Annotated in this window: 56 protein-coding genes, 1 tRNA gene and 1 pseudogene (1 of these 58 running past the window's edge); 26 read left to right on the top strand and 32 right to left on the bottom strand. The window is 70.0% G+C overall.

The genetic code is table 11. The features are described 5' to 3' along the window. The 3 genes in view from AB0F10_RS02195 to AB0F10_RS02185 are tightly spaced (at most 46 nt apart) and all read left to right on the top strand, a layout consistent with a single transcriptional unit that may run on beyond the window. Positions 1–989 carry the 3' portion of an ABC transporter substrate-binding protein gene (locus AB0F10_RS02195; RefSeq protein ID WP_360619971.1) on the top strand. The gene continues 271 nt to the left of window position 1, outside the view, so only the last 989 of its 1,260 coding nucleotides appear in the window; its start codon lies off the left edge, out of view; it ends in the stop codon at positions 987–989. A 46-nt stretch (positions 990–1,035) separates the two neighbouring features. Next, positions 1,036–1,932 carry a sugar ABC transporter permease gene (locus tag AB0F10_RS02190; protein WP_360619970.1) on the top strand — a complete coding sequence of 299 codons (897 nt, stop codon included), beginning with the start codon at positions 1,036–1,038 and terminating at the stop codon, positions 1,930–1,932. After that, positions 1,929–2,825: a carbohydrate ABC transporter permease gene (locus tag AB0F10_RS02185; protein WP_360619969.1), complete on the top strand. Its 897-nt coding sequence runs from the start codon at positions 1,929–1,931 to the stop codon at positions 2,823–2,825. The genes AB0F10_RS02190 and AB0F10_RS02185 overlap by 4 nt, the downstream gene beginning before the upstream one ends. A 207-nt stretch (positions 2,826–3,032) precedes the next feature. Here AB0F10_RS02185 and AB0F10_RS02180 read toward each other — a convergent pair whose 3' ends face one another. Further along, positions 3,033–3,308: a hypothetical protein gene (locus AB0F10_RS02180; RefSeq protein WP_360619968.1), complete on the bottom strand. Its 276-nt coding sequence runs from the start codon at positions 3,306–3,308 to the stop codon at positions 3,033–3,035. A 57-nt stretch (positions 3,309–3,365) separates the two neighbouring features. Next, a complete protein-coding gene (locus AB0F10_RS02175; protein ID WP_360619967.1) occupies positions 3,366–3,488 on the bottom strand; it encodes a hypothetical protein in 123 nt (40 codons plus the stop codon). A gap of 181 nt (positions 3,489–3,669) precedes the next feature. On the opposite strand from AB0F10_RS02175, the gene AB0F10_RS02170 reads away from it, so the two are divergent. Continuing rightward, entirely contained in the window at positions 3,670–4,023 is a 354-nt protein-coding gene (locus tag AB0F10_RS02170; RefSeq protein ID WP_360619966.1) for a hypothetical protein, read from the top strand. A gap of 9 nt (positions 4,024–4,032) precedes the next feature. On the opposite strand, the gene AB0F10_RS02165 is transcribed toward AB0F10_RS02170, so the two are convergent. From AB0F10_RS02165 to AB0F10_RS02145, 5 genes are all read right to left on the bottom strand, one after another. Then, positions 4,033–4,392, bottom strand: a complete 360-nt coding sequence (locus AB0F10_RS02165; protein ID WP_360619965.1) for a hypothetical protein — start codon at positions 4,390–4,392, stop codon at positions 4,033–4,035. A gap of 218 nt (positions 4,393–4,610) precedes the next feature. Continuing rightward, complete coding sequence (locus tag AB0F10_RS02160; RefSeq protein WP_360619964.1) at positions 4,611–5,600, bottom strand: SDR family oxidoreductase; 990 nt, start codon at positions 5,598–5,600, stop codon at positions 4,611–4,613. A 620-nt stretch (positions 5,601–6,220) separates the two neighbouring features. Then, positions 6,221–6,613 carry a hypothetical protein gene (locus AB0F10_RS02155; protein WP_360619963.1) on the bottom strand — a complete coding sequence of 131 codons (393 nt, stop codon included), beginning with the start codon at positions 6,611–6,613 and terminating at the stop codon, positions 6,221–6,223. Positions 6,614–6,624: 11 nt separating this feature from the next. Continuing rightward, a complete protein-coding gene (locus AB0F10_RS02150) occupies positions 6,625–8,160 on the bottom strand; it encodes a sigma-70 family RNA polymerase sigma factor (RefSeq protein WP_360619962.1) in 1,536 nt (511 codons plus the stop codon). 266 nt (positions 8,161–8,426) lie between these two features. Continuing rightward, positions 8,427–8,627: a hypothetical protein gene (locus AB0F10_RS02145; RefSeq protein WP_360619961.1), complete on the bottom strand. Its 201-nt coding sequence runs from the start codon at positions 8,625–8,627 to the stop codon at positions 8,427–8,429. Positions 8,628–8,794: 167 nt separating this feature from the next. On the opposite strand from AB0F10_RS02145, the gene AB0F10_RS02140 reads away from it, so the two are divergent. Beyond that, positions 8,795–10,429, top strand: coding sequence for an ANTAR domain-containing protein (locus AB0F10_RS02140; RefSeq protein ID WP_360619960.1), 1,635 nt, complete (start codon positions 8,795–8,797; stop codon positions 10,427–10,429). Here the strand turns inward: AB0F10_RS02140 and AB0F10_RS02135 are convergent. From AB0F10_RS02135 to AB0F10_RS02125, 3 genes are all read right to left on the bottom strand, one after another. Next, positions 10,407–10,727 (bottom strand): BON domain-containing protein, encoded by a 321-nt coding sequence (locus tag AB0F10_RS02135; protein ID WP_360619959.1) that lies wholly within the window; start codon positions 10,725–10,727, stop codon positions 10,407–10,409. The genes AB0F10_RS02140 and AB0F10_RS02135 overlap by 23 nt on opposite strands. A gap of 109 nt (positions 10,728–10,836) precedes the next feature. Continuing rightward, positions 10,837–11,412 carry a GerMN domain-containing protein gene (locus AB0F10_RS02130; RefSeq protein WP_360619958.1) on the bottom strand — a complete coding sequence of 192 codons (576 nt, stop codon included), beginning with the start codon at positions 11,410–11,412 and terminating at the stop codon, positions 10,837–10,839. After that, entirely contained in the window at positions 11,409–12,746 is a 1,338-nt protein-coding gene (locus AB0F10_RS02125) for a HAMP domain-containing sensor histidine kinase (RefSeq protein WP_360619957.1), read from the bottom strand. The genes AB0F10_RS02130 and AB0F10_RS02125 overlap by 4 nt, the downstream gene beginning before the upstream one ends. A 215-nt stretch (positions 12,747–12,961) precedes the next feature. Between AB0F10_RS02125 and AB0F10_RS02120 the strand changes: the two genes are divergently transcribed. The 12 genes from AB0F10_RS02120 (at position 12,962) to AB0F10_RS02065 (ending at position 20,829) form a co-directional block, all read left to right on the top strand. After that, complete coding sequence (locus AB0F10_RS02120; protein WP_360619956.1) at positions 12,962–13,261, top strand: GlsB/YeaQ/YmgE family stress response membrane protein; 300 nt, start codon at positions 12,962–12,964, stop codon at positions 13,259–13,261. After that, positions 13,258–13,848, top strand: coding sequence for an STAS domain-containing protein (locus tag AB0F10_RS02115; protein ID WP_360619955.1), 591 nt, complete (start codon positions 13,258–13,260; stop codon positions 13,846–13,848). Before AB0F10_RS02120 ends, AB0F10_RS02115 begins: the two co-directional genes overlap by 4 nt. Before the next feature lie 65 nt (positions 13,849–13,913). Next, entirely contained in the window at positions 13,914–14,591 is a 678-nt protein-coding gene (locus AB0F10_RS02110; RefSeq protein WP_360619954.1) for a DUF4396 domain-containing protein, read from the top strand. Position 14,592: 1 nt separating this feature from the next. Then, positions 14,593–14,754, top strand: a complete 162-nt coding sequence (locus AB0F10_RS02105) for a hypothetical protein (protein WP_360619953.1) — start codon at positions 14,593–14,595, stop codon at positions 14,752–14,754. Beyond that, positions 14,751–15,848 carry an AI-2E family transporter gene (locus AB0F10_RS02100; protein ID WP_360619952.1) on the top strand — a complete coding sequence of 366 codons (1,098 nt, stop codon included), beginning with the start codon at positions 14,751–14,753 and terminating at the stop codon, positions 15,846–15,848. Before AB0F10_RS02105 ends, AB0F10_RS02100 begins: the two co-directional genes overlap by 4 nt. Before the next feature lie 181 nt (positions 15,849–16,029). After that, a complete protein-coding gene (locus AB0F10_RS02095) occupies positions 16,030–16,506 on the top strand; it encodes a copper chaperone PCu(A)C (protein ID WP_360619951.1) in 477 nt (158 codons plus the stop codon). A gap of 122 nt (positions 16,507–16,628) precedes the next feature. Continuing rightward, positions 16,629–17,072 carry a hypothetical protein gene (locus tag AB0F10_RS02090; RefSeq protein WP_360619950.1) on the top strand — a complete coding sequence of 148 codons (444 nt, stop codon included), beginning with the start codon at positions 16,629–16,631 and terminating at the stop codon, positions 17,070–17,072. A gap of 355 nt (positions 17,073–17,427) precedes the next feature. Continuing rightward, positions 17,428–18,021, top strand: a complete 594-nt coding sequence (locus AB0F10_RS02085) for an iron transporter (RefSeq protein WP_360619949.1) — start codon at positions 17,428–17,430, stop codon at positions 18,019–18,021. A 261-nt stretch (positions 18,022–18,282) separates the two neighbouring features. Then, entirely contained in the window at positions 18,283–18,666 is a 384-nt protein-coding gene (locus AB0F10_RS02080; RefSeq protein ID WP_360619948.1) for a hypothetical protein, read from the top strand. Between the two features lie 7 nt (positions 18,667–18,673). Beyond that, positions 18,674–18,928, top strand: a complete 255-nt coding sequence (locus tag AB0F10_RS02075) for a hypothetical protein (RefSeq protein WP_360619947.1) — start codon at positions 18,674–18,676, stop codon at positions 18,926–18,928. Positions 18,929–18,950: 22 nt separating this feature from the next. Continuing rightward, positions 18,951–20,363 carry a DUF2254 family protein gene (locus tag AB0F10_RS02070; RefSeq protein ID WP_360619946.1) on the top strand — a complete coding sequence of 471 codons (1,413 nt, stop codon included), beginning with the start codon at positions 18,951–18,953 and terminating at the stop codon, positions 20,361–20,363. A 97-nt stretch (positions 20,364–20,460) separates the two neighbouring features. Next, positions 20,461–20,829 carry a sensory rhodopsin transducer gene (locus AB0F10_RS02065; protein ID WP_360619945.1) on the top strand — a complete coding sequence of 123 codons (369 nt, stop codon included), beginning with the start codon at positions 20,461–20,463 and terminating at the stop codon, positions 20,827–20,829. An 815-nt stretch (positions 20,830–21,644) separates the two neighbouring features. On the opposite strand, the gene AB0F10_RS02060 is transcribed toward AB0F10_RS02065, so the two are convergent. After that, a complete protein-coding gene (locus tag AB0F10_RS02060; protein WP_360619944.1) occupies positions 21,645–22,007 on the bottom strand; it encodes a nuclear transport factor 2 family protein in 363 nt (120 codons plus the stop codon). A 280-nt stretch (positions 22,008–22,287) separates the two neighbouring features. Between AB0F10_RS02060 and AB0F10_RS02055 the strand changes: the two genes are divergently transcribed. Then, a complete protein-coding gene (locus AB0F10_RS02055; protein ID WP_360619943.1) occupies positions 22,288–22,554 on the top strand; it encodes a hypothetical protein in 267 nt (88 codons plus the stop codon). 606 nt (positions 22,555–23,160) lie between these two features. On the opposite strand, the pseudogene AB0F10_RS02050 reads toward AB0F10_RS02055, so the two are convergent. Continuing rightward, positions 23,161–23,766, bottom strand: a pseudogene (locus tag AB0F10_RS02050) (IS6 family transposase); the annotation flags it as partial. Positions 23,767–23,999: 233 nt separating this feature from the next. On the opposite strand from AB0F10_RS02050, the gene AB0F10_RS02045 reads away from it, so the two are divergent. The 3 genes from AB0F10_RS02045 (at position 24,000) to AB0F10_RS02035 (ending at position 28,135) form a co-directional block, all read left to right on the top strand. Further along, positions 24,000–24,977: a hypothetical protein gene (locus AB0F10_RS02045; RefSeq protein WP_360619942.1), complete on the top strand. Its 978-nt coding sequence runs from the start codon at positions 24,000–24,002 to the stop codon at positions 24,975–24,977. A gap of 276 nt (positions 24,978–25,253) precedes the next feature. Continuing rightward, positions 25,254–26,123, top strand: coding sequence for a C-terminal helicase domain-containing protein (locus AB0F10_RS02040; RefSeq protein ID WP_360619941.1), 870 nt, complete (start codon positions 25,254–25,256; stop codon positions 26,121–26,123). An 821-nt stretch (positions 26,124–26,944) separates the two neighbouring features. Then, positions 26,945–28,135 (top strand): hypothetical protein, encoded by a 1,191-nt coding sequence (locus AB0F10_RS02035; RefSeq protein ID WP_360619940.1) that lies wholly within the window; start codon positions 26,945–26,947, stop codon positions 28,133–28,135. Here the strand turns inward: AB0F10_RS02035 and AB0F10_RS02030 are convergent. Beyond that, positions 28,089–29,030 carry a hypothetical protein gene (locus AB0F10_RS02030; RefSeq protein WP_360619939.1) on the bottom strand — a complete coding sequence of 314 codons (942 nt, stop codon included), beginning with the start codon at positions 29,028–29,030 and terminating at the stop codon, positions 28,089–28,091. The two genes, AB0F10_RS02035 and AB0F10_RS02030, sit on opposite strands and share 47 nt — an antisense overlap. A gap of 355 nt (positions 29,031–29,385) precedes the next feature. Between AB0F10_RS02030 and AB0F10_RS02025 the strand changes: the two genes are divergently transcribed. After that, positions 29,386–30,441, top strand: coding sequence for a site-specific integrase (locus AB0F10_RS02025; protein ID WP_360619938.1), 1,056 nt, complete (start codon positions 29,386–29,388; stop codon positions 30,439–30,441). Between the two features lie 145 nt (positions 30,442–30,586). Continuing rightward, on the top strand, positions 30,587–32,167 hold the full coding sequence (locus tag AB0F10_RS02020; protein ID WP_360619937.1) for a restriction endonuclease: 1,581 nt from the start codon (positions 30,587–30,589) through the stop codon (positions 32,165–32,167). A 403-nt stretch (positions 32,168–32,570) separates the two neighbouring features. Here the strand turns inward: AB0F10_RS02020 and AB0F10_RS02015 are convergent, their stop codons facing one another. The 9 genes from AB0F10_RS02015 to AB0F10_RS01975 form a co-directional block, all read right to left on the bottom strand. Beyond that, complete coding sequence (locus AB0F10_RS02015) at positions 32,571–33,248, bottom strand: hypothetical protein (RefSeq protein ID WP_360619936.1); 678 nt, start codon at positions 33,246–33,248, stop codon at positions 32,571–32,573. 63 nt (positions 33,249–33,311) lie between these two features. Continuing rightward, positions 33,312–33,560 (bottom strand): helix-turn-helix domain-containing protein, encoded by a 249-nt coding sequence (locus AB0F10_RS02010; RefSeq protein WP_360619935.1) that lies wholly within the window; start codon positions 33,558–33,560, stop codon positions 33,312–33,314. Positions 33,561–33,749: 189 nt separating this feature from the next. Continuing rightward, a complete protein-coding gene (locus AB0F10_RS02005) occupies positions 33,750–34,877 on the bottom strand; it encodes a tyrosine-type recombinase/integrase (protein WP_360619934.1) in 1,128 nt (375 codons plus the stop codon). 170 nt (positions 34,878–35,047) lie between these two features. Next, a tRNA-Pro gene (locus AB0F10_RS02000) sits at positions 35,048–35,124 on the bottom strand. Between the two features lie 84 nt (positions 35,125–35,208). After that, positions 35,209–36,603: a ribosome biogenesis GTPase Der gene (gene der / locus AB0F10_RS01995; RefSeq protein ID WP_360619933.1), complete on the bottom strand. Its 1,395-nt coding sequence runs from the start codon at positions 36,601–36,603 to the stop codon at positions 35,209–35,211. Beyond that, entirely contained in the window at positions 36,600–37,280 is a 681-nt protein-coding gene (gene cmk, locus AB0F10_RS01990) for a (d)CMP kinase (protein WP_360619932.1), read from the bottom strand. The genes der and cmk overlap by 4 nt, the downstream gene beginning before the upstream one ends. 56 nt (positions 37,281–37,336) lie before the next feature. After that, positions 37,337–38,077: a pseudouridine synthase gene (locus AB0F10_RS01985; RefSeq protein ID WP_360619931.1), complete on the bottom strand. Its 741-nt coding sequence runs from the start codon at positions 38,075–38,077 to the stop codon at positions 37,337–37,339. After that, the gene (gene scpB / locus AB0F10_RS01980) at positions 38,064–38,924 is read right to left on the bottom strand and encodes an SMC-Scp complex subunit ScpB (RefSeq protein WP_360620028.1); all 861 of its coding nucleotides are present in this window, start codon (positions 38,922–38,924) and stop codon (positions 38,064–38,066) included. The genes AB0F10_RS01985 and scpB overlap by 14 nt, the downstream gene beginning before the upstream one ends. 521 nt (positions 38,925–39,445) lie before the next feature. Further along, positions 39,446–40,519, bottom strand: a complete 1,074-nt coding sequence (locus tag AB0F10_RS01975; RefSeq protein WP_360619930.1) for a segregation/condensation protein A — start codon at positions 40,517–40,519, stop codon at positions 39,446–39,448. Between the two features lie 117 nt (positions 40,520–40,636). On the opposite strand from AB0F10_RS01975, the gene AB0F10_RS01970 reads away from it, so the two are divergent. Beyond that, a complete protein-coding gene (locus tag AB0F10_RS01970; RefSeq protein WP_360619929.1) occupies positions 40,637–41,341 on the top strand; it encodes an HAD family hydrolase in 705 nt (234 codons plus the stop codon). Between the two features lie 4 nt (positions 41,342–41,345). Here AB0F10_RS01970 and AB0F10_RS01965 read toward each other — a convergent pair whose 3' ends face one another. After that, positions 41,346–42,251: an aminotransferase class IV gene (locus AB0F10_RS01965; RefSeq protein WP_360619928.1), complete on the bottom strand. Its 906-nt coding sequence runs from the start codon at positions 42,249–42,251 to the stop codon at positions 41,346–41,348. Positions 42,252–42,289: 38 nt separating this feature from the next. Between AB0F10_RS01965 and AB0F10_RS01960 the strand changes: the two genes are divergently transcribed. Further along, a complete protein-coding gene (locus AB0F10_RS01960; protein ID WP_360619927.1) occupies positions 42,290–42,850 on the top strand; it encodes a dihydrofolate reductase family protein in 561 nt (186 codons plus the stop codon). 7 nt (positions 42,851–42,857) lie between these two features. On the opposite strand, the gene AB0F10_RS01955 is transcribed toward AB0F10_RS01960, so the two are convergent. Beyond that, positions 42,858–44,219 carry an MFS transporter gene (locus AB0F10_RS01955; RefSeq protein WP_360619926.1) on the bottom strand — a complete coding sequence of 454 codons (1,362 nt, stop codon included), beginning with the start codon at positions 44,217–44,219 and terminating at the stop codon, positions 42,858–42,860. A 77-nt stretch (positions 44,220–44,296) separates the two neighbouring features. Between AB0F10_RS01955 and AB0F10_RS01950 the strand changes: the two genes are divergently transcribed. After that, positions 44,297–44,617 carry a hypothetical protein gene (locus AB0F10_RS01950; protein ID WP_360619925.1) on the top strand — a complete coding sequence of 107 codons (321 nt, stop codon included), beginning with the start codon at positions 44,297–44,299 and terminating at the stop codon, positions 44,615–44,617. On the opposite strand, the gene AB0F10_RS01945 is transcribed toward AB0F10_RS01950, so the two are convergent. From AB0F10_RS01945 to AB0F10_RS01910, 8 genes are all read right to left on the bottom strand, one after another. Further along, positions 44,558–47,659, bottom strand: coding sequence for a PAS domain S-box protein (locus AB0F10_RS01945; protein WP_360619924.1), 3,102 nt, complete (start codon positions 47,657–47,659; stop codon positions 44,558–44,560). The genes AB0F10_RS01950 and AB0F10_RS01945 overlap by 60 nt on opposite strands. 95 nt (positions 47,660–47,754) lie before the next feature. Beyond that, entirely contained in the window at positions 47,755–48,423 is a 669-nt protein-coding gene (locus AB0F10_RS01940; RefSeq protein WP_360619923.1) for a hypothetical protein, read from the bottom strand. A 2-nt stretch (positions 48,424–48,425) separates the two neighbouring features. Continuing rightward, complete coding sequence (locus AB0F10_RS01935) at positions 48,426–49,358, bottom strand: AAA family ATPase (RefSeq protein WP_360619922.1); 933 nt, start codon at positions 49,356–49,358, stop codon at positions 48,426–48,428. A gap of 111 nt (positions 49,359–49,469) precedes the next feature. Continuing rightward, complete coding sequence (locus AB0F10_RS01930; RefSeq protein WP_360620027.1) at positions 49,470–50,408, bottom strand: site-specific tyrosine recombinase XerD; 939 nt, start codon at positions 50,406–50,408, stop codon at positions 49,470–49,472. Continuing rightward, positions 50,405–51,520 carry an alanine dehydrogenase gene (gene ald / locus AB0F10_RS01925; protein WP_360620026.1) on the bottom strand — a complete coding sequence of 372 codons (1,116 nt, stop codon included), beginning with the start codon at positions 51,518–51,520 and terminating at the stop codon, positions 50,405–50,407. Before ald ends, AB0F10_RS01930 begins: the two co-directional genes overlap by 4 nt. Positions 51,521–51,725: 205 nt before the next feature. Then, positions 51,726–52,322: an NUDIX hydrolase gene (locus AB0F10_RS01920; RefSeq protein ID WP_360619921.1), complete on the bottom strand. Its 597-nt coding sequence runs from the start codon at positions 52,320–52,322 to the stop codon at positions 51,726–51,728. Next, positions 52,319–54,037 (bottom strand): CTP synthase, encoded by a 1,719-nt coding sequence (locus AB0F10_RS01915; RefSeq protein ID WP_360619920.1) that lies wholly within the window; start codon positions 54,035–54,037, stop codon positions 52,319–52,321. Before AB0F10_RS01915 ends, AB0F10_RS01920 begins: the two co-directional genes overlap by 4 nt. 140 nt (positions 54,038–54,177) lie before the next feature. After that, positions 54,178–56,327, bottom strand: a 2,150-nt coding sequence (locus AB0F10_RS01910; RefSeq protein ID WP_360619919.1) for a hypothetical protein, incomplete at its 5' end; no start/stop codon positions are given.

The following is a 56,327-nucleotide window of genomic DNA, read 5'->3' as shown; positions in this document are numbered from 1 at the left end:
CGCCGCCGGACACCTTCCAGGCCCATGCGGGCGCCGAGCTCGTGGACTACGTCAAAGCCGGACAGGTCGAGGACCTCAGCGGCGAGTACGACCAATGGGGGCTTCGCCATGCGTTCCCGCAGGGCCTGATCGACAACCTGACCTACCAAGGCAAGATCTACTCGGTGCCGGCGAACATCCACCGGGCCAACGTGGTGTGGACTAACAAGAAGGTGCTGGACCGCGCCGGGGTGACCACGGCACTCACCTCGATGGACCAGCTGTTCGCCGCCCTCGACAAGGTGAAGCGGTCCGGCGTCGCGGCCCCACTGGCGCTCGGCAAGGACTGGACCCAGCTGATGCTGCTGGAAACCGTTCTCATCAGCGACCTGGGTCCGCAGAAGTTCACCGGGCTGTGGAACGGTGCGACGGACTGGAAGAGCGCCGAGGTCGCCAAGGGAATCGACGACTACAAGCGGCTGCTCGGCTACTCCAACCAGGACCGCGACGCCCTGGATTGGACCGATGCCGAACGGCTCATCATGAACGGCCGGGCCGCGTACCAGCTCATGGGCGACTGGGAGGCCGCCGACCTGGACGCCAAGGGCTTCAAGGACTACGGGTACTTCACCTTCCCGGGCAACGGCAAGACGTTCCAGTGGCTGGCCGACTCCTTCACGCTGCCGCGCAACGCGCCGAATCCCGACGGCGCCCGCTGCTGGCTGAAGACGGTGGGCAGCACCGACGGACAGCAGGCGTTCAACACGAAGAAGGGCTCGATTCCGGCCCGGACGGACGCCGACCCCGCGAAGTACCCCACCTACCAGCAATCGGCGATGGCCGACTGGAAGACCTTCGCCCAGGTCCCGTCCTGTGCCCACGGGGCGGCCTGTTCCCAGGGGTTGCAGGGGGCGGCGAACTCCGCCGTGGCGAAGTTCTCCACCGACCTCGACACCGCTGCCCTGCAGAACGCCCTGGCACAGGCGACGTCCCAGTACGCCACGAGCTGATCCGGCGAGGGGCGGGCGGGCGGCCCCTCCGCGGGGAAGGAAAGCGATGAGCAAGAACCTGCGGCGCTGGGGGCCGGGGCTGCTGCTCCTGTCACCCTCGCTGATACTCCTGGCGATCTTCGTGTACGGGCTGATCGGCTGGACCGTCAAGGTCTCCCTCTCGGACCGGCACGACGCCCTGGGCTCGAAGGGCTTCGTCGGTCTCGACAACTACGTGTACCTCTTCACCGACGACATCAACGACCGGTTCGTGCACTCCCTGAAGAACCTGACCGTCTTCACCGTCGTCTTCATGGCCGGCACCATGCTGATCGGGTTGCTGTGGGCCTTCCTGCTGGAACGCGGTGTCCGCGCGGAGGGCGTGTTCCGGACCGTCTACCTGTTCCCGATGGCGGTCAGCTTCGTCGCCTCCGGGGTCGTCTGGCGGTGGCTGATGAACCCGAGCACCGGTGAACGCGCCGGTGGCCTCAACGCCATCTTCCAGTCGTTGCACCTCGAGGTGTTGCAGAGCGAGTGGTGGACCAATCCGCACTGGGGGATGTCCGCCATGGCCATGCCGGCCGTCTGGCAACTGTCCGGCTACATCATGGCCCTGTTCCTGGCGGGCTTCCGCGGGATACCCAAGGAGTTGCGGGAGGCTGCCGCGGTCGACGGGGCGAGCACCTTCCAGATGTACCGCCGGGTCATCTTCCCCCAGCTGACGCCGGTCGCCCTCTCCGCCGTGATCATCGCCGGGCACATGTCGATGAAGATGTTCGACCTGATCATGAGTGTCTCAGGACCGCAGTGGCTCACCGAGGTCCCCGCCGTCTACGTCTGGCAGGCGTTGCTGACCAGCGACTACGCCAAGGCCGCGGCCATCAGCGTCATCCTGCTGGTCGTCGTGGCCGTCGTCGTCGTGCCGTACCTCGTCTACACCAACCGGCAGGAGAAGCGGACATGACCACCACCTCGAACGTCGTAACTCCCCCGGCGACACCCATACCGCGACGATCCCCCGCCCGGCGGCGGACCCCCACCTCGGTGGCCGGACCGGTCGTCAAGTACGTGCTCCTGCTGTTCTTCCTCCTCGTCGTCCTCATGCCGGCCTACGTGTTGATCGTCACCAGCTTCAAGTCCGGCTCGGAGATCGGCGTGTCCGGGCAGTGGGACCTGCCGGAGCGCTGGACCACCGAGTCCTGGGCGAAGGCATGGAACGCGCTGCGGCCGTCCTTCTTCCGCACGGTGGGACTCGCCGTACCGGTGGCCATCATCTCCTCCCTGCTCGGCGCCGCGAACGGTTTCGTGCTGTCGCGCTGGCGATTTCCCGGCGCCGACGTGGTCTTCACGCTGATCCTCTTCGGCATGTTCATCCCGTATCAGGCGGTGATGATTCCGCTACGGGACATCGTCAGCACGATCGGGCTGCCGCCGGGGATCCCCACGCTGATCTTCGTCCACTGCGTGTACGGGATCCCGATCTGCACGCTGATCTTCCGGAACTACTACGCCACCACCGTGCCGGAGGACCTCGTGGAGGCCGGCCGCGTCGACGGCGCCGGTCTGCTGCGCACGTTTCGGTCGATCATCCTGCCCGTGTCGATCCCCGGCTTCGTCGTGACGGTCATCTGGCAGTTCACCTCCGCGTGGAACGACTTCCTCTTCGCGATCTTCCTGTCGAACACCCGGAACGGGCCGATCACCATCGCGCTGAACGCGCTGGCAGGCGCCCAGTCACCGGACTACGCCGCCGCGATGGCAGGAGCGCTGATCACCTCACTGCCGACTCTCGCCGTCTACATCCTGCTCGGACGGTGGTTCATCGGCGGGCTCATGGCGGGCTCGGTGAAGAGCTGACTCGGATGCCATGGGCGCAGCAGGGGACGGAGCCGGTTTCTCGGGGGAGGACCGGCTCCGCCGTGCGGCGGGCCTTGCCCGAGTCCTGGAGGCACCAAACGCCGATCACGCCGGGCGAAGGACCAGGTCACGTCGGGGCCGTTGGCGCGCGTCCGCAGCCGCAGGGTCTGCCCCTGGCACTTGTCGAGCCGGACGGGCAGGCTCAGATCACTCCAGTGATCTTGCCCTGCGGATTCCATCGGCCCGTGCCGTTGTCGCGACCACAGCTCCCCGGAACGAGCCCTTGTAGGCCACCTGACCGCGCACGTCCGCGCCGGCGGCCTCGGCGGTGAAGGTCAGCGGCCGGGAGGCCGTGAAGTCCACCTCGGTCCGGCCGCCGTCGCCCACGGTCACCACGGTGCCCGTCCCGCCGGCGATGCGGCCGCGCACCTCGTCCAGGCCGCCGGTCGACGCGACCCCGGTCGCCCGCCACCGACCGGTCACGCAGGCCGGCGCCGTACCGGTAGAGGCGCTCGGGGTCACGGACGGGTCGGCCGCCGGTTAGCTAGATACGGACGGCACGGTGGTGCCGCCGCTCGCCGACGGGGTGTCCCCGCTGTCGTCGCTGCACGCTGCGACACCGGTCAGCAGGACCGCTGCGAGTACAAGCCTGTGCACGTTCATGGTGGTCACCCTCTTCGGAGCCATTCGATGGAAAGCTGTCGTCGATGCCCCGGTACATCCGCCGGGTCCGTGACGGCTGTATGACGAATAGTTGACCGTTCACCGGCCCGGGCCGGCGTTTCCGCCGTCTGCCCCTCGGGTAGGCGCGCGGCACAAGCCCGAATAACAACCGGGAGGGACGATGTTCAGGGTCGAAACCCGCCGCGACGACCCGAGCCGGTGGCGACTCATCGTCCGGACCCCGTCCGGGGCGGACGTGCTGGCCCACGAAGCCACTGGACCGGACCGTCCGCCCTGGCCGGAGGCGGTCGCGCAGGTGCGGGAGGGATCCGGCGAGCTGGAGGTCACCCGCGACGCGCGCATGCACTTCCGCTGGCTCCTGCATGCTGCGGACGGGTCCGTTGTGGCCGAGTCGCCCGCCGTGCACCGTGACGCCGAGGTCTGCCGGCTCAGCTACGCCAACGCCCGGCGCGCCGCGAGTACGGTGCTCGGACGGCTGCGGCCGACGATCTCCGGTCCCCGCTCCGGCAGCTGACCGCACGCCTCACTTGCCGCTCCGGCTCTCCCGACGGCACTGCTCGGCGAGGCGGTCGACGTCGTTCTGCGCCTGCTGAAGTTCGTTCAGGATCGGCTGCAGCCGTGCGGTGTGCAATCTGCGCAGCGCTCCGGCGGCCTCGTCGCCGCTCGCCAGTGCGCACGGGCCCGCTCCAGACCTTGGTGCAGCTGGCCGGGACGGTGATCTGACCTGCGCTGGGCGCGACGCCGACCGGGATGTCACGCGCGGGCCCCGGGGTTCGGCGTCCGGGCCCGGCCGGATCAGGGCGAAGACGGCGGCACCCAGCACGACGCCGGCGAGGAAGGTCAGAACGGCACGAGCCACCCGGGCACGCGCTGGCGCCGTCATACCACCCACCTCCCGGACCGGGACCACCGCGGCGGTCACGCTCGCGGCCACCGCGACTCTGCTGGCCGTGGTGCCGCTGCGCCCGTTCCGGGAAACGCTTTTGCGATGTCGCTCGGCGTGCTGATCGACGCGGTTCTCGTCCGGTCCTGCTGATGCCGACGATGCTGGCGCTGCTCGGCCGGGCCAGCGGTGGCCCAGCCGGCTGCGCTGACGCGGGGTCAGCGGCGCCGGGCGAGGCCGAGGCCGGCGAGGGCCGCGGCAGCCGCGCCGACGAGCACCGGCCGGTGCATCGACATCCATGACCACATGTCGCGCGACTTCGCCTTGGCGTCGAACATGCCGTGCGCGCCCCGATCCGCTTCGTCGTCGCGCGGTTCGAAGACGTTGCTCCCGTACCGGGGGCCCTGCGCCGCCGTGAGCTGGCCGCCCACCGTCTTGCGGGCCATGTACCAGTCCAGGAACCACGGCGCGACCCGGTTGCCGAGGATCGTGTACGCCGTCGAGATCCCGACCCACATGTTCCGCCTCGGGTGCTCGGCCAGGAAACGGACCGCTCGCGCGGCGATCTCCGGCTGGAACACCGGCGGTACGGGCTGCGGATGCTCGTCGAAACCCGTCGCGTTCCACTCAAACTGAACGGTGTTAACGCCGGGAAGCTGCACCATGCAGACCTTGACCGCGCTGCCGCAGTGCCTCAACTCGGTGATCACGCTCTCCGTGAACCCCTTGACCGCGTGCTTCGCCCCGCAATACGCCGCCTGCAGCGGGATGCCGCGGAACCCGAGCGCGCTGCCCACCTGCACAATGACCCCGCCGTCACGGGCACGCATGTGTTCCAGCGCCACCCGCGTGCCGTTCACCTGACCGAAGTACGTGACCTCGGTGATCCGCCGGTACTCCTCGTCGGGGATCTCCCAGAAGTACCGCAGGTCTCCGGCGAACGCGTCGTTCACCCACAGGTCGATCGGCCCGAGCTCGCGCTCGACCGCGGCCGCCGCCGACCGGACCTGGGCGAGATCGGCCACATCGGTCGGCACGGCCAGGCCGCGGCCACCCGCGGCCTCGACGTCCTTGACGGCGCCCTCGAGCCCGGCGTGGCCCCGGGCGAGCACCGCGACGTCCCACCCGTGCCCGGCCAGCTCTCGGACGACGGCGCGGCCCACCCCCGCGGAGCCGCCGGTCACCACAGCTGTTCGACGCTCAGTCACTTCGTCCCTCCCGAATGAGCTGTTCGCGGACGACGACGCGCGTACCCAGCCGCAGCCACCGCGACGCGGCTCCGGCCGTTTCCGGATCGAGCCCCGTGGTACGGCCCCGCGGCCGGAAACGCTCCGACGAAAGAGGAGTGGATGCGCGCGTGTCCTGGCTGACCGGTACCGGCTCGTCAGGCCGATCGGCGAGGGTGGCATGGCCGCCGTGTGGCTGGCCGATGACCTCGTCCTGGACCGTACGGTGGCCGTCAAGCTGCTCTCCCCCGGCCTCACGACCGACGACGTGCCGGGCGACCTGATCTGCCGGGAGGCACGGGCCGTCACCATGTCCGTCTCCGGCACCGTCGACGCGCACAGCGACGAGGTGACGGACGGCTTCGCCATCGACGGCGTGGCGTGCGCCTGCGCGGTCACCCGCGTGCGAGCGTCGACAACCCCGCAGAAGGTACGGCCGGCCCCGACGGCACCTACCGGTTCCTCCCACGACGGCGCGCACACGCTCCGCCCCGCCCTCGCCCACCGCCACCGGGCCCACCACTCCGGCCTCCCCGACGAACCAGGCGCCGGAGCCCGATCAGTCTGCCGGATCCGCGTCCCCGGCGCATCGGCCGACGACGTCAGCCACGACCGCCACGCCGAGCCGGTCCACCGGCGCCACCGTTCCGGAGGCTCCGCCGACCACACGTCCGGAGCCCATCGGACAGCAGCCGCCGTACGAGGTCGTCACTGCGGCCGGGCGTGAGTCCGAGGGTGACCCGGACGACCAACCGGCCGCCCTCGTCCACGCCAGCCTCGTCGGCGAGGCCGGTCAGCGCGATGAGCAGGGGGACGACGGCCAGGCAGAGCAGCAGCGCCAGGGCGCGGGCGTGGCTGAAGGCGTCGCCGTACCAGAAGCGCAGGACGCTCTGCCGCAGCAGCGTCACCACCCCGTGCTGCCGCACGATCTCACGCAGGGACGGCTCGGACTGCACCGTGGGCGGTGCCGACGGGACCGGACGAACGCTGCTCATCGCGAACCTCGTCATCGGAAGGCTGAACAAGGCAGGGAGTGGCCCGCGGGCGCCCCGTGCGGCGCGAGCGGAGGCGGGCGAGCCCGGCCGAGGCGGCCTCGTCGGTGCGGGGGCCGTGGCGCGGATGCCGCTCCGGCGGGGGCCACCAGGGGTTGTCGCCGTCGCGGCATCTCGGCGGGCGGCGGAGTTTGCGCGACAACGGCGAGCGCGTGCCGACGCTGATGCACCGGCACGGCGGCGAGGCGAGGCACTCCGGTGAACTCCGGCGTGGCGGCCGGCCGCCGGGAGGTTCTCGGGCACCGCCGCGGACCGGTGGGCGGCTTCCCGCGCCCAGCGCCCGCGGCAACGCGCGGCGGTGCTGACGCAGCAGCTGGCGCGGGAACCGGCCCGGTTCCCGTTTCGGCATCGGGGCGGCGTGGGGCGGCGATACGCCGGCACGGCATGAAGCGGGTGACGCCGGTGCGCTGCAGCAGCGCCAGCAGATCGGCGGCGATGTTCACCACGCAGACCCGCGCCCCCACGTGCCCGGCGGCGCTGTACGCCGCCATCAGCGCCCGTGCGACGGCGACGTTCGGCTGCGTGAGGCGGCGCAGGTCCACCACGAGCGTACGGGGACGCCGGCTCACCAGAGTGTCCACCAGCGCATCCCGCAGCTCACCGGCCACCGGAGCGGCACATCCCACCACCGTGGCGACCAGGCAGCCCGCCTGCGCCTCGTACGTGTGCACCCGCACGTCCGCCCTCGCGGCTTCCGGCGTCGCCGGGGTGAGGCGGGACCGCAAGCGGGTGAGCGCCTGGTTGAGCAGGCGGGAGACGCTCATCTGGGAGGTGTGCAGCTCGGCGGCGATCTCGTCCTGGGTGCGGTTGTCGAAGAAGTAGCGGCTCACGGCGTACCGGGCGCGTTCCGGGAGGCTGCGGAGAGCGGGTTCCAGGAGAACGCGGTCGGCGGCCGAATCCAGGCCGGCGTCCACAGCGCCGAGCAGTTCCTGCTGCTCACAGGGATCATCGGCCGAGCCGACGGGCCGGTTCAGGGAGTCGGCCCGGTACGCCGATGCGACGGCGGACGCGGCTCGGACGTCCGCCTCCGTCGCGCCGACCACCTCGGCGATCTGCGCGGCGGTCGGTTCGTGATGCAGCTGTTGCAGCAGCTCCGTCCGGGCACGAGCGACGTCCAGGCACAGTTCCTGCAGCCGCCGGGGAACGTGCACGCTCCAGGTCCGGTCACGGAAGTGCCGCTTCAGCTCGCCGAGGATCGTCGGGTACGCGTACCCCGCGAAGCTGGTGCCCCGGTCGGCGTCGAACCCGTCGACCGCTTTCACCAGAGCGAGGGCCGCGACCTGCACGAGGTCCTCGATCGGCTCGCCGCGATCGGCGTAGCCATACGCCAGGTGGCGGGCGAGCGGCAACTCCCGGCAGATGGCCTCCTGCCGCAGCCGTTCTCGCTGTGCCGGTGGGCAGCCTGGGTCACGCATCGAGCGGATCACGTCGACGGTGGCCCGGTCGCGCCCGGCCAGATCAGTGCGGGTCGGGACGGCGATCGAGGACATGGCGCCTCCTCCAGGAAGTCACACGAGACGTCCACCCGGCACCCGGGCATGGGTGCGGCGAGGGACCTGGCATCGAAGCGACGGCGCGGATAACACCGCGGCCGGCTCATGGCTCCGATGCCGCAAAGGTGGGCCGGTACGGCCCGGGTGCCCGGGCTTGACACCGGCGGCAGGAGCTTCGGTTCTGGGGATAACCACGGCCCGGCCCTGGAAACCCGGGACGCCTCTTCGTCACGAAGCTGTCATGAGTCCGTGTCGCGACGGCCTCAGCGGACGGCGGACGCTCGTACGGTGGCCGTCCGGCGACCCGCCATGACGACGACCCTCTCGCCCTCGAACGGCGCGTAGGCCTGTCGTTCGGCAAGGTCGTACTGCCCCCGGTAGGCCTGATAGGTGAACACCTGGACGTTGCCGTCGAGGGTGAGCGTCTGACCCTTGGCGAGCCGGGGGCGTTCCGGTCGGTGCACCGAGTTCCCGTTCAGCCCGTCCGGACACGGCCACATCGGTATTTTCCGGACGTATTGCATCCCCGGCACCGCGACACCGGCGGCGGTACGCTTCGTCGGGGTACGCCCCGCGACGAGGCGGACATTGCTCACAAGGTCGACGTCAGGGTGGAGATGAGGGGGCCCACATGCAGCGCCGCGCCGCTGGCAGGCACGCGGAAACGGATGTCGAACGTCTGACGGCCACGATCCAGCGCCTGCAGGCAGAGGTGGAGGGCCTCCGGCGTTCCCAGCGGCACCGGGCCGTCATCGAGCAGGCCAAGGGCCTGCTCGGGGGCCGGCTGGGCTGCACGCCCGACGAGGCCTTCAGCCACCTGTCCCAGATCTCGCAGCGCAGCAACATGAAGGTGGCCGAGGTGGCCGCCGGCCTGTTGGGCATCGCCGCACCCATCCCGGAACCGGCGTCCGGACGCCCCGGCGGTGACGGATTTGTCCCGGAGCGCTACGTGACGCCGCCCCGCGACAGCGCACGACTCCCGGGCGAGGCAGGCCCTCCCGTGGTCTCCCTGCTCCCCGAGGTGGCCACTGCCCGGTACCACCTCGCCTGTGCGGCCCTGTCCGCGGCCGGCAACCCGTCCGAGCTGGCAGAGGCCGCCTGGTCAGAGGGTCTGCGCCACATCGGCGTCACGGCTGTGCTGCTGGCTGTCCTGGAGCCCGACGGCGCCGTCCGCCTCGTCGCCACCCACGGCCTGCCCAAGGGCCTGGCGAGCGCCTGGCAGCGCGTGCCGGGAACGCTCAAAGTGGCGTTCCTGAGCGCCGTGGTCAACGGCCGCCCGCTGTGGATCGGCAGGAAGGAGGCCGCCGAGCTCGGTTACGAGTTGCTCGGCGAGGGCGAGCTGCGGGCCTGCATCCCGTTGCGTGACCGGGAACGCACCTTCGGCGTCGCCTCGATCATCTGGGAGGAGGGCAAACTGCCGGAACCGGGCACCCGGGCCTACGTCAGCGCGGTCGCCGAGGCCTGCGGCCGGCGGCTGTCCCAGCTGTTGTGGGACGACTGCGGCGCGCCGGTCGCCTCACCCGCCGCTCACTGGGTGGAAGCGGTCCTGGAGACCTTGCCCGGTTCCTTCGCCCTGCTCGCGCCGGTGCGCGACGGCAGCGGGGAGATCGTCGACTTCCGGTTCGACCGGTGCAGCCCGGCGGCCATCGACGCCAGCGGGCGTCGCGCCGACGAGTTCTGCGGACGGCGGATGCTCGACGTCTACCCGCACGTGGCCGGCGTCGGCATCTTCGACGGATACGTGCATGCGCTGTGCAGCGGTGAGCCGTTCCAGCTTCCACCGACGCCCATGTCGGTGCTGACCGCCGAGGGTGAAGGGCTGACGGTGGTGAGTATGCGCGCCGCCCGGTTCGGTGACGGGCTGCTCGTGCACTGGCAGTTCCACGACGCCGAACGACAGTTGGCGTCCCGTCTGGAGCGGCTGCAGCGGGTGACCGGTGCGGGCTGGGCCGAGTGGGATCTGATGCGAGGCCGGGCCGACTGGTCGACGGACGCCTACCGGATCCTGCAGCGCGACCCCAGCCGGGGTCCGATCAAACTCGTGTCACTCCCCCGCTACGTGGCCACTGAGGACTCCGCCGCGCTGACCACCGCCATCCAGCGCCTGACCGGCGCACAGCAGCCATTCGACCTCACCCTACGGCTGCATCGCGGCGGCACGCCGTCGGTGATCCGCCTGGTCGCCGATCCCGTGGTGGCGCCCTCCGGCCGGGTGGTGAGGGTGCACGCGGCCATCCACCTGATCAGCGGCGGCGGTGCTTCTTGACGGTGAGGGCGTTGCACACGTCCCGCACACCGGGGACCGACCACGCCCGCACCACGGCCGCGGAACGGCTGGCCTCGGTGTCGGCCACGCCGTCCAGGATCACCACGCCGTTCTGCACGCTCAGGTCGAACTGTCCGCCCGTCACCGCGGCGTCGTCGAAGAACGCCTCGGCCACCGCCCGGGCCAAGCGCTTCTGCGGGTCGGTGACATCACGCCCACCGTCCGGTTCGCCGGCCGGCCGCGAGCGTCCGAGGTAGGACTGGCCGTTGTACCAATCGGGGTACCACCAGTAAGACATGGCGTTCTCCTGCCGTGGCGACTCGTCGTCATCAGCCACAGTTGCCGCACGGCATGGCAACAGACCCCCGACGGCATGACAGTTCGATGACCGTACGGCGGGCCCCGAATCACGCCGGCGCGATCAGACTCGCGTAATCACCGGCACCCAACGGGCCCCGGGACAGCGAGCCGTCGCCACGAGGCACCTGCAGGACCTTGCCGTCACGGGTGAACACCACGGAATTGACGTCCACCCGCGACGTCAGCGTGCAGACGATCTGTCCGTAGGCCATCATCTCGTCGCTGCGCGCGTTGCCCTCGTCGGTCTTGGCGACCTCCACGCGCGCCTGCGTGCTGCCGGCCGGCACATCGACCCGAACCGACGTCGTGGCCAGGGCCGTCGTGAGGCCGTTGGCGCGCTCGGCCTCGGTAGGTCCGGCCGCGAGGCTCTCCAGCTGGCGCTGCACGGTGGGGGAGGCCCCGACCCGGCGGACCGCCTGCACGAGGCGAGCGTCGCGGACGAGGCAGAGCACCTCCACCACATCGCCCGGCGGCTCGATGCCGGCGGCCGTCGCCGTGGGGCTGGTCAACGGGCGTCTCGGGAGGTCGGCCTGGCGCGGCTCGTCCTCGGCCGGCAGGCCGCAGGCGGCCCCGAGCAGGCAGGTGGCCAGACCGACGGCGAGCCGCCCGATGCGGGTCATCATGGGAACTCCATCCGGAACCGGGCGCCGCCGCCGGGGCGGTCGCCAACGCTCACGACGCCGCCGTGGGCGGCGGCGTGCTGCGCCACGATGGATAGGCCGAGTCCGGTGCCGTCGCCGTCGCCGCGGGCGTTCGCCGCCGAGCCGCGGACGAACCGGTCGAAAATCACCGTACGGTTCTCCTCTGCCACACCCGGCCCGGCGTCGTCGACTTCGATGACATGGCGGTCGCCGGCGCAGCCCAGACGCACCGCGACCGGTCCCCCGCCGTAGCGCACCGCGTTGTCCACAAGATTCCCAAGCGCCTGCTCGATCCGGCGCCGGTCCACCGTCCAGACTTCAGGCGTCCTGGGATCCGCCTCCACCAGGTCCTCGGACAGGCCGCGGCTGCGGCAGACACGCGTGACGAGCGCGCGCATGTCGCTCGGCTCCCGGTGGGCCGGCTGGTCGCTGCGGGCAAGCTCGAGCAGGTCGTCGACGAGGTCCTGGAAGCGGCTGATCTCCTCCGTGATGAGGCCGATGGCCGCAGCTGCCTTCGGGTCCAGGCCGTTCCGGCGCCGGTCGACGACGCTCGCGGCGGCGGAGAGGGTCTGCAGGGGTGAGCGCAGCTCGTGGCTGACGTCCGCGGCGAACCGGCGATCGCGTTGCAGGCGCCGGGACAGCTCATCGGCCATGTGGTTGAACGAGATCGACAGCTGCGCCAGGTCCGGTTCGGTGTCCGGGTCCAGGCGCGTGTCCAGGTCACCCTCGGCGATGTTCCCGGCGGCAGCGGCCACGGCCGTCAACGGACGCAGCGCGTGGCGGGTGACGTAGAAGCCGAGGGCCGCACCGCCACCAGCCACCATGATCGCCACCGCGGTCAACACGAGCGCGAGAAGCTTCAGGGTGCGCTCCAGCTCGGTGAGCGCCACCACCTCGTAGAAGACGCCCGATGAGAGGGGGATCCCGACAACCAGCGCCGGCTGCCCGTCCTCGACGGTGCGCTGCAATCCGGCTTCACCGTGTCCGGTCATGCCCTGCAGCGCCCGCGGCACGGCGGCACCCGCGGAGGGACCGGCGCCGCGCGAGTACCACTGGCCGTCGCGATGCAGCAGGACGTACCGATCCCCGCCCGTGTCCAGGGACCGCAGGACCTCGCCCACGTCGGAGGATCGGCTGGGCAGCCCCGCGTCGACGACGGCCGCGTCGAAGTACGTCGTGCGTACGGCAGTCCGTTCACGCTCGTGGATCAACGTGCTGCGGGCCAGCTCATACGAGACCATGGAGACGCAGGCCGACAGCAGCAGCGCACCGATGGCGAAGGCGGCGCTGACGCGTGTCCGCAGCCCGACCTTCATCGGCTCGGCTCGGCGCTCAGGCCGCCCTCGTCCTCGACCAGCAGCGCAGGACCCATACCCGCATGATGCCCCGAGCAGCCGCGGGCCACCTGCGCGGAGCCCCCCGCCGCCGCATTTGTCATCCGACTGTCATACCGCCGGGCACGTTTCGCCGCACCCGGCGGGCAGTCTCAAGCAACACCGGAAAGCAGCCGCGGCATCGAAGGACGACGCTCATGACCCCCAGCAGCCTGGTGACCGCCCTCGTGGTCGGGCTGGTCCTCGGCCTCAGCGCCCGATGGATCGTGCCGACCCAGCGCGACGTCCCCTTCTGGGTACCGCTCGCCGTCGCCATCGGCGCCGCGATGTTCGGCACCGTCGTGGGCAGGTTCGCCGGCTTCGGCACCGACGGATTGACCGCCACGGAGGTGATCCTCCAGGTGATCTTCGCCGCCACGGCGGTGGTCCTGGTCGCCATCACGGCGGATCGGCGGCCGCAGGGCTCCCGGTACCCCGGCGCGGACCGGCCGCGATGACCGTCGTCCCCGCGGGTGACGGGACTGCGGCCCTCATCTGCGACACGTGCGGCAGCGACGACAGTGCCATCGACACCACCCGGGACGGCGACCTGGTGTGGCCGGTCGTCATCGCCCTCGGCTGGACCGGATCGGCGTTCTCGACCGGGCCGCATCGGTGCCCGCAGTGCAGCCGGACCTCCGCAACACCGCAGCAGTCGGCGGGCGAGAGCCGACCCGCCCACCACAGCGCGTCGTACAACATCCGCACTCACGACGACGTCGATGTCACAGCCATCACGCCGCTGGCCGATCTCGACGCCGCCCTGGCCGAACGGCTGCGCGACGACCTCATGCGGGCGGCCGCCCGGCATCGCCACGTGGTCGTCGATCTGCATGCGGCCCACTTCATCGACTCGGCAGCCCTGGGCCTGCTGGTCCGGGCCAGGCAGGAGGCCAAGCAGCACGGTGCAACGTTCGACCTGGTGGCGCCGTCGCGGTTCGTGCGCACGGTTCTGCACACCATGCGGCTGGACAGCGTCTTCCGCACGTTTCCGGATCTGCGTTCGGCGGTGAACGCGATGACTCCGGCGGCCCGGCACCGATGAGCGTGTAGGAGATCGGCATCCGGGTAGGGGCGCCCTCACTCCCGTCCCCTACCGGAGGAACAGCAATGCCGCCGACCTGGCTGACCGGCCTCGCCTGGATCGCCCTCGCGATCGGCGGGCTCTGTGCCGCAGCGATCCTGGCTGACATCTACCTGCAGGGCCACCGCCAGCGGATGGCGGTGATGGAAGCGGTGTGGCCGATCAACGCCCTTTACCTGGGCCCGCTGGCGGTCTGGATGTACGCCCGCTACGGCAGGCCACAGAGCAAGGACGCGCAGGTTAACCCGCCCGACAAGCCACGATGGGCCACGACCACCGTCGGCGTCATGCACTGCGGGGCCGGGTGCACCCTCGGCGACATCGTCGCCGAGACCGGCATCTTCCTTCTCGGCATCACCGTCGCGGGCACGGCCATCTGGGCGGAGTTCATCGGCGACTACGTGCTCGCGCTCGCATTCGGCATCGTGTTCCAGTTCTTCGCCATCGTCCCGATGCGCGGCCTGTCCGTCCGCAAGGGTCTGCTGGAGGCCGCGAAGGCCGACGTGCTCTCCCTGACCGCCTTCGAGGTGGGCCTGTTCGCCTGGATGGCGCTCATGGCCTTCGTGTTCTTCCCCGATCCACACCTGCGCCCGGACTCAGCCGCGTACTGGTTCCTCATGCAGATCGGCATGGCCGCCGGGTTCCTCACCTCTTATCCGGTCAATTCCTGGCTGATTCGGCGCGGCATCAAGGAGGCGATGTGACGTGCGGATCCTCTTGATGATCCTTGCCGTGGCGGGAGCGGTGACTGCCGGCGTGGGGGTCACGTTCTCCATCAAGACCGCCATCCTGGTAGGCGCGGCCCTGCTGGTCATAGCGACGGTCATGAGCGCACTGGCGGGGCCGTGGATTCGGCGCGGGCGGTGACGGACCGGCGCGGTGGCCCGCCGCCGCCGGTCCTACCCGGCGGTTCGCGGTCGCCCAGCCGTCTGGTCCGGGCCGCCAGCACTGTTGCCGCCCTGCTCGTCCTCGCGCTGGGGGCTGCCGTGGTCGTCCGGATCTCGACCCGGCTGGCGCCCATGACCATGGCGATCATCGCTGCGCTGCTGCTGGCCGCGCTCATCGACCCCCTCACCGGACGGCTGACCCGGTGGCGGGTGCCGGCCTCATTGGCGGCGCTCATCAGCGTCCTCGCCCTGGTAGCCGCCCTGGCCGGGATGGGCTACCTGATCGGCAGGCGGGCCACGATGGAACTTGACGACCTGAGCGCCCAGGTCGTCGCCGGACTGGAACGACTGCGGCAGACCGCGGTGGACACCCTGCCGGGACTGGATGCACGTCGGCTCGACGACATCGTCACCAGCGTGGCCGCAGCGCTCCGCAAGAGCCTGCCGAGCCCGGTCGCCGGCGCCACCACCGCCGCGGAGTTCCTCGCCGCCGCCCTGCTGGCTGTGTTCCTGCTGTTTTTCTTCCTGCGCGACGGCGAAGCGATGTGGTGCTGGCTGGTACGTCACTTGCCGTCGCGGCAGACCGGCCGGATCGACCGGGCCGGCCGTACGGCCTGGCACACCCTCCAGTCGTACACCCACGGCACGGCTGCGGTCGCCGCCGTCGACGCGGTCGGCATCGGCGCGGTGCTCTTCGTCCTCCGAGTTCCTCTCGCGTTGTCCCTGACGGTCCTCACGTTCGTTTCGGCGTTCGTGCCGATTGTGGGTGCCACCGTGGCCGGAGCCGCCGCGGCTCTCGTCACGCTGGTGACCAACGGCGCCGGCGACGCCGTCGTCGTGGTCATCGCCGTCGTGGTGGTGCAGCAGCTCGAAGGCAACTTGCTGCAGCCCTTGGTGATGCGCCGCGCCATCCGGATCCATCCGGTCATCACGCTGCTCGCCGTCACCGCCGGCACACTGCTGGCCGGGGTCGCGGGAGCCCTCATCGCCGTCCCGCTGTGCGCTGTGGTTTACCACGCGGTGCTCGGTTACCGCGAGGACCAGGTCGGCGGAACCATCGACGGGCCGGGCTGAACTGCGGCGCAAGCTCCTATGGCATCGGACCGACCCGGGTACGCCTAGGGCCATGGCAATGAAGAGACGACCATGGGTAGCGTGCGCGGCAGTCGTGATGGTGGCCGCGATAGGTGGATGCGGCACGGACCTCCCGCGAACCATCCCCGGGGACCGGGAGCCGCCCTTTCAGGCAAGCGTGATGGGGGCCAACGCGCGCGTTGGCTCGATCCTGCTGCGCAGCGTTCACATCGAAGCACCGCCCGACGCGCGGTACCGGGTGGGTGACGACGCCCGCGTCTGGTTCACGGCGTTGAACCAAGGCACCTACCCGGATGTCCTCCGTTCCCTGACCAGCCCGTACGCCCGCACGGGGCAGGTGCGCTGGGACGACGACTGTGACGGGACGGCCACCGTGGTTCCAGCCCTCGTGCTGCGGCCGGCGAAGCCGAACCTCGCACAATCACCGCCCGGCGTTCCGCCGTTCGACGCCTACCACGCGCGCCTGGTCGGGTTGAACCGTGCGGTGCTGGCCGGAACGACCATCCCGGTCACGTTTACGTTCGACGACGCTGGGTCCGTCACGGTGGACGCCCTGGTTCAGCCGGGCAACGTGGTGCGTCCGGAACCCAGCAATCGCTGCCATGGCGGCGCCTCTGCGACCCCGTCTGCGGCCTGACAGTTCTCGGGTCATGCAACTGTCACAGTCACGTGCACCGTTTGCCGAAGACGGCGATTAGTGTGAACAGATCGCCCCCTTCGCCGCCGGCAACCGGACATCGATCGGCTGGGTGATCACGAATGACTTCATCGCGCAACGGGCTCACCACCACGCACTGGACCACCGCAGGCGTGATCTGCGCCTTCCTGCTCGTCCTGGTGGGCGGCTGCACGTCCGTGCGGCACCACGAGGACGACCCGCGGCCCAGGAGCACCGCACTGCTGAACACCATCGAGGTCAGCAACGTCGGTACACGGCTCATGATCACCGCCGGGGTCTCTACCGTGCTGACAAAACAGTCGTTCGTCATCCGCGATGCCGACCTGCCCGACCAGGGGCTGTTGATCCTCGGTGATGGGCCGGCCGGGCTGGAGCCGCCGAGCCTCGTGACCGTGTACGGCGTCATCGAACGCTTCACCTACAGCCGATTCTTCACCACGTACGACCTCGGCCCCGCGTCTGTGTACGAGCGGTACGAGGGCCACAAGTTCCTCGTGGCCGCGGACATCACCACATGGGCCTGAGAACCGCGGGCCGCCAGCGAGGTATCCGATCGCGCCCAAATGTGACGGTTTGAAGACCACTTTGCCGGGGTCGCTGTTCGGCCTTTATCTACGACCGACATGGCGGGCCGCAGCCGACGTCCCCACTGCCACAACAATGTCAAGGGGGACGCGCCGTCCGGGCAGACGCTTCGCGGCGTTCTGATCGATGTCGCCGTCATCCTGAGCGAACGCTTCGCGTCGTTCTGATCCGTGGTGCGAGAGTCGCCGCTCGAGCGGTGGCCGGCCCATCACTCGAGCGGCCCGCATGCTTTGCGGACGGTCCAGCGGGGTAGGGCGGCCGGACCCGAATCGCCACATGACAAGGAGAACCAGCATGACATCTGCACCCATGCGGCCGAGCAACGAGGCCACCGCCGAGCAGCTGGACGTGGCGCGCCGCGAGGGGGACGCGTACGGCAAGGCGCTGCGGGCCATGGCGGCGGAAGACGGCGCCGCCACCGCCGGCGCCGGCGATTACGTGGTCGCCTTCGTCAATGAGGAGGCCGAGGGAATGTACGCGCCGCAGGACGGCCACCTGATCTGGCGCGAGGCTGCCGAAGACGCCAACGTGCACCTCGAGGTGGCGGTGGCCGATGCCGGCGACGGCCGCTTCGTGCCCGGCCTGTCGGTGCGGGTGGAGATGCTGCACGACGGCAGTCCCCTGCTCTCGGCCGACCTGCCGTTCCTTTGGCATCCCTTCCTGCACCACTACGGCTGCAACGCTCAACTCCCCGGCACCGGGCCGTACGACGTGACGGTGCACATTGACCCGCCGACCTACATGCGGCACGACCCGGTCAACGGCGCCCGGTACGCCGATCCGGTGGAGGTCCACTTTGACAAGGTCACGTTCAGTAACGGGCGCAAGCCCAGCCCCGGCGCGCAGCCTCGAGGAGCCGACGCCCCGACGGCGCGATACGACGGTTGACCGGCGACGCCGCGATGCCCGCTGCAGAGCCCGCTGGACGACGACACCGTGAGAAGACCCGACGACTCGACGCCCCTTTTCGCCGACGTGCACACCCACCAGGCGGGTGTGGCGGGGATAGCGGTCTTCACCGCCACCCGCACGGGCATACGCAGCAGAGCGCCAGACCACGGCGTAGGCCACCGACTCGCCGCCCTCGGTGAACATCGCAACCTCGGTCGTCCGCCGGCACTCCCCTCCCTCCAAGTCCAGGACGCGGGAATGGGACCGGTGGCCCACCTGGCCGTGGATGCGGTCGCGGCCGGCGTGGCGCCGGGTACGGACTTCAGCGATCCCGGCGTGGCCGACGCCACGACGACCGTGGTCACCGCGGTCACCGGCTACGGCGTGCACCGCATGCAGGTTCCCACCCTGACCGAGACGACGGCCGGCGACCCGGACCTCACGGCGGTGCAGCGAGCCGCACGCAAGCGGCTCACGGACTTCATTCAGCGAGTCGGTCGCCTGCCGACCAGCGACCGCCTGCCGAAACCCGAGCCGTACCGCAGCGACTCTCGGCGGCGCTGGCCCGGCCGTACGCCCCGGCCGACGAAGCCCTGGCGAGCCCCGCCCGGCGCGCCGATGGCCCGGGCCTGCACTGCCTGACGCGGCCGTGGCGACCGACGGCCGCGTCGGCTGCATGGTGGTGACCGGCGCCGAGGCCGACCGGCTACGCGAAGCCGCAGCGCACGCGAGCGTGCTCACGCCGTGGCGATCCGGTGACAAGGCCTGGGACATCACGTTCCGTCCCCTGCTCCCCGATGAATCCCGCTGCACGGACCTCGCCGAGTTTGATCATGCCCGGCATGTGGATCGGTGCAGGCCCGGACCGCGCGGAGGACGGCTCGTCGATCGTTTGAAGCGCTGACGGGCAGGCAGGCAGGCAGGCAATGGTACCGGCGGCCGCTTCCCGCCGGAGACGGCGAAGACGGGCGATGCCGAGGCGCACAAGGCAGCAGCCCTCCGGTCACGGTGAGGAGTGCGACCCAGTGGCAGACCGTGTTCCCAGCGCGCAGGCCGACGACAAGCGTCTGCGCGCACGGCGGCGACTGCGCCAGGCCATGCACGAGTTTGCGGCTGTTCCGCTCGCGGTCATCGCCCTGTTCCTGCTGCTGGCGACGCTGTCCATACTGATAGATCAGAGCCATGTCAGTGCACTCGAGGCCGTCCGGCGAGCCTTCGAACACCTCGTGGGCAAGCAGGCGGCGGTGCAGACTCTGCAGTCCATTGCAGCCGGGCTCGTTACCGTCACCTCGATCACGTTCTCGGTGCTGCTGCTCGCCGTTCAGCAGACCGCGAGCACGCTGTCTCCCGTGGTCTTCGACCAATTCATGCGCCGGCGAACGAACCAGATCTTCTTCGGATTCTTCCTGGGACTCTCCCTATATTCCTACGTGGTGCTGCTTGCCGTGCAGAACGACACACCTCCCGTCCTCGGGGCCACGCTGGCCACCCTGCTGACCGTCGTGGCGTTGGCGTCACTGCTCCTGCTGGTGTACTCGACACTCGACCAGATGCGCCCCGCCAGCGTCCTGCGCCAGATCCATGACCGGACTCTGCACGGACGCCGGCACGAGGCTGACATCATCCGGCGTACCCGGCGGCGGGAACTGAGCAGCCGCCCCGTCACGGCGACCTACCACGCCCGGACCATGGGATATGTGGTGGGCATCGACCTGCGCCGTCTCGCCGGCGCGCTGCAGCAGGTCCCCGAGGCGGAGATCAGATTGTGGGTCCCGCTCGGGCAGGCGGTGGCCTTCGGCGACAGGATCGCCACGGTGCGAGATGACGACCCGGAGGCAGCGAAGCGCCTGGCCGACGAGATCCGCGGCGCCGTGCTCATCGCCGCCGAGCCGGACCCGGACGTGGACGCGACCACCGGCATGGACCAGATCGGCAACATCGCCTGGACCAGCGCCTCCACGGCCAAACAGAATCCGGAAGTGGCTCGCCGCGCGATCCACGTGCTCCGCGATCTGGTGGCCCGCTGGCTGGACGAGCCGGACATAACCGACGATGCCGAACGGTCGGCGATCGTCTACCCGGACGACGACCTGGATCACGCCCTCGACACGCTGTACGCGATCCTCGGCGCGGCTCACGAATCGCAACAGCATGCGACGGCTGCCGACGTCGTCCAGGCGTACCGAAGACTGCTCGACCGGGCAGACGGGGCGGTGGCGACACGGATCCGGGCCGACCTCGACACGGGCGGCCAGCTGCTCGAGGAGATCCCGCCGGCGCCCGTGTTGCAGGCGGTGTTGCGGCGCCTGCGCGACGACGGCCTCCAGCCCTCGCGATGATCCCCGGCGGCGCTGGCCATCCCGCATCAGAGCACACCCGTTTGAGTCCGGAAGGCCCGGGTAGGGTGCGGCCCCGACCGCGGAAGGAGAGTCGATAATGGATCCGCTCGGCGCCACCACCTGGGTCATCGCGGAGGGCTACATCCCCGGTTCGTCGAACGGCCCGGAGCCGCAGATGCTCAGCCACGAAACGGTGTGCCTGCTCAACACCGGCGACGAGGACGCGCACGTCGAGATCACGGTCTTCCTGACCGACGCGGAACCGCTCGGCCCATGGCAACTGACGGTTCCGGCCCGCCGCACCGTCCACCAGCGCTTCAACGATCTGCGCGACCCCGAGGTACCGCGGGACACCTCATACGCCAGCGTCATCCGCAGCGACCGTCCGGTCGTGGCACAGCACACCCGACTCGACTCCCGGCAAGCCGAGAACGCCCTGCTCACCACGATTGCCTACCCGGCCTGACCCGAGCCTGTCAGGGAGGATCCCATGGAAGTGGACAAGGGCGTGCTCCACGTGGAAGCGGGGACCACCGCCCCGGAGACCGGCACCTACCGCCGCCTGAGGTGCGGGTCCGAGCAGGTGGTGCAGGAGCACGACTGAATACCGGCATGCTGGTACGGGCACACCCTCTTCGAGCACCGAACCGGCTGCCAGGACTCCTCCTCCGCGTGACCGCCGGCGGCCCAGCCGCGCTGGATGTGCGGCGCCGCAAACCGTTGCATCCGTGCGATTGGCGTACACACCCGCAGGGAAGAGCGACAGCCATGCGGCCTTCATCATCGCGCTGCTGTACACCCCGGCACCCGCCGCCACTGTGCCGACCAGCGCGCCCTGATCGCTTGGCGCCCGCCCGGCCCGACGAAGTGGAGCATCCTGCTGCACTTCGCCACCGGCGGCCTGATAACCCTGATCGCCGTCGAACTGCTCGGCGGGATCGAGGACCGTTCGCCGTACGCCGTCGCGCTCGGCATCGCCGCGGGCACCGCCCTCATGACGGGGGCCTGCAATACCTGTCCCGGAGCCTGGAAACGCCGCGGCGGCGGCGCCTCCCTGGGCGTCCTCGCGGTCGACTTCGCCCTCGACGCCCTCCTGCTGGGCGTCGCCCTGCAACACGATCACTCCTCGCCGTCTCCCTGCTCTTCCTCGCCTCGAGGAACTCCTCCGCGAGGCGCACGAACGCGACGAACGGCCCTGTGTCACCAGCGCCCTGTTCCTCGCCCTGGTCGTGTTCCTGCTGCTGGAGCAAATCCTCGGATAGGCCCACGGGGCGCCGCTGGTCAGGCCCAGGGCGTCTGCTGATGCAGCACGAGCCGCCAGCCTTGCGGACGGCGCACATACGTGCTCGACGCCGTCGCCCGGTATGGCGTCTCCAAGGGACGGCAGGCGGTGACGTCGTAGACCACGACGGCAGCCTCGCCCAGCTGCGCCACGTGGCGCTTCACCACGTCGTACCACTCCCACGGGGGCGCACCGTCCCAGGACACCAAGGTCTGTGCCTTGTCGAGCAAGGCGCCGGGCACGACGACGACGGCGTCATCGGCCAGCATCACCTCGTAAAAGGCCCGGCCCTGGCCTCGGCACAGGGCGGCCCATCCTCGCTCTTCCAGGGACATCAGCTCTTCTATCCGCGTCTCGGTCATGCCCGCCCACTACCCCGCGCCGGCTTTGACCAATACACCGCTCCCGATGGAGGCGCCGGCGTGACACGTCAACGGCAGCCGGCCCGCACGAGCGCGGGCAGCCACCTCGAACACCGCGGGCGGCACCGGCCGGCCCGGCTGCGAGCAGTCCGCTGCGGACCGGCTGGCCGGCGACATGGCAGATGTGGCCGGGAAGAGGTGCAGACGGTACGGACGGAGTTCGTCGAAGCGGCCCGTCCCGCCGCTTCGGGCGCGATCCTCCTCGGAGCGGCCGCTGGCTGTGCCGTTCTGGGCATCGGGGGCGGCGTCGGCCACCGTACTGCGCATCCTGGAAACCTCTCTGCCGCGAAAACTCGCCGCGGCGGGCCTGACCGCGGGCTACTTCACGGGCGCCGCCGTGCTCGGCGCGGTGGGTCTGCAGCAGTTGCGTGAGGCCGGGGGCAGCTCCCAGCTGCTTGCCGAGGAGATCCAGGAAGCGATCTCCGGAACGGTGACCCGGATCCGCCGGGCCGGGGCGGCAGCCGCCCGCGACGTCCACAGCGACTGAGCGAACGGTGACAGCCGGTCCGCGCCTGGCCCGGGGAACACCGGGACGCAGACCGGCCGGATACGACCGCCGATGGTACGGCCCGACCGGCGCGCCTACCGGTCGGCCCGGGCGCCGAGCGGTGTCCCCACCTCGAGGGGAGTGGTGTCCCCCTCGAGCGGCTGCCCCGACAAGCCCTCTGTCGAGGTGGTGTTCTCGACGGCAGGCGCTGCGCTCCCCCGCTACGTCGCTCCGGAGGAGGAGTGCCCCCAACGGGGCGGAATCTCACGGCGCCCGGGCGTGGTGGGGGCAGGGTCCGCGCGGCCGGACGGCCGCGGGAAGATGACGGTCGCGTCTGAAGTGCCGCTTTGGCGTTGCTGCACGCCCCCGTGGTGGCCGGCGTCGGACGCCGGCGCCTGCCACCCTGACCGCCAAGCGTGGGTCGAGATCGGAACGCTCGCCGAGTCGGCCACTCTCACCTCGGAGCTACGGGGCCAGCCGAGGGGCGCCTCATACCAGGACGTTGCACTGGGAGGCCGGAAGATGTCCGCACAGCGACGGAGCCGGCCCTCGGGGCTCCGTTGCGTTGCGGGATCAGCGGACACGCTGAGCCCGGCCAGACAGTTGTCAGATCGCTTGGGCGAGTTCGGTGAACGCCGCAGCGACCCGCAAAGCCGGGCGAGCGTCGACTCCGAGTTCGTAGTGACCGCGGCGCAGATTTTGCAGGAACGCGTGCCCGGCGATCACCACCTGCCCTGTCCGATCAGTCTGTAGCCCGCGCATCGGTCGCAGCCGGCGCCTGAGTTGACCGTGATCGACCTCTATCGGGTTGTTCGCGTACCGCTCGACGTGGTGCCACGCCGAGGGCACCAGCTCGTCCAGCACGCCCGGGTAAACCGGCGCGGCATCGGTGACCACCTCAGTCGGTATTACCTTGAGCATCCGCAGCGCCCGCGTGAAGAACCGGCGAGCGGCCGCGGCGTCCCGGCGGGCCGACAGCAGCACGTCGATGACCTGTCCGTGCTGGTCGACCGCCCGGTAGACGTAGCGCCACACGCCGTTGACCTTCACGTAGGTCTCGTCAACGAACCACCGGTCACCGGGCAAGTGCCGAGCGAACCGAGCCGCGTCGGCCAACAGCGGCGTGAACCGCTGCACCCACCGGTAGACCGTCACGTGATCGACCTCGATCCCCCGCTCGGCGAGCAGCTCCTCGACGTCGCGGTACGACAGCCCATCGCGCTGGCGCTGTCGCTACTTCCGGGGTGCAGATTCGTGGGGGTCCGGTCGGCCGCCGCGGAAGCGCGGCGTGGCGGACCGCACGCGGGCCTGGGTCCGATCAGGCCGATAGGCAGGCCACCGTTTGCGATGGAACACCGAGCGGGCGTGTGCACGGATCTGCCGATGATAATGCGCCGACTCACCCCGACACGTGGTGCCCGGCTTAACGGGATGTGCCCTGGAGAGTGGCTAAGGACAATCCAAATCGCTGCTATCCTAAAGATGTGAAGCTCGCAGCGTCTTTGATCAGGTGGACAGCTCTCACCCTCCTGCTTGTGGCCAGTGCGGTAGGGGGTTTCGCGATTTACAAGGATTTCCCATCCGGGCCGCACCGATTCTCCGCCGTCGCTGTCGGATTTAACTGCCCGGAAGGGTCAAGTATTGAACTATCAGCACCGCCTGAACTGAATTTATCTTTGCATTCCGACAACACATACGATGCAATGCTTACTGTGACCGCCGCCACGGTTGGCCCCCATTCATGCAAAGCGGGAATTGATCTCCCGACCGGCGCCGCAAAGGTCCCACAGCTTCCGGACGACCAATTTTCTGTTCCGCAAGGTGCCATAGAAGGTCTAAGTGCTGGCGTGATGACCGCTCCTCTGCCTTTCAAGCATGGGGATGATGAACCAGAGCCGGTAGTCGCAGTCTATACCGGTACGGCCGGCTTTCGGCGGGATGGGTGGGGCCGAGGTTCGTTCTCCATAATGCTCGACAATGGAATACCTTCGCCATTCGAGCTTGCGCCATATCCGCGCAATCCTGATGATCCGGAAGCCCCGGCGGTAAAACTCTCTATATTGCTTCCTCGCGATAAGGCGGACTTGGTGCGGATCCTGCCGACCACCTCCCGCGATGATGCCTTGAACGGAATTAGCTGGGACAATATCAAAAATGAGTCGCTGTACAGTGTGACGTTCGAGGACTCTCGGACTAGGTATTGGGTCGATCATCTGATAGATGCAATGACGGTTACTATCGGCGCGCTTCTCGGCGTGATTCTCGCGGTGCAAGGCGCTGAGCCCGCAGAAAAGAATGCTAAGGAGACAACGAGTTCGAGGCCAACTGCTGATAACGCTGTGTCGCCGCCCCGGCTACCGAAGATGACCGATTTTCCGGGGACCGCAAAGCTTCGCAAGAGGATTGCAAAGGGCGGAAGCTGAGTTCTGACGAAGCGCCTGCCAAACGGCAAGAACATGCACTCTTCTGCCGCCGATAATGCGCACCGACCACCGAGCCGTCACGCTTGGTGGTCACGCCGTGTCTGACCGGCGTCCGAGCGCGCCGAGTCCGCTCTTGGGTTTGTTGCCGGCAACGGACGGCGTTCAAAGCTACGAGAGCGACGGCAGCAGCTAAAACGAATCCAGCCGAGGCTCCCCACGCCAAAGCGGCAGCTGGCACACACGCTCGTCCCTCGAGACCGTGGTTTCGTCCACCCGGTGCGCTTCCGTGAACGCGTCGCGCAGGTGTACCTGCGGCGCAACCAGGAAGATGTGCTGCGGGAGTTGCCGGAGCTGGTCGAGGAGAACGACTGGGTCGAACTCGACACCGCCGAAGCACGCGTGTACGCCGACGCGGTGGCACGCCGCCACTTCCCCGACATGCGCCGGGCCGCCTACGCCCCTGTCGGCACCGTCACCGCCAAGATCGACCGGTTGCTCGACATCGTCGCCCAGTCGGCCGCCGAGGGCTGGAAAGTCGTCATCTTCTCCCAGTTCCTGGATGTCATCGAAGCGGTATCGGCTGCCTTGGCGAAGTCCCCGCAGATGCTGCTCACCGGTAAAACCCCAGCCGGTCGGCGGCAGGAGGCGATCGACCGATTCACCGCGCACCACGGGCATTTTGTGCTGATCGGGCAGATCCAAGCGATCGGTGAAGGCATCAACCTGCAAGCCGCGTCCGTGGTCGTGCTCACCGAACCCGCACTCAAGCCCTCCACCGAGGAGCAGGCCATTCGCCGTGTATACCGGATGGGGCAGGCCGCTCGGTGCAGGTATACCGGCTGCTGGCCAAGGGTTCCGTCGACGAGCATCTCGAGGCGATCCTGCACGACAAGCGCAGACTATTCCAGGCGTACGCGCACGACAGCGACGCGAAAAGGGCCCACAGCAGCGCGACCGACCCCAGCATCGTCGACTACGAGATCAGCGACGTCGATCAAGAGGGCATCATCGACACGGAGATCGAGCGTCTACGTCATGACCAAAATCGTCGTCCCGCCCGTGGAACCGGTTGATCGCACCGTTCAATGCAGCTGCCATGCGCCACGGTCAGACGCGCGCAGTAAAAATGGGGGTAAATGCGAGTGAATCTCGATCGCGACCTTCAGCGGTTGCGGGATCAGGCGTATACCGATGTCGGTCGGTGTTCGGGACGCACGCCCGTGCGCTCCGCGCTCTACCACCTGACCCGCGGCCACATCGACCGCCGACCGCGGTACACCGTAGGCCAGCTGCCGACGTTGCGGACACCGTGGCAGGACACCGTCTCTGGCCGGTACTTCGGATGGCGCTGCCGGCAAGCGAACCTTTACGGCGGGCAGGCGTTCGTCGTGGAATATGTCATCTGCCCGTACTGCCAGATCGGCTGGGTGGACAAGCCTTACACGACCGAGCCGTACCAGCGGCATGGACTCGCCGCTGCCGCCCTTCGGGCCTTACGGGCCGAGCACCCAACGTTGGTGTGGCACACCGGCAGTGGGCACATGCGGCTATCGAGGCCCTTCTGGTCTGCTGTCGGCGACGGTGCTCCCGGCCGATATCTACCCCGAGATCTGTGCGCCCATGTCGCCAGGCAGGGAGGGCTGCTTCCGCGATGGCAACAAGCACAGTAGGCCCGACTTGTTCGCGCGGGGCTCCCCCGGCAATTTGGCCTGCTCCATGCAGTCTGACGGCGGATGTTCGTGGATGCGCGCAGCGGTGCCCGGTGAAGCTGAGCGCCTCGCATAGTGCACGCGTCGTAGCGCAATCGTCTACGCATTGTGCACTATCGTTGTATGCCATTGGTGGCACGGGGATTAGGCGGGCTCATCGATGCGACTCGCGCCGACCTCGGTGTCGGGGCGCCGTGGGAGAGCATCCATCGGGTACGACCGCGGGTCACCCTGACCTGTGCTGCCTGCGGCGAGTCGATGCACGCCAAGGTGTCGCCACTCGGATTGCGGTTCTTCGCGCACGACGCGGCGCGTGCGGACTGCCCGCTCACCGGGGAGACAGCAGATCATCGGCTGCTCAAATCCGCGATCGCCGCCGCAGTTCGTGGAGCCGGGTGGCACGCCACGCTGGAGGCGACCGGGCCGCAGGGCCGGTGGCGTGCCGATGTGCTGGCGACCTCACCGGACGGTGGCCGGCGGGTGGTGTGGGAGGCGCAGCTCGCGCGGCAGCACGACGACGACACCCGCGCGCGGACCGAGCGGTACACCGGTGACGGTGTCGAGGTCGTGTGGGTGTTCGACCGGCCAGTAGCTTCGGCGGTGCCGGCGGTCATCGTGGAGGTCGAGTACAGCAGCATCCGCGTCGCTGCGCCCCTCGTGCGTCTGCACGTCGACCGATGCCAGCCGGGCGCCTGTTCGCGTTACCGCGATCTGCCGGTGGCGCCGCCGTGCCCAGGCCATGAGCGGTGGGAGCCGGCCACGCTGGACCTGGACGCCTTCGTCGGGCTCGTGTGCCGCGATGCCGCCGTCTGGGTGCGCCTCCCGGCCGCCGGGAACATGCATGACGCCAGAACAGGTCGATCTGCCGGGTGGTGGTGGACCAGCCCGGTATATCTGCGGCGCGCCGAGGCTGTCCATGACGCCCAACGCGCCACGGACACGCAGGTCACCGGCGAACGCGCGGCGATGCAGCAGGCCAGGCATGAAGCGGAGCAGCAGCGCTCGCAGCTGGAACGGCGGCGCCTGGCGGATGCCGAGCGGCACGCGGAGCGCCTTGCCGCGCTTGTGGAGCGGCAGGAGCGGCTAACGCCGGTGGTGATCCGGCAGGTGACCGGGCAGATGGGGACGCCGCCGTGGCATCTGCCGGCGGATTTTGAGCACGCGATGGGTGTGTCGGTCCTCGCCGGGCATCATGCTGTGGCGGTGGTGTGTCCGGTCGCCTCCCGTATTACCGGTGAGGTAGCGGACCGGCTCGCTGGCGTCACGGTGTACGTGGCCAGTGAGGGAGAGCAGCGGGCGATCGCACGCAGGTGCCGTCGCGGCCAGCGCATCGTGCTGCTCGCCGACGATGACCCACCGTGGGACGCTCCTCGGCACAGGGGTCGGCGGCGGGTTTCCGGTTTCATCGACGGAAGCGTCGACGGCCGTCCCGAGGTGTCATGTTGCTGAAGGTGCGAAACCAGGCCGCTGGCCGGTAGTCGCCCATGCCCGCCTGGCGGTTGGCGTCGGTGTCGGGGTCTTCGATGCCGTCGTACTGCTCGTCGAATAGGCTGAGGATGTCGTTGTCCTGGAGCAGGACTTCCAGGGCTAGGTCCCAGTCGTAGTCGTCGTCATGCCTCGGCAGGGCCGCAAGCATGTCCGGGGTCGGGCCCCATCCGTCGGCGATCGCGGCCTGTGCTGAGCGCAGCATCAGGTGCAGGGCCATCTCCTCGCCCGGGCAGGTCGGCTGGGGTCGGTGGCCGGTGGCGAGGTCGGTGGTCAGGTCGTCGAAGGCGCGGGCGGCCTGGCGTCGCCAGACGGCGTCCTGGTTCCAGGTGATGCGCGGGTATTCGCTGAATGCGGCCCAGGTGCTGTCGTCGGTGACGGGATCGTCGCCGTGGTGCTGGACGTCGTCGTAGGCGAAGTCGGCGTGGATCTGTGCCACCGCCCACAACGCGGCCGCGGTGCGGGGTGTCAGCTGATAGCCCGAGCAGGCGTCGCAGTCGTCGGCTCCGCAGTGGCACAGCGGGAACAAGGTCGCGAAGTCCGGTTCGTCGCCGGCATCTTCGTCGTGGTCTTCGTCGGTGATCGAATGGTGGGAGGCGAGGATCTCGACGCCGTCGTCGGTCATGACCATGGCGTGGGCGTCGGTCACCCAATCGAGTGCTGCCGAGGCGTCTTTGCTGATCTCGTCGAAGGTGGCGGCCCGGATTTCGTCTGGGCTGCGGTCGGCCTCGGGTAAGAACTGCACGGCTTTGACCTGTTCAAGGGCGGCCTGCTGGAGGCTCGCCTCGTCGGTGACCTCGACCGTCACCTCGGCTTTGATGGTGAATCGCCGTCGCCGTTGACCCATGGCGGCGAGCATACGGCCGCCGCGGGGCGGATAACACCAGCTGGCCGGTGGCGTGCCTTGAGAAGGAGGCGGCCAACGCGGCGGGGATGCTCGAAGGAGAAAGCCCGGTTCATACGCTGGTGGTAAAGATCGGGGATGACGGTCCCCATGACGGGCGACAGACCTCGATCGGTTTACACGACACACTGCATCTGCGAGGAACGCTCGGGTCATGACATCTATGACGCAACGAGGAACCTCGGTCCTGCTGCGGTGGCGGTTCGACGGCCACCACCAGTGCTGCACGTTCCGCGAGCCGGCCGCCGTCAAGGCGATCGCGGCGAAGTACTACATCGAGTCGCGACATCATCAGGTCACCAGCGCCCAGGTGTACGCGGCGATCGACCCCGGCTCCCCTGGTGTGGAGCGCACGGCGACGCCGCTGTTGCGGGACTGGATCGAGCACTGGATCCGGATGAAGATCGACGTCGCCGCCAGCACTCATGACGAGTACGCGCAGCTGTTGCGCCGCCGGGTCGTCCGCGATCTGGGTGATCTGCGGGTCGGCGACATCAGCCGCCACGATCACCTCGACCCGTGGAAGGCTGCCCTCGCTCAGCAGCTGCGGCCGGCCAGTGTTCGCAAGCATTGGGCGGTGCTCAGCCAGGTGCTGCGCGATGCGGTCCCGTTGTATCGGCCGGACAATCCGATGCGCCGCCCTGACGGGCAGCGCAGCAACGGCCTGCCCCGCATCGTCGCCTGGCAGGCGTGCCTGCTTGATCGCGGGCAGGCGAGCGTCCTGCTCGGAGCCTGCCGGCCGGCGCTGCGGCCTCTGGTGCTGGCAGCGCTCGGTACGGGGATGCGCCTGGGTGAGTTGCTCGGCTTGCACGCCGGTCACGTGTGCTTGGACGGGTCGAGCCCGGCGGTGCGGGTCGAGCAGGCTTTGTCGCGCACCGGTGAGCTCGGGCCGGTCAAGACGTCGAAGTCGCGGCGCTCGGTCCTGCTGTCACCGCAGACCGCCGCGCTGTTCGCCGAGCTGGTCGACGGGAAACAGCCGAGCGCGTTGGTCTTCTCCGCGCCCGAAGGCGGCCCGTGGGATGCCGGGAACATGCGGTACCGGTACTGGCGGCTCGCCGTCGCCGCGGCGCAGCGCTGCGATCTGCATCCGCCGCTCCCCGAAACCGTGGAGAAGGCGGACCCTCTGGCGGTCTCGGCCTGCGGATGCCCGGCCCGGCTGCATGCGGCGCCGCGGTTTCATGACCTGCGGCATTCGCACGTGGCGTATCTGATCGCGGCCGGCTGGGACTTCTACATGATCCAGCTGCGGCTGGGGCATGCGTCGATCAAGACGACGTTCGATACCTACGGTCCCCTGCTGCCTCATGGTGAACGTGACCGGCTTCAAGCCCTCGACGAGCGGCTCCCCGCTCCCCCGATCCGGTAGCTCCGATAGGCGGTCGACTTCTCTACGGCGATCACGTAGGCGGTTCGGCTGATTACACTTTGGAGTTTCGGGACGGTAATGTGCTCCGCGTTCGCACGTGACGCGGGAGGATTCGTTGGCTCGGCGTAAAGGCATCATCGCTTCCATGCAGCGCGAGCACGCCCGGCAGATCCGGGCAGCTCAGCAGGCCCAGACGGCGTACGTCCGCCAGCAAACCGCGATGCGCCGGGCCGCCGAACAGGCCACCCGCGCCGCGCAGCGAGCCGCCGTGGCCGACGAACGCGACCGTAAACGCCTCTACCTCGAGGCCCGTGCGGCCGAGGTCGCCGCCGACAACGCCGACATCCAAGCCCACCTCGAAGAGCTCGAACAGCTGCTGCACTCCACCCTCGAGGTCGACGACCACATCGACTTCACCCGGTTGAGGAAACGGGTCCAGCATCCCCCGTTCAACCCGGGCCAGCTGGCCCAGCCGATCCCGGGACCGGACTGGCGGCGCTTCGAACCACCCGCACCGACCGGCCTCGGCAAGATGTTCGGCGGCCAGGGCAAGTACCAGCAGCAGCTCGCGGCCGCCCAAACCCAGTTCCAGCAGGCCCAAGGTCAGCACGCCGCCGCCGAGGCAGACCGGCAGCGCCGGCTCGCCGCAGTTCACCAGCAATACCAGCAGCACTGCCAGCGCGTCGAAGCCGAGGCCGCCGCCCAGAACGCAGAGATCGACCGGTTCGCGGCAGCGTTCGCCGCCGGGGATCCGCAGGCTGTCGTCGACTACTTCGGCATGGTCCTCGCGAACTCGGTCTACCCCGACGACTTCCCCCAGCAGTACCGCGTCGCCTATGTGCCCGAGTCCCGGCAGCTGGTTGCCGAGTACGAGCTGCCCACCCTGGATGTCGTGCCGGCGGTCAAGGACCATCGGTACGTCAAGACCCGCGACGAGATCACCTCCACCGCCCGGCCGGCCAAGGACATCCGCGAGCGCTACACCTCCGTGGTCACCCAGGTCACCCTCCGGACCGTGCATGAGCTTTTCGAGGCCGACCGCACCGGCCTGGTCGATACCGTGGTGTTCAACGGCGTCGTGGACACCACCGACCCGCGCACCGGCCAAGCCGTCCGCCCGTGCCTGGTCACCCTGCGCACCACCCGCAATCAGTTCACGACGATCAACCTGGCCAAGGTCGACCCGGCCGCGTGCCTGCAACACCTCAGCGCCTCGGTGTCCAAACGTCCCGAAGAGCTCGCGCCGGTCCGGCCGGTTCTGGAGTTCGACATGGTCGACAAGCGGTTCATCGACGAGGTCGATGTCCTGGCCGACCTCGATGAACGCCCCAACCTGCTGCGCTTGAACCCGTACGAGTTCGAATCGCTGATCCAGAACCTGTTCGCCAAGATGGGCCTGGACACCAAACAGACCCGGGCCTCCCGCGACGGCGGCGTCGACTGCGTCGCCTACGACCCTCGCCCGATCTTCGGCGGCAAGGTCGTCATCCAGGCCAAGCGATACAAGAACACCGTTGACGTGTCCGCCGTCCGCGACCTGTTCGGCACCCTGCAGAACGAAGGAGCCTCCAAGGGCATCCTCGTCACCACCAGCGGCTACGGACCCACCTCATACGAATTCGCGTCCGGCAAACCGATCGAACTCATCGACGGCGCCAACCTGCTCTACCTGCTCGCCGAACACGCCCAGCTCCAAGCCCGCATCGACGCTTCCGAACTCGAGTAGCGGATCCGGGCAGGGGTCGGCAGAGGCTTCCCTTCGATGTCATGTCCCCTGCCGGCCACGGCAGGAATGATCTCGGCGAAACCACGAGGTAAGCACAGCCTGTAAAGCGTCCTAGGAACCTGGGTTTTAGATCATCGCGTCAAGTGTTTGGAATTCGTGCAGCTCGCCGCAAGAATAAAAACGCGCACATCAAGCGCACCAAAGCCATTGAGATGAGCGAATATAAGCCGGTCGCGCACCCCCTGACCCCCACACTGCCAGTGTGCCGGTCGTTGCCGGCGCACGCCGTGGAGGCAAGGGGCTTCCGTCCATTCTAGAACTCGGCAGCCCCTCCCCCACCCCCTCCCTCGCCCCGATTCGATGCACTCGGCGCAGCCCTTCATTACGCAGTAGCCGCCCGGCGTCAGGCTTGCTCTGGCGCCTTTAACTCGATCGAGAAGGCGTGCACGTGGGCCGGCCCGTCGCCGGTGGGCTGGAACCACGACTGAACGCGCATGTCCGTTGAGCCAAACCGAGCAGCGAACTTTTCGTCGTTCTCGAAGCCGTCCATGTCCGCCCGGTAAAGCCATTCGTGGTCCACGTCCTCGAATGCAGCGTCCTCAAACCCGAGGTAGAGCTCCCGGGCCTGTTCGCGGTCGACGAGTCCGTGGTCCACGAGCAGGTACTGCGCTCGCCGGATGACAAGGAACAGCGCCAGAGCCTCCCCGACCGACGCCGGCGGCATCCACTGCTCCGCAGACCACCGGCCGGTGATCATGACGGTCGCGACGTGGAAGTTGCGAGCGAAGCGCCCGTTGTACTGGTGGGCGAATCGCCTGGGTAGGTCCTCGAGGACGAAGTAGGCGCCCTCGCTGTCAGCAATGCTGCCGCCGCCGTCTCGGGCCAACGTCTCGATGTCCTGGAACAGCTCGTCGATGATCGACGTAGCAGCCATGACCAGCGCTCCCGCGGCTAGCAGCGGCGTTTCCTCGTCGCCGTCCGTGGCGAAGGTTGCCGGTTCGAAGGCGCGGATCAGCTTCGCGTGATCCATGGTCCATTTGCGCCAGTCGACCTCGGGCTCGTGAGCCTGCGAGTCACTCATCTGTCCATCCTTTCTCTCATGAGCGAGTCACGTCGATGCCCGCTCTTCGAACCTTGCGGCGATTCATCCGTGCGAGGGAACTCCGTCGTCTACCGGCCGGGCCGCGCCGGTCGCGCCAAGGACCGTCAGTAGGCCCTCGACGGACACGACGTAGCGCCGGCCAATCCGGATGAGGGGCGCGGGGAAGTCGCCGGACCGCGCCAGCGTGTAGGCGGTGGTCCGGCCGATGCCCAGCACCGAAGCCGCCGTCTCAATATCCGTCGCCATTCCGAGCTCTCGTACCTGCGCCACCGTCCATGCGCGTTTGGCCATCCGGTCCCCCTTGCCGTTGTCGCGCTCCCCGCAGCCCGTATTGCTCGTGACAATTTGGGACCAGCAGGGAGATCTGCTCCTTGATAGAGCGCACCACAACGAGCACGACAGGGGCAGTTGTCCGGGGCTGTCTTCTACTGTTCGGCCCCGGCCCGCTGACGGCCGAGGCCCGTACACGCCCCGGGGTCGTTAAGCGGCTTCTTCGCCGAGCGCGGAGTCCATCAGCTCCGCAGCTTTGCGTTCGCTCTCGGGCAAGACGTGGGTGTAGACCTCCCGCGTGGTCCGGGCGTCGGCGTGACCGAGCCGCTTCTGCATCACGTGCTCCGGAACACCCGCGTCCGCTCCCGCCGTGGCCGAGGTATGCCGGGCATCGTGCAGCACGATCACCGGTACGCCAGCCGCCATGCAGGCGTTCTCCCACTGGTCGGTGTAGTAGCGCGGGTAATAGGGCTCGCCATCCTCGCGAGGAAAGACCCAGCCGTGATCGTGGTAAAGCAGCCCGGCGGCCGCCTTCTCCTTGTCCTGGCGAGCTTTGTGCTCACGAAGAACCCGGACCATTGCAGGGCCGATCGCGATCGCGCGACGGCTCTTGCCCTTCGGCGCCTTCTCCATGACCTTGTTACCGGAAATCGTGCGCTGCCAGTGGATGTAAACGATCCCGTTGTCGAGATCGACCTTCGACCACTTCAAGCCGGCGATTTCACCGCGCCGAGTTCCAGCGACCACCGCGAGAGCCCACGCAGCATACAGGCGAACATCGCGATGAAACTTAAGGAACTGCTTCGACTGCTTCGGCGTCCACACGCCTTTGCGCCCTTGGTCCTCGCGTTGAGCCGGCCGCGGCTGCCGCACCGCGCCGAGGTCGATCCCGAGGTCTTTGAACGCCTTCATCAACACCCGGTGCACAGTCCGGACGGTCGTCTCCGACAACGGCTTCTTGCCGTTGCCGCCTTCTTTCACGAGCGTCTTGTACATGTCCTGGACGACGCGCTTGTCGAGGCTGTAGAGCTGCCGACCGCCGATGTGCGGGATCACATACATCCGGAACAGATTGCGGTAGTTGTCCAGAGTGGTTTCTTCAATATCGAGCTCCCGCTCCGACAGCCAGCCGGAAAGCTCGGCGGCGACACTGCCGTCCGCGCCGATCGCAGCCTCGCCGAACGCCTTGCGTGCTTCGGTTTCGGCCTTCTCGGCCGCGGTCTCGCTGGGAAAGCCTCGTCGCTTGTGTTGGCGTCGCCTCCCGTCGTCGCCGGGAGGCAGATCGATGACGAAGAACCAGAGAGTCTTGGTGGAAGTTTGGTACGAGCCGACGGTCATCTGGGGTACCCCCGTGGTCACAGAGCTGAGCTGACCTCATCCACGGTAGGCCTGTCTGTGACCACGCCCGTGACCACAAGATCCACTAGAGCGATCTTGTGAGCTCGATGCCAATCGATAGAAAAAGCCGCTGACCAGGATTTTCGTCCTCATCAGCGGCTTCAAAACACTGGTCGGGCTGACAGGATTTGAACCTGCGACCCCTTGACCCCCAGTCAAGTGCGCTACCAAGCTGCGCTACAGCCCGATGCCACGCCCCGGTACCCCAGTGCGCGGCAACCTCAACAGCCTACCAACACCCTCACCCCGGCCACACACCGGCATGCCGGCGTCAGCCGTGCGCCTTGCCCCGCCCGCCGGGCCCCAGCTTCTTACGCGGCCGAACCGACACCTCGATCGGGCTGCCCTCAAAGCCGAACTCCTCGCGAAGCTTGCGCTCCACGAACCGCTGGTAGCCCGCATCCAGCGGCGCGGTCGTGAAGAGCACGAACCGCGGCGGGGCCACCCCGGCCTGGGTGGCGAACATGATCCGCGGTGCGCGGCCGCCCCGGACCGGGTGCGGGGTGGCCTGGGTCAGCGCCGTCAGCCACTGGTTGAGCGCCCCGGTGAGGATCCGCTTTTCCCAGCTTGCCAGGGCCTTGCGGATGGCCGGCGCCAGCTTGTCGACGGCGCGGCCGGTCTTTGCCGAGATGTTCACTCGGATGGCCCAGGGGATGCGCTTGAGTTCCCGGTCGATCTCCTTCTCCAGGTAGTTTCGCCGGTCGTCGTCGACGAGGTCCCACTTGTTGAAGGCGATGACCAGGGCGCGGCCGGCCTCGACCACGGAGGTCAGCACCCGCTGGTCCTGTTCGCTGATGACTTCTGCGGCGTCCAGGAGGACCACGCCGACCTCGGCGGCCTCGACGGCGCCGGCGGTGCGCAGGGAGGCGTAGTACTCGGTGCCGGAGGCGTGGCTTACGCGCTTGCGCAGGCCGGCGGTGTCGACGAACTGCCAGATGTCGCCGTCCATCTCGACCAGGCTGTCGACGGGGTCGACGGTGGTGCCGGCCACGGAGTCGACGACCGCGCGTTCTTCCCGGGCGAGGCGGTTGAGCAGGGAGGATTTGCCGACGTTCGGGCGGCCGACCAGGGCTACCCGGCGGGGGCCGCGCGGGCCGCCTTCGATGATCTTCGGGGCGGGGGGTACGGCGGCGAGGATCGCGTCGAGCAGGTCGCCGGAGCCGCGGCCGTGCAGTGCGGAGATGGGGAAGGGTTCGCCGAGGCCGAGGCTCCACAGGGAGACGGCCTCCAGCTCGATGGCCTGGTTGTCGGCCTTGTTGGCGACCAGGATGACCGGCTTGTGGCTGCGCCGCAGCATCTTGACGGCCTTCTCGTCCACGTCGGTGGCGCCGACGGTGGTGTCGACCACGAAGATGACGACGTCGGCGGTCTGCACGGCGATCTCGGCCTGCGCCGCGATGGCGGCGGCGCGGTCCTTGGCGTCGGGTTCCCAGCCGCCGGTGTCGACGACGGTGAAGCGGCGGCCGTTCCACTGGGCGTCGTAGGGCACGCGGTCGCGGGTGACGCCGGGCTTGTCTTCGACGACCGCTTGGCGGCGGCCGATGATGCGGTTGACCAGCGTCGACTTGCCGACGTTGGGTCGCCCGACTACGGCGACGACGGGGACTGGGCCCTCGGGGACGGTGTCCTCGGGGGATTCCAGCACGAAATCAGGGGCCTCGCTCACGGACTCACCTTGCTGTTCAACATGCTCAGGAGCTCCGCCACTACCTCGTCGATGCCCATGCCCGTGGTGTCGAGCGTGGTCGCGTCTGAGGCTTGGCGGAGCGGGTCGGCTGCCCGGCTCGAGTCGAGCTTGTCGCGGCGCGCCAGGTCCGCCTCGGTGGCGGCGACGTCGGTCGCGTCCTCGGCGCTGCGGCGCTGGGCGCGTGCGGCGGCGGAGGCGGTCAGGTAGACCTTCAGGTCGGCGTCGGGGGCCACGACGGCGGCGATGTCGCGGCCTTCGACGATGATCCGCGGCGCGCCGGCGATGATGGCCCGCTGGAGCTGGACCAGCATCGTGCGGACGGCGGGGACGGCGGCCACGGCCGAGACGGCGCCGGTGACCTCGGGGCCGCGGATGGCCGCGTCGACGTCCACACCGTTTGCCTCGAAGTGTGGCGCCGACGGGTCGGTGCCGATCGACAGGTCGGTCTCCCGGGCGATCTTCGTCACGTCGTCGGCGTTCTGCAGGTCGACGCCGGCCTGCAGCACCGCCCAGGTGATCGCCCGGTACATCGCGCCGGTGTCGAGGTAAATGCCGTCGATCGCGGTGGCGAGCCGACGGGAGACGGTGGACTTGCCCGATCCCGAGGGACCGTCGACGGCCACCACACACCGTTCGGGCCGCACTGCTTGCGCCACCGTTACCTCCATGAAGACCGAAGAATCAAAGACCTATTGTGCCCGGCTCGCGAACGTCAGTCGCCGACGGCCTTGAACAGGGCGCCGACCTCGGCGTTCGACAGGCGCCGGAAGCCGCCGGGGCGCATGTCACCGAGGCGGATCGGGCCGACGGCCGTGCGGACCAGGCGGGAGACCGGGTGGCCGACCTCGTCCATCATCCGGCGCACGATGTGCTTGCGGCCCTCGTGCAGGGTGATCTCGATCTGGGCGCTCTTGCCGACCGCGTCGATGAGCTTGAACGTGTCGACCTTGGCCGGGCCGTCCTCGAGCTCGACGCCGCCGAGCAGGCGGCGGCCGACGTTGCGCGGCAGCGGGCCGGCGACCTCGGCCAGGTAGGTCTTGGAGATGCCGTAGGACGGGTGCATCAGCTTGTGTGCGAGCGCGCCGTCGTTGGTGAGCAGCAGCAGGCCCTCGCTGTCGGCGTCGAGCCGGCCGACGTGGAAGATCCGCTGTTCGAAGTTGCCGAGGAAGTCGGAGAGCTCGTTGCGGCCCTTCTCGTCGTCCATGCTCGAGACCACGCCGCGGGGCTTGTTCATCGCCAGGTACACCAGTTTGGTGTCGGTGATGATCCGGGAGCCGTCGACGTGGATCTCCGCGGTGGCGGGGTCGACCTTGTCGCCGAGCTTGGCGATTCTGCCGTTGACGGTCACGCGCTGGCGGAAGATCAGGTCTTCGCAGGCACGGCGGGATCCGACTCCTGCGGTTGCGAGGATCTTCTGCAGCCGTATGGAGGCATCCTGATCAGCCTGAGGCATCGAGCACTTCTTCCACGTCGTCGGGTAGGAACGGGGCCAGCGGCGGGAGCTGGTCGACCGAGTTGAGGCCAAGCTTCTCCAGGAACAGCGCCGTGGTGCGGTACAGGAATGCCCCGGTCTCGCCCTCAGTGCCGCATTCCTCGATGAGGCCGCGAGTGTTAAGCGTACGCATGACGCCGTCGCAGTTCACACCGCGGATGGCCGAGATGCGCGACCTGGTTACGGGCTGCTTGTAAGCAACTACAGCGAGTGTCTCCAGGGCGGCCTGAGTAAGCCTCACAGACTGCCCATCCAATACAAACCGCTCCACATACGGCGCATATTCCGGCCGGGTGTAGAGACGCCAGCCACCCGCCGCGCGCCGCAGGTCGAACCCGTGCCCGGCCGCCGTGTAGCGCGCCGAGATGTCCTCCAGCATGGCGCCGATCCGCTCGGCCGGCTGCTCGGTGATCTGCGCGAGCTGCATCTCGGCCACCGGCTCGTCGACCACCAGCAGGATCGCCTCGAGGGTCGCGCGCAGCTCGCCGTCCTCCATCGGCTCCGGCTCCGGGTCCGGATCTCCCTTTTCCGTACGGGGTGACGGCCGAGCAGAAGCAGCACCGTCGCCCTTGCGGCGACGCCCCTGAGCGGGGATGCCCGAACTGGGCCGCGCCTGCGCCACCTCGGCATCCGCGGCGAAGAGCGCCTCAGCGGACGGCGAGGCCGGCGAAGCGATCTCGTCCCCGTCCCGCCCAGCGTGGTCCTCCGCGGCCGGCTCGTCGTCCTCCGGCCCCGGCACGAGCTCGGTGATCGACAGCTCCACCTCGGCGTCGTCGTCCGCGGCCGCGTCGAGGACGTCAGCCGCCATCGGCGCGTCGACAAGCGGCGACGAGCCGTCCTCGTGCTCGACCGCCTCCGCGACCGCCTCGGGCATCGGTAGCTCGGGACCGCCACCGACCTCGGTCGGCTCCGGCTCCACCTCGCCGGGCAGCTCCTGCGGCGCGTCGACGGTCGAAGAGCCGCCGGTCTCCCCCGGGAACGGCGGCAGCTCGGCCGGCGCCCCGGTCCCGCCCTCGGCCGGATTCGGCCCCTCAAACGCGAAATCGGAGTCGTCCCCGTCATCCGCCGGGCTCGGCTCAGCCGAGACCCTCGTCCCACCCTCAGCCGGATTCGGCCCCCCGAACGCGAAATCGGAGTCGTCGCCGTCATCAGCCGAGACCCTCGTCCCACCCTCAGCCGGATTCGGCGCCTCGGACGCCGGATCGGAGTCGTCGGCCGCGGCGGCCCGCTGCGAGTCCGCGTAGTCCTGGTCGGGTGGGCGCGGCGCGCGCTCCCACGGCGGCACCCAGGACGCCGCCTGCGCGGCAAGGGACTCGGGTCGCTCGTCGGTCATCGCTGTTCCTCGTCGATTGAATCTGTGGATGCGGTTTCCCGGTCGAAGCCGCCGTCCGCGCCGAATTCGGGCTCCGCCGGATCGGAGCCGGCAACCTCACCCGAAGCCGTCTCATCGAGATCGTCGGGGTCGGTGGCCGCCGTGTCGGGCTCCGGTGGGGTGCCCTCGTAGTCGTCGATGTCGAGGTCACCCTCGATGTGGTCGCCGCCGACCCAGCGGACCGTCATCTCCTCGAGCGACACCGGCTGGTCGAACTCCACCAGCCCCTCGCGGTAGAGCTCCAGCAGCGCCAGGAACCGGGCCACCACCTCCAGGGTGTTCTCGCAGTCGGCGATCAGCAGGCTGAACGTCGCGGAGCCGGCCCGGCGCAGCCGGTCGCGGATCAGCGCCGCGTGCTCGCGCACGCTGACCCGCACCTGGTGGATGTGCGCGATCGACACCTCGGGCGGGCCCGGCTTGGGCAGGAACTGCTTGAGCGCCAGTTTGAGCAGCCGCTCCGCGCCGATGCCGAGCACCAGATCGGGCAGGGCTTCCGCGTACCGAGGCTCCAGGGAGACCGCGCGCGGCCAGCGCCGTGCGCCGATCCCCTCCAGGTCCGCGATGACGGCCGCGGCCTCCTTGTAGGCCTTGTATTGCAGCAGACGGGAGAAGAGCAGGTCGCGGGCCTCCAGCAGGGCCAGGTCCTCCTCGTCCTCGACCTCGGCGGCGGGCAGCAGGCGCGCCGCCTTGAGGTCGAGCAGGGTGGCGGCGACCAGCAGGAACTCGCTGGTCTCGCCGAGGTCCCAGTCGTCGCCCATGGCCCGGATGTAGGCGATGAAGTCGTCGGTGACCTGGTGCAGCGCGATCTCGGTCACGTCGAGCTTGTGCTTGCCGATGAGCTGCAGCAGCAGGTCGAACGGGCCGGTGAAGTTTGTCAGCCGCACGGTGAATTTGCCGGAGTCGGCCTCCGCGGCGGCGTCCAGCACGGCGGCGTCGGCGGGACCCGGCTCGGCGGGCGGCGGCGACGGGACTGGCTGTTCAGGCACGTGCTGACGGTAGTCCACGGGTCCGACAGGCTGCTCCCGGCTCATGCTCTATCCCCCGCGACGTCGAGTGCAGCTCCCCTCAAGGTCAACGCAGCGGTGGACGAGCGGTAACTGTCCGTGCGGGGTTAGTCGGCGAGCCGCACGAATGTGATCCTTGGTGGCATGACGACTCGGGTGGCGATGTGGTCGGGCCCGCGCAACATCTCCACCGCCATGATGCGCAGCTTCGGCTCCCGGTCCGACACCGTCGTGGCCGACGAGCCGCTCTATGCGCACTATCTGGCCGTCACCGGCCTCGACCATCCCGGCCGCGACGCGGTGCTGGCGAGTCAGCCGAACCGGTGGCAGGACGTCGCGGCGGCGTTGACCGGCCCGCCGCCGGGCGGCGCGGCGGTGCACTACCAGAAGCACATGGCCCATCACCTGCTGCCCGGCATGGGCCGGTCCTGGCTCGGCGCGCTCACCCACGCGTTCCTGATCCGCGATCCGGCCCACGTGGTCGCCTCGTACGCCCGGGTGCGCGGCGAGCCGGCGCTTGCCGATCTCGGCTTCCCGCAGCAGGCGGAGCTCTTCCGTGCCTTCGGCGGGCCGGTGGTCGACGCCGCCGACGTGCTCCGGGATCCGGCCGCGGTGCTGGGCCGGCTCTGCGCCGCGCTGGGCCTCGACTTCGACCCGGCCATGCTGCACTGGCCGCCCGGCCCGCGGGCCACCGACGGGGTGTGGGCGCCGCACTGGTACGCGGCCGTGCGGGCCTCCACCGGGTTCGCGCCCTACGATCCGGCGCCGGTCGAGGTGCCGGACCGGCTGCGCCCGCTGGTCGAGGCGGCCCAGCCGTTCTACGACGAGTTGGCCGCGCACCGGCTCTGAGGGCTCACTGCCCGACGATCGGGGTGCCGTGTGCCCGGGCGTGCTCCTGGTAGAGCCGGGCGATCCGGCCGGTCAGGTCCCCGATGTGCCCGGCGCCGATCGGCCGGCCGTCGATCATCGTGACGCCGGCGATCTCGCCCATGGTGCCGGTGCAGAACGCCTCGTCCGCGGCGTACATCTCGGCGAGGGACACGTCGCGGACCACGGCCGGGATCGCGGCGGAGCGCGCCAGGTCCAGCACGGTCTGCCGGGTGATTCCCTCCGGGCAGGCCGCCGTGGCCGGTGTGGTCAGCGTTCCGCCGATCACCGCGAACAGGTGGGTGGCGTTGGTCTCGGCGACGAAGCCGCGCCCGTCGAGCATCAGCGCGTCGTCGGCGCCGGCCACGGTCGCCTCGATCTTCGCGAGGATCGAGTTCAGCAGGTTGGCGTGGTGGATCTTCGGGTCGAGCACGTCCGGGCCGGGGCGCCGCACGCTCGCGGTGATCAGCCGCAGCCCGGTGGTGTCGTAGACCGGCGCCTTGTACTCGGCGAGCACGATCAGGGTGGGGCCGGCCCGGTTCAGCCGCGGGTCCATCCCGCTGGTGATCTTCACGCCGCGGGTCAGGGTCAGCCGGATGTGCACGCCGTCGAACATCCGGTTGGCGCGCAGCGTGGCCGCGATCGCGGCGGTGATCTCGGCGTCGGCGGGCACCGCCGCGAAGTTGAGCGCGGCGGCGGAGCGCCGCAGCCGGGCGAGGTGCGCGGTGAGTCCGAAGATGCTGCCCCGGTAGAGCCGCAGGCCCTCCCAGACCGCGTCGCCGCCCTGCACCGCCGAGTCGAACGGCGAGATGCCGGGCTCGTCGCGGTGCCGCAGCACCCCGTTGACCCAGTAGACGATGTCGGCATTGCGCTCGTCGTAGCCCTGCAACATAAATGGATCATATGGCCGTCGCGACTACCATGGATCCGATGGCGAAGCTGGTCTGCACCGGCAACATCTCACTCGACGGCTACATCTGCGACGAGAGCGGCGGGTTCGACTGGAGCGCGCCCGACGACGAGGTGCACGCCTTCATCAACGACCTCGAGCGGCCCATCGGCACCTACCTCTACGGCCGCCGCCTCTACGAGGTGATGGCGTACTGGGAGACCGCCGGCGAGCAGCCGGGCCTGGCGCCGGTCGCCGTCGACTACGCCGCCGTGTGGCGGGCCGCCGACAAGATCGTGTATTCCGCGACCCTCGATGCCGCGACCACCGCCCGCACCCGGATCGAGCGGACCTTCGACCCCCGGGCGGTCCGCGAGCTGAAGCTCACGGCGGAGCGCGACGTGAGCATCGGCGGGCCGACGCTCACCGCGCACGCCTTCCGGGCCGGGCTCGTCGACGAGGTCGTCCTGTTCATCTCGCCGGTCGCCGTCGGCGGGGGCACCCGGTTCCTGCCGGCCGGGATCCGGGTGGAGCTCGACCTCATGCGGGAGCGGCGCTTCGGCAACGGCGCCGTGTTCCTGAATTACCGCGTCAGGCGCTGACCCGCGATCACGTCGCCAGGTCCGGCTCCGGGATCGGGCCGTCCGCATACCGCCGGCTCAGCCGCCGGTACGGGCCGCTGCGCAGCGCCAGCACCGTGGCGGCGAAGCCGATGACGCCGGTCAGCACGAACACGAGCGCGAGCCCCCGGTCGGCGCCGGTGCCGAACCAGCCGCCGATCGCCCGGGCACCCGCGCCGCCCTCGGACATGAACGGGATGAACACGAACTGGGCAATCGGCGCGATCAGGAACGCGGTCAGCGGCGAGGCCGCCTGCTCGACGCTCTGCGCGAAGCCGAAGACCCGGCCCTGCCGCTCGTAGGGCACCACCTTCTGCAGGATCGTCTGCTCGGCGGCCTCCGCGTACGGCACGAACAGCGAGTACACGTACATGCCGGCGGCGAGCAGGAGAATGGACGAGCGCAGCGCGAACAGCATGGTGACGCTCCACAGCACCAGGTTGACGACGAGCAGCAGCCAGACCGGGTTGCGGCCCAGCCCGGTCCGGGCGATGAGCAGCCCGCCGACGATGAAGCCGGTGCTCAGCACCCCCCAGAGCAGGCCCCACGCCTGCACCGACACCAGCGACAACCCGTACGCGTCCATCAGCGCCATGAACACGCCGCCGAGGAAGTTGTTGAACGCCGAGAAGAGGATCAGGGCGCTCAGGCCGGGCACCTCGCCGATCACCCGGATGGTGCCCCGCACGTCGACAGTGCGTTTCGGGGCGGGCTCGCCGGCGAGGGCCGGGTCCGGCGCGGCCGCCCGCTCCGGCACCGCGACGAGGGCCAGGTGCGCCACCGCGACGGCGAGCACCACCAGCGCCAGGACCAGCACCCAGAACATGCCGCCGGCCGCCACCAGCACGCCGCTGATCACCGACGTCAGCAGGAACGACACCCCCGAGGTGGTGCCGACCAGCCCGTTGGCCCGGTCCCTGGTGTCCGGCTCGATCAGCACCGTCACCAGCGTCGGCAGCGCGATCGTGCGGATGTTGCCGACGATGACGCCGAACATCAGCAGCACGATGAACGCCCACAGGGCGGCGCTCGCCGGGTCGGCGAACGATCCGTGCGGGGCGGCCTGGTAGATCACGAAGGCGGCGGCGTAGAGCAGGAACGACGCGGCCGCCGACGCCTGCATCATCGTCTTCTTGGCGTGGTGGTCGACCAGGCTGCCGAACCAGATGCCGGTCAGCGCCGTCATCACCAGGAAGATTCCGGAGACGACACCGGTGGCGAAGACCGAGCGCGTCTGCAGGTAGACGTAGAAGGTGATCGCGAACCAGACGGTGTAGTTGATGACCGATACCAGCAGGGTGTTGACCAGTAGTTGGTAGAACGTCTTCCGGTTTCCGCGGACGATGCTCATGGCACAGACGGTATGGCCTCCACCCCGGTTGATGTCCAGGCGATCGGGGATCGGCGCCGGTCTGCGATCATGCCCTCATGACCACCGGACGGCGGCAGCGCTGGGATCCACTAGCCGCGAGCGCGGCCCTGCTCGCGGCGATCATGATCGGCGTCTACGCCGCGGTGCTGAGCCGGCAGGACGAGCAGCCCGCCGTCTGGTTCGTCGCCGCGCTGGCCGTGGCGGCGCTGCTCGCCGGCTACGGTGCGGCGCGGTCGGCGCGGCTCCGCCGCCCGGCCCTGTCGGTGGCCGGCTCGATGATGGTCGCGCTGGGCCTGCTCGGCATCCTGTCGATCGGCCTACCCATCCTCGGCGGTGGCGTGCTCGCCCTGGTCGCCGCCGTGCGCGCCGCCCGCTAGGGCGGGCGTCTCCGCGGCGCCGTGCCGCAGCCGCGCCCGCACCCCGTCGAGCAGGTCGCTGCGGGTGAACGGCTTCTCGATGATGCTGACGCCGGGCGGCAGGGTGCCGTTCTCGGTGAGCACCGGCTGGGCGTACCCGGACATGTAGAGCACCGGGATGCCGGGGCGCAGCGCGCTCACCCGGGCGGCGACCTCGTTGCCCATCATGTTGGGCATGATCACGTCGGTGAGCAGCAGGTGTATCGGATCCGGGTGGCTCTGGGCGAGGCGCAGCGCGCCGGCGCCGCCGTCGGCGACCAGCACGTGGTAGCCGGCGCGCCTGAGGATGCGCCCGGCCGCCTCGCGCAGCGCGGCCTCGTCCTCCACCAGCAGGATCGTCTCCCGCGGCGCCGTGGCCCGCTCGGCGGGCCGGTCGGCGGGCCGGTCGGCGGCGGCCGGGGCCCCGGTGCCGGCCTCGGCGTCGGTGGCGGGCAGCACCAGCGTGATCGTGGTGCCGATGCCATTCTCCGAGTAGAGGCGCACGTGGCCGCCGGCCGCCGCGCAGATGCCGTAGACGGTGGCCAGGCCGAGACCGGTGCCGGCGCCCTGCGGCTTGGTGGTGAAGAACGGCTCGAACGCGCGCTCGGCCACCTCGGGGGGCATGCCGGTGCCGGTGTCGCTGATCCTGATCCGCGCGTACCGTCCGGGTGCGAGGCCGGTGTCGGCGACCTCGTCCTCGTCGAGGCGGGTGTTGCTGGTGTCGATGGACAGCGTGCCGCCGGCCGGCATCGCGTCCCGGGCGTTCACCGCGAGGTTGAGCAGCACCTGCTCGACCTGGCTCGGGTCGACGCAGACCGGACAGAGATCCCGGTCGAGGTGGGTGATCAGGTGGATGTGCTCGCCGAGGGTGCGCCGCAGCATCTGCTCGACGTCGCCGACCACGTGGTTGAGGCTGACCACCTGCGCCTGGGTGATCTCGCGCCGGCCGAACGCCAGCAACTGCTTGGTCAGCCGGGTGGCGCGCTCGGTCGCCCTGCCGATCTGGGCCAGGTCGGTGCGGGCGGCGCTCAGCTCCTGCGGATCCGGTACGGGGTTGCCGAGCGTCTCGACGAGCAGCTCGGTGTAGCTGGCGATCACCGCCAGGATGTTGTTGAAGTCGTGCGCCACGCCGCCGGCGAGCTGGCCGAGGCTCTCCAGCCTGCGGGTGTGCTGCGTGCGGCGCTCCGCGGCGTCGCGTTCGGCCTGGGCGGCCAGGCGCTCCCGCTCGGCCTGCGCGTGGATCCGTTCCGTGACGTCGCGGACCGCGGCGGAGACGATCACGCCCTCCTCGGTCTCGAGGGCGGACAGGCTGATCTCGGCGGGGAACTCGCTGCCGTCCTTGCGGACCACGGCCAGGGCCAGGCCGACGCCCATGTCCCGTGGCCGAGGGTCGGCGAAGTAGTTTCTCCGCTGGCCGAGGTGCACGGCGCGGAACCGCTCGGGCACCAGGATGTCGACGGATCGCCCGAGCAGTTCGTCGCGCCGGTACCCGAAGAGCCGCTCGGCCTCCGCGTTGATCAGGACGATGCCGCCGTCGGCGGTGACCCCGATGATCCCGTACGGGGACGCCTCGAGCAGTCCGCGGAACATCGCCTCGGCGCGCCGGAGTTCGCTGATGTCGCGCACGATGCAGGCGATGCCCATCGGGCGGCCGGCGGCGTCGGTGATCAGCGACGAGGTCAGCGAGGCCAGGACCGGCGCGCCGGCCTTGGTCCGGTGCTCGACCTCCAGCTGCTCGACGCGCTCGCCGCGGGCCACCCGGTCCCGCAGCCGCCGCTCCTCGTCGCGGTGCCCGGGCGCCAGCAGCATGGCGTAGTCCCGGCCGATCGCCTCCTCGACGCGGTAGCCGTACAGCTCCTCGGCGCCGGCGTTCCAGCTGGTGATCACGCCGTCGAGGTCCTTGCTGAGGATCGCGTCGGCGGAGGACTCCACGATGACGGCGAGCCGCTGGCGCTCCTCGAGCACACCGGCCCGCTCGGCGAGGGCCGCCGCCTGGGCGCCCAGCTCGGCGAACATGGCGACGTCGTCGTCGGCGAACAGGGTGCGGTAGCGGTGCAGCAGCACCAGCGCCGCGCCGGGCACCGGCAGGGGCGCCGCGCTCACGAACCGGGTGCCGCTGCCGCGGGCCAGGTCCACCGCCACCTGGGGCGGGTCGGTCCAGCCGGCCAGCGCGTCGATGGTGATCCGGCTGGTCAGCAGCCGCGCGACGCCGTCGTCGCCGGGGTAGCGCCGCTCGCCGAGGCCGAGGTCCGGGTCGCCGACCGGGCGCACCAGGGAGTCCGGGCCGGGCAGCAACACCACCACCGCGTCGATGCCGAACACCCGGCGGGTGCCCTGGCAGTAGCGTTGCCAGATCTGCCGCGCCTGCGCGTCGGCGGGCGAGGCCAGCAGCTGCTGCATCACGGAGTAGGCCGCGCCCCGGGACCAGATGCGGCGCAGCCATCGCGGCGGCAGGAACGCGAGCACGTAGCTCAGCGCCGCGATCAGCATCACGGCCCGCGCGAGCACCGCGAAGCCGGGCCGGGAGCCCGCCAGCAGCAACGACGCACCGAGCACCGCGGTGGCCGCCGCGGCACACGACAACCGGATCCGGGCCGCCCCGCCGCGGTTACGGGCCTCGTGCGCCAGCAGCATCGCGGCGACGGCGTCGAACAGGAAGATCATGATCGCCACCGACCAGCCGGCCCGGTTGGGTAGCTCGGCCGGCCAGAAGATGATCTTTGCGGCGCCGACGATCCAGCCGGCCAGCGCGGCCCAGAGGACCCATGACGGCACCCTGCGCAGCCGGCTCACCAGCCGCAGGGTGAGATAGGGCTGAGCTATCACCAGGGCGACGAGCACCGCCACCACCGGCCCGGGCGGGACGCCCATGATCAGCCGAAGTCCGCCCACGATGAAGACCATCGACATCGAGGCGAAGATCAGCATGAGATCGCGCAGCAGGGGGTCGCGGCGGCGCAGGTAGGTCACCGACGTCCAGACGAGGACCGTCACGAAAAGCGCGGCGATCAACACGAGTGCCACCGGGTGCCCCACCCGATGATGATTCATCCGATGGCGGGCGTTCCGTGGCTAATCCGGAAAATGCATCCTGCATCAACCGGCCGGACTCGCGGGCGTCAGCCCCAGAGGAGCAGGAACGGCAGGCCGAGCACGTTGAGGATCGCCATCAGGATCGGGCCACCGAGCGGGAAGAAGCAGAAGATCAGCAGGATCAGCACGCCGAGGTTCTTGTCCTCGAACCACAGCCGCATCCACTGCATCCCCGGCCCCGGACTGCGCTGCGCCGACCACAGGATGCCGAAGCCGTCCAGCGGCGGGACGGGGATCAGCGCCAGCAGCCCGAAGCTCAGCAGCCCCACCGCCAGGCAGAGCAGCACCTGCTCCCCCACCGGCAGCGGGAGCCCGCGCAGCACGTCCGACAGGCCGATCACCGACAGCAGGTCGCGCGGGAACAGCACCACGTACGCCGCGAACAGGATCTGGGAGACCAGGATGCAGGCCAGCGGCCCGGCGGCGAAGACCGCCGCCGCCCGGCCCCGGCCCTGCCGGCGCGAGACCTCGTCGACCGAGACCACCTTGCCCCAGCCCATGCCACCGACCGCCGCCGCGACGGCGCCGAACGGGTCGATGTCCTCGCGCGGCCGCGGCGACACCGATTCCCGGCGGTCGCTCAGGTGCAGGGTGCGTGCCGTCATCCGGATCGCGAAGGACCGCAACAGCAGGCCGAGCAGGAAGGCGACGACCAGCGCGACGAACGCGATCGGTTCGCCGAGGGCGAACAGCAAAGTCAGCCCCGCTCCGCCTGCGCGGCGATGACCTCGCGGGCGAGCTGGCGGTAGTTGCGGGCGCCCGAGGACGCCGGGTCCAGGCTGGTGATCGGCGCGCCGGCCACCGTGGACTCCGGGAACTTCACCGTCTTGGTGATGACCGTCTGGTAGACCTTGTCGCCGAACGCCTCGACGACCCGCTGCAGCACCTGGCGGCAGTGGGTGGTGCGGCTGTCGTACATGGTCGCCAGGATGCCCTCGAGCTCCAGGTCGAAGTTGAGCCGCTCGCGCACCTTGTCGATCGTGTCGAGCAGCAGGGCCACGCCCCGCAGGCTGAAGAACTCGCACTCGAGCGGGATGAGCACGCCGTGCGCGATGGTCAGCGCGTTGATCGCCAGCAGGCCCAGCGAGGGCTGGCAGTCGATCAGGATGAAGTCGTATTCCTTGCGCACGGTGCGCAGCACCCGCGCCAGGGCCATCTCGCGGGCGACCTCGTTGACCAGCTGGATCTCGGCAGCGGACAGGTCGATGTTGGCCGGCAGCAGGTGCAGCCCGGCCACGTCCGTCTTGATGATGACGTCCTCGGCGATGACGTCGTCCTGCATCAGCAGGTTGTAGATGCTCAGGTCGAGGTTGTGCGGGTTGACGCCGAGGCCGACCGAGCAGGCGCCCTGCGGGTCGAAGTCGACGAGCAGCACCTTGCGGCCGTATTCGGCCAGGGCGGCGCCCAGGTTGATGGTCGTCGTGGTCTTGCCGACGCCACCCTTCTGGTTGGCGAGGGCGATGATCCGCGCCGGGCCGTGCCGATCGGTCGGCATCGGCTCGGGGATCGGCCTGCGCATCGTGTAGGCCGTCGGGTCGGCAGGGCCGAGATCGGCACCGAGATCCATGGAGCCCTGCTGGTCGCGCAGGGCTGAGGTCCACGCCTCCGCGCGGTCATGGTTCCCGCTCATTTCCCTGCCCCCTCTCGACCCGCAGCCGGAGCCGATGCCCGACTGTACGCCAAAGTGGCCGCCCCGCCGGGGTCAGCCGTTCGGCGTGTCGCGCCGACTCACGCACACCGTTCAACGAGCGCGCGGGTGGGAGGTCGCGTACACCTCCCGAAGTCGGTCCACTGTCACCAGGGTGTAGACCTGCGTGGTCGTCACCGAGGCGTGCCCGAGCAACTCCTGCACGACCCGCACGTCCGCGCCGCCGTCGAGCAGATGGGTCGCGTACGAGTGCCGCAATGTGTGTGGGGACACGGCGTGCGGGCCCTCGACGGGCAACCCGGCGGCCTCCGCGGCGCGGTGCAGGATCGTCCAGGCGCTCTGCCGCGAGAGCGGGCCGCCGCGCGCGTTGAGGAACACCGCGGGCGTGCCGCGCCCGGCGGCGACCAGCGCGGGCCGGGCCTGGACGAGGTAGGCCTCCAGGGCCTCCCGGGCGAAGCGGCCGACCGGCACGAACCGGGTCCGCCCGCCCTTGCCGTGCAGGGTGACCGTCGGCTCGTCGCCGAGGCTGAGGTCGTCGACGGCCAGCCCGACCGCCTCGGAGATCCGCGCGCCGGTGCCGTACAGGAATTCCAGCAGGGCCCGGTCGCGTGGCGCGGCGACGACGGCGAGCAGCCGGGCGACCTGGTCGACGTCGAGCGCCTTCGGCAGCCGCTTCGGCGGCGCCGGCGGTTTCACCTCGCGGCTCACGTCGTGCGCCACGAGGCCCTCGCGGGCCGCGAACCGGTGCAGGCCGCGGACGGCGCTCACCGCCCGCGCCGCCGACGCGGCCGACAGCGCGGGATGCCCGGGGCCGCCCTCGCGCAGGCGCGCGAGGTGTCCGGCGACCTCGGCCTCGGTGACCGCGGCGAGATCGCCGACGCCGGCCTCGGCCAGGGTCTCCAGGTAACGGTCCAGGTCGCGCCGGTACGAGGCAAGCGTGTTGTGGGACAGGCCGCGCTCCACCGTGAGGTGGTCGAGGTAGGTCCGCACGGCCCGCCGCAACGCCGGTGAACTGACCGCTGGTGGACTCAGCCGAGCACCTCGGCCAGGGTGTAGGCCCGCATGCCGTGCGCCTCGGCGACCGGGCCGTAGGTGACGTGCCCGGCGTGGGTGTTGAGGCCCAGGGCCAGCGCCGGGTCGGCCGTGACCGCGTCGCGCCAGCCCCGGTTCGCCAGCTCCAGCGCGTACGGCAGGGTTACGTTGGTCAGGGCGTACGTGCTGGTGTGCGGCACCGCGCCGGGCATGTTCGCGACGCAGTAGAACATCGACTCGTGCACCCGGTAGACCGGGTCCGCGTGCGTGGTCGGCCGCGAGTCCTCGAAGCAGCCACCCTGGTCGATGGCGATGTCGACGAGCACGCTGCCCGGCTTCATCCGCGAGACGAGGTCGTTGGAGATCAGGTTCGGCGCCTTCGCGCCGGGCACCAGAACCGCGCCGATCACCAGGTCGGCGTCGATGACGGCCTTCTCGATCTCGTACGCGTTCGACGCGATCGTCTGCAGGTGCCCGCGGTAGTCGGCGTCGGCCGCGCGGAGCCGGGCGATGTTCTTGTCCAGCACCAGCACCTCGGCCTGCATGCCGAGCGCGATCGCCGCCGCGTTCATGCCCGAGACGCCGGCGCCGATGACGACGACCTTGGCCTGGTAGACGCCGGGGACGCCGCCCATGAGCACGCCGCGGCCGCCGCCGGAGCGCATCAGATGGTAGGAGCCCACCTGCGGCGCGAGCCGCCCGGCGACCTCGGACATCGGGGCGAGCAGCGGCAGGCTGCGGTCGGGCAGCTCGACGGTCTCGTAGGCGATGCCGGTAACCTTGCGGTCGATGAGCGCGTCGGTGCACTCCTTCGACGCCGCGAGGTGCAGGTAGGTGAAGAGCACCTGGCCCTCACGCATCCGGCCGTACTCCTCGGCGATCGGCTCCTTGACCTTGAGGATCAGGTCGCCGGCGGCCCAGACGGCGTCGGGGCCCTCGAGGATCACGGCGCCCGCGGCGGCGAAGTCCGCGTCCGTGATCGAGGAGCCGGCACCCGCGCCGGCCTGCACGAAGACCTCGTGGCCGGCCCGGTTCAGCTCGAAGACCCCCGCGGGGGTGATCGCGACTCGGAACTCGTTGTTCTTGACTTCGCTAGGAATGCCGACCTTCACAGTCGACACCGTCCTTTCCGGGAGAGACGTCGATGGCTCATACCCGAGACGGGCTGCTTAGCAGAATACCGTCCCACCAAGTGGAAGATACTGCCGATGCGCCGCCCGAAGATCAAGAAGAGGGCCGCTGTCGGCAGTGTGGTCCAGAACACCCGGACGGCCGGCCGGACCGGCACGCCCGGGGTCCGGGCGTACCGGTCGTCGCTCAGATCGGCGGGGTGCCGGCCGGGCGCAGGGTCGCCCAGCCGTCGTCGCGGGCCCGGGCGGCGGCGAGCAGCCCGCCGGCCGCGGCCGCGTTGGTGATCTCGCCGCGCAGCACCATGGCGACGGCCTCGTCGAGGTCGCACCAGACGAGCTCGATGTCGGCCTCCTCGTCGTGGCGCTCGTGCAGCTCACCGGACGGCACCGCCGACAGCTCCCGGGCCAGGAAGATCCGGACCGTCTCGGCGCTGAACCCGGGCGAGGTGTGCAGGTCGATGAGCAGGTCGTAGCGGGCCGCGACGAGGTCGACCTCCTCGGCCAGCTCACGGGCGGCGGCGAGGACCAGGTCCTCGCCGTCCACGTCGCGCAGGCCCGCGGGCAGCTCCCAGATCTTGCGGCCGAGCGGGTGCCGGTACTGCCGGATCAGCGCGACCCGGCCGACGTCGTCCAGGGCGACGACCACCACGGCGTTCTTGTTGGTCACGACGTCGCGCCGGGCGGTGCCCCCGCCCGGCATCGTCACCTCGTCGGTGTGGACCGTGAAGATCGGCCCGGCGTAGCGCTGCGTACGCGAGACGGTCTCGTGGGAGAAGCTCGTCATGACGCGGCGACCGCCGCCTTGGCCGCGTGGTTCGGCTCGGCCACCTCGACCGGCAGCTCGTCCGCGGCCGCGTACGCGACGGCGGCCCTGACCAGGCCGTCGAAGAGCGGGTGCGGGCGGGTCGGGCGGCTCTTGAGCTCCGGGTGCGCCTGGGTGGCCACGAAGTACGGGTGGGTCTCGCGGTCCAGCTCGATGAACTCGACCAGCCGGCCGTCGGGCGAGGTGCCGGAGAAGATCAGGCCGGACTTGGCCAGCTTGTCGCGGTAGTCGTTGTTCACCTCGTAGCGGTGCCGGTGCCGCTCGGAGATCTCCGTCGCGCCGTAGACCTCAGCGACGATCGAACCGGCGCGCAGCACCGCCGGGTAGGCGCCCAGGCGCATCGTGCCGCCCATGTCGCCCTTGCCCGCGACGATGTCCTCCTGGTCGGCCATCGTGGAGATCACCGGGTAGGCGGCGGTCTCGTCGAACTCCAGCGAGTTGGCGCCCGCCAGGCCGGCCAGGTTGCGCGCCGCGTCGATGGTCATGCACTGCAGGCCGAGGCAGAGGCCGAGGATCGGGATGCCGTTCTCCCGGGCGTACCGGGAAGTGTTGACCTTGCCCTCGATGCCGCGGACGCCGAAGCCGCCGGGGATGACGATGCCGTCGACGCCCTTCAGGGCGTTCGCGGCGCCGGACAGGGTCGCGCAGTCGTCGCTCGGCACCCAGCGGATCTGGATCTTCACGGTGTTGCCGAACCCGGCCGCCCGGATCGCCTCGCTGACCGACAGGTACGCGTCCGGCAGGTCGACGTACTTGCCGACCAGCGCGATGGTGATCGTGCGCTTGGGGTGGTGCACCCGCTCCAGCAGGTCGTTCCAGGTGTGCCAGTTCACGTCGCGGAACGACAGGCCGAGGCGCCGCACCACGTACGCGTCCAGGCCCTCGTCGTGCAGCACCTTCGGGATGTCGTAGATGCTGGGCGCGTCCGGGCAGGCGATGACCGCCTCGACGTCCACGTCGCAGTAGAGCGCCAGCTTGTGCTTCATCTTCTCGGGGATCTCGCGGTCGCTGCGGCAGATCAGGGCGTCCGGCTGGATACCGATGTTGCGCAGCGCGGCCACCGAGTGCTGGGTCGGCTTGGTCTTCAGCTCACCCGACGGCGCGAGGTACGGCACCAGCGAGACGTGCAGGTAGAAGACGTGGTCCCGGCCGACCGCGTGGCGGACCTGGCGGATCGCCTCCAGGAACGGCAGCGACTCCATGTCGCCGACGGTGCCGCCGACCTCGGTGATCACCACGTCCGGGACCAGGCCGTTCTCGTCCGCGTCGGCCATCGCGAAGATCCGGCTCTTGATCTCGTTCGTGATGTGCGGGATGACCTGCACGGTGTCGCCGAGATACTCGCCGCGCCGCTCCCGGGCGATGACCGCCGAGTAGACCTGGCCGGTGGTGACGTTCGCCTTGCCGGACAGGTCACGGTCCAGGAAGCGCTCGTAGTGTCCGACGTCCAGGTCGGTCTCCGCGCCGTCCTCGGTAACGAAGACCTCGCCGTGCTGGAACGGATTCATCGTGCCCGGGTCGACGTTGAGGTAGGGGTCCAGCTTCTGCATGACCACCCGCAGTCCGCGCGCGGTCAGCAGATTGCCGAGGCTGGAGGCGGTGAGGCCCTTGCCCAGCGAGGAGGCGACGCCCCCGGTGACGAAGATGTGCCGGGTCTCGCGAACTGTTGCTGCCAAGGCCTGCTCCCGTGGTCGGTCAGATGCGATCGTGCAGACCGGCGCTCAACTCATTGTGTTGATCGCGCCATCCACGGGATTCCACGGTAACACCATCCCCGCCGGGCGAACGTCCGGGCTGCTCGCTACGCGTGTCGACGTCAGGCGCCCGGGACGGTCACGCCCTCCGAGTCGGATTTGTCCGCCGAATCGGGCGACCGCCGGCCCCGCCGCCCGGGCAGCGGCCGCATGGACAGGCCCGGGCCGCCGGGACCGTCGGTCCCGCCCTCGGGCCGGGTGCGGTCCGCCGCGTGCTCCAGCACCCGCAGCGTCGTCAGCACCGCCAGCGGAACGAACACCGCCCCCGCGGCGCCCGCGACGGCGAACGCCGCGCCGCCGAGCACCCCGGCGATCAACGTCGCCACCGCCGTGCCGGCCACCGCCGCGCGCAGCGCCGGGTGCAGGCCGAAGACCCGGTTGAGACCGCCCCAGGGCGAGAAACGGCAGAAGGTGAGCATCAGGATGCCGACGAGCGCCAGCAGCGTCAGCGGGCTGTCCAGGGCGTGTGCGTTGGAGGTCGCCGCGCGCTGGATCGCCGGGCCCGCGGTGCCGTCGCCGAGCGCGGTCAACGCCCGGCCCAGGCTGCCCTGCTCCTGCTCGGGCCGGCGCAGATCCAGCGCGGCGAAGCCGATCGTCACGGCCAGCCCGGCGAGGGCCGCCCAGGCGAAGCGCGGGAACGTCAGCCAGCCACCCGTGCTGATCGCGGCGGCCACGCACACCCCGGCGGTCACCGCGATCGCACCGACCGGGTCCGCGCCCAGGTACGGGCTGCCGACCATGACGACGCCGAAGCCGCCGATCACCACGACCACGACGGGACGCCACGGGCGGCGTACCTGCTGGGCCAGGCAGCCCGCGACGGCCAGGATGCCGGCGACGAAGACGCCGAGGCCGACGCTGCCCACGCCCGAGTAGCGGGCGCCCTCGATCGCCGAGTAGCCGGCGACGCCGTTGAGCTGCAGTTGCGCGCCGGTCAGCAGGTCGAAGCCGACCACCGCCGCGCAGGCGGCCGAGACCAGCCCCATCGGCCACAGGGTGCGCGGGTAGCGCGGCCCGAACCGCACGGCGGCGGTGCCGGCCGCGACCAGAAGGAACGTCAGCAGGGCGAAGACCAGCCCGGCCCGGGGCGCGCGCCACCACGGCGACGCGTCGGCGATCAGCGCGGCGGGGATGGCCAGGGCCGCGGCGATCAGCAGCACCTCGACGCTGAGCACCCGCCACCTCGGCGCGGCCGCCGGGCCGGTCGGCCCGGCATGCCGGCGCGCCCGGATCATCAACGGCACGACCAGCAGGAACACCGCCAGCTGCACGATGGCCAGCCCGGTGAAGAACATTCCGGCGATGCCGAGCTGGGCGCCCGCGCGCCGGTCCGCGTTGTGCACGCCGAGCACCGCGTCCGCCGGATCCGCGGGACGCCCGGGCGCCCGGAACGCGCTGTGCCCGCTGAACAGCCCCTCCGGCGCCGGGCGGCCGAGCGAGGTGAGCACGGTCGGCGCGAGGTCGACGAGCTGCAGGTAGCCGTCGCGGCCGGTGCCGGCGGAGGTCAGCCAGCCGCCCTGCCAGCCCGGCCCCTCGGCGATCGCCACGTGCAGCCGCGAGGTGGTGTCGGTGTCCGAGACCCCCGCGACCATCACCACCGAACGCTCGGGACGGGCGGCGACCACCCGGGCCAGCGTCGCGTCGGCCTGCGCGACCAGCGACTGCCGCGCCGCCCCGGTGCCGGTGATGGTGCCGAGGTCGACCACGCTGAGCACGCACTGCGACAGCAGGACCCGCGGGTCGTCCGGCAGCGTCTCCGCGTAGCGGTCGACGCGGCCGAACGGGCGTGCCGCCGCGATCGCCGCGCCCGGCCCGACCGCGACCGTGCACCGCAGCGACTCGGCCAGCGCGCCCGGCACCGCGCCGTACGGCTGCTTGTCCTGGTTTTCGCGCACCACGCCGCTGAGCTGCGACAGGTTCGCGCCGATGCCGTCCGGTTGCTCCAGGGCGGGCGTCGCCGGCGGGCACTTCCCGTCGACGTCGTCGTCCTTCCAGATCGCGTGGTTTCCGGCGCCGAGAGTGAGCCAGCCGTCCGAGGGGCAGGTCGTGTGGTGCGCCGAGCGCACCGAGAGCCAGCCGATCGAGCCGCGGGTCGCCTCGGCCCACAGGGCGGGCGTGCGCTGCGGGTCGAGGTCGTCCCAGCGCAGGCCGGCCGCGCCGGCGATGACGACGTAGTCCGCGGTGTCCTGCGCCGCGCCCGTGGCGGGGCGCA

Origin of the sequence: Actinoplanes sp. NPDC026623, from assembly GCF_040638275.1 — a bacterium.
Lineage (GTDB): Bacteria > Actinomycetota > Actinomycetes > Mycobacteriales > Micromonosporaceae > Actinoplanes.
This window is presented reverse-complemented; position numbering and strand designations above follow the sequence as displayed.

Excerpts from the sequence above, each read along its gene's own strand:
- AB0F10_RS01960 (WP_360619927.1), top strand. The coding sequence starts at position 42,290 with ATGGCGAAGCTGGTCTGCACCGGCAACATCTCACTCGACGGCTACATC.
- AB0F10_RS02010 (WP_360619935.1), bottom strand. The coding sequence starts at position 33,560 with ATGGCCAAACGCGCATGGACGGTGGCGCAGGTACGAGAGCTCGGAATG.
- AB0F10_RS02060 (WP_360619944.1), bottom strand. The coding sequence starts at position 22,007 with ATGACCGAGACGCGGATAGAAGAGCTGATGTCCCTGGAAGAGCGAGGA.
- AB0F10_RS02005 (WP_360619934.1), bottom strand. The coding sequence starts at position 34,877 with ATGACCGTCGGCTCGTACCAAACTTCCACCAAGACTCTCTGGTTCTTC.
- AB0F10_RS01970 (WP_360619929.1), top strand. The coding sequence starts at position 40,637 with ATGACGACTCGGGTGGCGATGTGGTCGGGCCCGCGCAACATCTCCACC.
- AB0F10_RS02095 (WP_360619951.1), top strand. The coding sequence starts at position 16,030 with ATGGGGGCCAACGCGCGCGTTGGCTCGATCCTGCTGCGCAGCGTTCAC.
- AB0F10_RS02065 (WP_360619945.1), top strand. The coding sequence starts at position 20,461 with ATGGATCCGCTCGGCGCCACCACCTGGGTCATCGCGGAGGGCTACATC.
- AB0F10_RS02080 (WP_360619948.1), top strand. The coding sequence starts at position 18,283 with ATGGGACCGGTGGCCCACCTGGCCGTGGATGCGGTCGCGGCCGGCGTG.
- AB0F10_RS02110 (WP_360619954.1), top strand. The coding sequence starts at position 13,914 with ATGCCGCCGACCTGGCTGACCGGCCTCGCCTGGATCGCCCTCGCGATC.
- AB0F10_RS01985 (WP_360619931.1), bottom strand. The coding sequence starts at position 38,077 with ATGCCTCAGGCTGATCAGGATGCCTCCATACGGCTGCAGAAGATCCTC.
- scpB (WP_360620028.1), bottom strand. The coding sequence starts at position 38,924 with ATGGCGGCTGACGTCCTCGACGCGGCCGCGGACGACGACGCCGAGGTG.
- AB0F10_RS01920 (WP_360619921.1), bottom strand. The coding sequence starts at position 52,322 with ATGACGAGCTTCTCCCACGAGACCGTCTCGCGTACGCAGCGCTACGCC.
- AB0F10_RS01935 (WP_360619922.1), bottom strand. The coding sequence starts at position 49,358 with ATGAGCGGGAACCATGACCGCGCGGAGGCGTGGACCTCAGCCCTGCGC.
- AB0F10_RS02035 (WP_360619940.1), top strand. The coding sequence starts at position 26,945 with ATGCACGCCAAGGTGTCGCCACTCGGATTGCGGTTCTTCGCGCACGAC.
- AB0F10_RS02190 (WP_360619970.1), top strand. The coding sequence starts at position 1,036 with ATGAGCAAGAACCTGCGGCGCTGGGGGCCGGGGCTGCTGCTCCTGTCA.
- AB0F10_RS02170 (WP_360619966.1), top strand. The coding sequence starts at position 3,670 with ATGTTCAGGGTCGAAACCCGCCGCGACGACCCGAGCCGGTGGCGACTC.
- AB0F10_RS02155 (WP_360619963.1), bottom strand. The coding sequence starts at position 6,613 with ATGAGCAGCGTTCGTCCGGTCCCGTCGGCACCGCCCACGGTGCAGTCC.
- AB0F10_RS02175 (WP_360619967.1), bottom strand. The coding sequence starts at position 3,488 with ATGAACGTGCACAGGCTTGTACTCGCAGCGGTCCTGCTGACCGGTGTC.
- AB0F10_RS02090 (WP_360619950.1), top strand. The coding sequence starts at position 16,629 with ATGACTTCATCGCGCAACGGGCTCACCACCACGCACTGGACCACCGCA.
- AB0F10_RS02125 (WP_360619957.1), bottom strand. The coding sequence starts at position 12,746 with ATGAAGGTCGGGCTGCGGACACGCGTCAGCGCCGCCTTCGCCATCGGT.
- AB0F10_RS02085 (WP_360619949.1), top strand. The coding sequence starts at position 17,428 with ATGACATCTGCACCCATGCGGCCGAGCAACGAGGCCACCGCCGAGCAG.
- AB0F10_RS02120 (WP_360619956.1), top strand. The coding sequence starts at position 12,962 with ATGACCCCCAGCAGCCTGGTGACCGCCCTCGTGGTCGGGCTGGTCCTC.
- AB0F10_RS01950 (WP_360619925.1), top strand. The coding sequence starts at position 44,297 with ATGACCACCGGACGGCGGCAGCGCTGGGATCCACTAGCCGCGAGCGCG.
- AB0F10_RS02135 (WP_360619959.1), bottom strand. The coding sequence starts at position 10,727 with ATGTCTTACTGGTGGTACCCCGATTGGTACAACGGCCAGTCCTACCTC.
- AB0F10_RS01965 (WP_360619928.1), bottom strand. The coding sequence starts at position 42,251 with ATGTTGCAGGGCTACGACGAGCGCAATGCCGACATCGTCTACTGGGTC.
- AB0F10_RS02165 (WP_360619965.1), bottom strand. The coding sequence starts at position 4,392 with ATGACGGCGCCAGCGCGTGCCCGGGTGGCTCGTGCCGTTCTGACCTTC.
- AB0F10_RS02185 (WP_360619969.1), top strand. The coding sequence starts at position 1,929 with ATGACCACCACCTCGAACGTCGTAACTCCCCCGGCGACACCCATACCG.
- AB0F10_RS02130 (WP_360619958.1), bottom strand. The coding sequence starts at position 11,412 with ATGATGACCCGCATCGGGCGGCTCGCCGTCGGTCTGGCCACCTGCCTG.
- AB0F10_RS02150 (WP_360619962.1), bottom strand. The coding sequence starts at position 8,160 with ATGTCCTCGATCGCCGTCCCGACCCGCACTGATCTGGCCGGGCGCGAC.
- AB0F10_RS02015 (WP_360619936.1), bottom strand. The coding sequence starts at position 33,248 with ATGAGTGACTCGCAGGCTCACGAGCCCGAGGTCGACTGGCGCAAATGG.
- AB0F10_RS02115 (WP_360619955.1), top strand. The coding sequence starts at position 13,258 with ATGACCGTCGTCCCCGCGGGTGACGGGACTGCGGCCCTCATCTGCGAC.
- AB0F10_RS01975 (WP_360619930.1), bottom strand. The coding sequence starts at position 40,519 with ATGAGCCGGGAGCAGCCTGTCGGACCCGTGGACTACCGTCAGCACGTG.
- AB0F10_RS02030 (WP_360619939.1), bottom strand. The coding sequence starts at position 29,030 with ATGCTCGCCGCCATGGGTCAACGGCGACGGCGATTCACCATCAAAGCC.
- AB0F10_RS02020 (WP_360619937.1), top strand. The coding sequence starts at position 30,587 with ATGCAGCGCGAGCACGCCCGGCAGATCCGGGCAGCTCAGCAGGCCCAG.
- AB0F10_RS02070 (WP_360619946.1), top strand. The coding sequence starts at position 18,951 with ATGGTACCGGCGGCCGCTTCCCGCCGGAGACGGCGAAGACGGGCGATG.
- AB0F10_RS01955 (WP_360619926.1), bottom strand. The coding sequence starts at position 44,219 with ATGAGCATCGTCCGCGGAAACCGGAAGACGTTCTACCAACTACTGGTC.
- AB0F10_RS02140 (WP_360619960.1), top strand. The coding sequence starts at position 8,795 with ATGCAGCGCCGCGCCGCTGGCAGGCACGCGGAAACGGATGTCGAACGT.